The sequence below is a fragment of the Nonomuraea sp. B1E8 genome (assembly GCF_039871515.1).
Lineage (GTDB): Bacteria > Actinomycetota > Actinomycetes > Streptosporangiales > Streptosporangiaceae > Nonomuraea.
Genome location: NZ_JBDPLS010000025.1, coordinates 1 through 57,671, shown reverse-complemented (window position 1 = coordinate 57,671; position 57,671 = coordinate 1). Strand labels below are relative to the sequence as shown.

The following is a 57,671-nucleotide window of genomic DNA, read 5'->3' as shown; positions in this document are numbered from 1 at the left end:
GCGGTTGGGTCCCTCGATGACGCACTGGCCGATCAGACGGATCGTGCCACGCCGATCGGCTGTCGGTCGGGTGGTCACCATCACCTGCTGCGATGGTGCGCCTGCCGTCTCTGCGAACTGTGCGGGGCCTACGGGGGCCGCCTGGGGCTCGGGTGTCGTGTCTATGCTGCGAACGGGCGTCACCGGAACCGGAGCGGTGTCTAGCAAGCGGGGTTCGGCGGGCGGGGTCACCGACCGACTGCGCCAGTTCAACAGACCGAACGTCACCGCGAGTCCGACCAGACCATGTGCCACCAACGTCGGTCCGGTCAGCTTCCTCGCCACCCTTCCGACAAGATGCCGCCTCATGCTGCCTCCCTTGTCACTCTTGAGCGTTCGCACTGATCAGACCGTGCGCAGCGCCATAACAGGGAACGTGAAACTCCTCACGGCGGCTACTGACCGGGAGCGCGTTGTCCAGGACCGCCAGAGCGCCTACGGCTGCGGCTCTCTGGCCCCCGAAGCCGGTTGGTGAAAAAGCACCATCGCGCGGAACCACCCACCGTCCGACACGGCCAGGGAAGCAGCGTCACATACAGTGATCGCCCCGCTACCCTCGAATCGGAGGTGACGGTGGACGGACAGAACCAGACCAACGCGCAGCGCCTATTGCAGGGTGTCGTTCCGGATGAGATCTTCGCGTCATACTCCAAGCTGCTCGCGAAAGACGGCTGCCCCGAGGACGACGCCGCGTCCCTGCTCGGCGGCTGTGAGCAGGTAGTGGAGTTGACGTCCCGTGGGATGGCGCATCTCCGTCCGGACGGTCCGCTGAATCCACCACGCCTCGTGCCCGCTCCCCCGGAGCTCGCGTTGCAGGGCGTCCTGACGGATCTCTCGCGCCGGCTCGTCGGCGACCAGGAACGGTTGCTGTCGGGGCACAAGCGGCTGAGCGAGTTCCACCAGACGCCAACCGCTGGGTCTACGAGCTCCGCGATGGACCGGCTCGTGCAGATCGTCACCGACCGGGACGAGATCAGCTCCCTGTCCTACGCGCTCATCAACGCCGCGCGGCACGACTGGCTCACGCTGGACAACTACGTCCTGGAGGCGCCCGTCGAGGACTCCACCGGGTACGCGCCGCTACCAGTCTTCGAGGGCCAGGTGCAGTGCCGCGCGATTTACGAGACCCGCTGCGCCGAGCATCCGATCGGCGCAAAGACGATCGAGGCCGCGGTGGCGGCCGGTGAGCAGGCCCGGCTGCTCCCTCGCGTCGGGATGAAGATGAAGCTCGCGGACGAGGCGGTAGCGCTCCTTCCGCTGACGCCCACAGGGATGGGCGGGGCTCTGCTCGTACGCTCGCCCGTCATCGTCGGTGCCCTGCGCGAGTACTTCGAACTGCTCTGGGAGAAGGCCATCCCGTTCGGGAGCACGGAAGCCGTCGGGCCGCTCACCCCTGCGCAGTCGCAGGTGTTGCAGTTGCTCACTCAGGAACTGTCCGACGAGGCGATCGCCCGGCGGATGGACATCAGCGTCAACACCATGCGCAGGCACTGGACCGCCATTCGCGACGCGCTGGATGTGGAAACCCGCTTCGCCGCCGGAGCCGCAGCAGCGCGCCGCGGCTGGATCAACTGAACCCGAGAGGCCCTGTCACATGCCCGGATTTCTGGACTTCGTGCCCCAGCAGCGATTCCAGCCCACCCTTGCGCTGTCCCCGGACGGCCGGCTGGTCGCCTACTCCAGCCACGCCTCCGGGCACTACGACCTGTGGGTCGTTCCCGTCGCCGGTGGCGAGCCGCGCCGCGTGGCAGGCTTCGACGACCGGGCAGTCCGCCAGATCGCCTGGACACCCTCCGGCAGCCAACTGGTCTTCACCGCCGACGAGAACGGGGACGAACAGTTCCGCCTCTACCTCGTCGCCCTGGACGGCAGCGGCTTGACCGAGATCAGCTCCGGGCCGGACTGCCAGCGCGTCCTGGCCACGTCGCCGTTCGATCCCACCGGCCGCTTCCTTGCCTACACCGCCAACGACCGCGATCCCGCCGCCCAGGACCTCATCGTCCATGATCTGGAGACCGGCGAACTCCGACGCTTCACACCCCCGGAAGGGGTCGCGTTCGAGGCCGTCAGCATCTCCCCCGACGGCCGCTGGCTGCTGGCGACCGGATTCCGTTCCAACACCGACATAGCCGTCTATCTCACCGATCTCAGCGATCCGGACGCCACGCCGGTCTGCATGACATCGGCTCTGGGCGAGGGCGTCTTCGAGCCCGGAGCCTGGGCGGCGGACTCCAGCGGCTTCCACCTGCTCACCGACCACTGGAGCGAGTTCACCGCCGCCGCCTTCTACGACCTCGCGGCCAAATCCCTGCAGGCGATCGCGCGCCCGAATTGGGACGTCGAAGTCCTCGACGCCGCCGCAGGAGTGCGCATCTGGTCAGTCAACGAGGGCGGCAGCTCCCTCCTGCACGCCGACCGCGACGGCTCCCCCATCTCGCTGCCCAGCATCCCGCCCGGTGTCATCTCCGCACTGTCCCTGGCGCCTGACGCCTCCTTCGCGGTCGTACTGATCAACTCCGCGGCGAGGCCGGCGGAAATAGCGGTCCTGGACCTGGCCCGCCACGAGTTCCGCTACCTCACCGACACCCGCCCCCCGGCGCTGCACGTCATCGACCCCGTCGCCCCCGAGCTGATCACCTATCCGGCCCGTGACGGACGCGACGTCCACGCCCTGCTCTACCGCCCGGACGGCCCCGGCCCACACCCGGTCCTGCTGTCCATCCACGGCGGCCCGGAATCCCAGGAACGCCCCCTCTACGCCCGCTCAGGCCTCTACCAGCACCTGCTGCACCAGGGCATCGCCATCCTGGCCCCCAACTTCGCCGGATCCACCGGCTACGGCACCGCCCACCAGAAGCTCATCTACTGCGATTGGGGCGGCATCGACCTCGACGACCTGGACCACGCCGTCAAATACCTCCACACCCTCGACTGGACCGACCCGAACCGCCTCGCCGCCATGGGAGCCTCGTACGGAGGCTTCGCCGCTCTGTCCTGCCTGGCCCGCCTCCCCTACCCCTGGGCCGCGGGCGTCTCCATATGCGGGCCGAGCAACCTCCTCACACTGGCGAAGGCATCGCCACCCACCTGGAAAACCTTCGTCGCCACTGTCCTCGGCGACCCCGAAACCCGCGCCGAGCAGCTCCTGGAGCGCAGCCCCGTCACCTACGCCGACGGCATCACCGCTCCCCTGTTCGTCCTCCAGGGAGCCCATGACCCACGCGTTCCCCAGGCCGAATCCGACCAGATCGTCGCCCGGCTGCGCGAACGCGGCGTCGAAGTTCGCTACGACATCTATCCCGACGAAGGCCACGGCTTCACCAACCGCGCCAACGAGCTGACCGCGTACGAGGCCATCAGCGAGTTTCTCCACACCCATCTGATCGCCGCCCCGGTCGACCGCCCAGAGGCACTCCAGGTGAGCTGACGTCCACCAAGCACAGCGGTGCCCACCCGTAGGCCGGGTGGGCACCGTTCAAAGGTTCAGACGTCACCGTCCACGGCGGTCAGGAGGGACAACGGGCTGAGGCGGTGTTGAACTCGTATCCCGTGGACGTTTTCGGCGACTGCGTCGAGAGCGCAGTCGAGGCTGACGTCGAAACTGCACGACGCGTCGCTGCGCGCGTATACGAAAGCCACGTCGCACATCAGCGCGAACATCTTCGCCCGTACGTCATCGCCGTACCCCGGATAGAGCCTGTCGAGGACGGTCGCGAAGTCAACTGTGCTCAAGTTCGCCTTCCCTCCGGTGGAGACGTCTCCGTAGGCCGGAGGTCGGCCTGATAGCAGCAGGCCGACCTCCCCTCATCCCGCTACGGCGCTCGCGCACCCGACGCCTCCAGCTTTGGGCTCCAGGTAGACCCACACCGTGTGCCCGGTCTGCGGGTTGCCGATCAGCGAGAGCCTCAGGGCCAGCTCGTTGACGATCGCGAGCCCGAACCCGCCCACCCTCTCCTCCTGCACTGCCCGCTGGCGCTTGATCTGCGGGATCCCGGCTCCACCGAGGTCATAGACCCCCAGGTAGGCAGGGCCGTCGTCAGGGAGGCGGATCTCCACCCCGAACCAGCCTCCTGCCTGGCCGGACCGGGTGTGCAGCAGGGTGTTGGTCGCGAGCTCGGACACGATGAGCCCGGCGTCGTTCTCGCGCCCCGTTCCGGCGAACAGCGTCTCGACCATGCGCCGCGCCTGCCGGACCTGGTCGGTTTGCCCGGGGAACACGCACCGCCACATCATCCGCTCGGGCGAGCGCGTCCGTTCCTGTCGTTTCTGCGGGTTCGTCGCTGCGATCATTCGCGGCGTTCCTCCTGTGGTCGTTGGCCGTCGCATCCGGACGGATGCCACGGGCCCCTATCGGCGCTCGACTCCGTATCAGGGGTCAAGTCGTCCAGTACAAGCGGGGGCTGCTCGCAGAAACGGGGATGCCCCAATGCGTACTGAACTGATTACTGAAAGCGAACACCTGCGAAATGGGTGCCGTCAGGAAGAGACTGGAGGAGGTTGCAGGAGGACCCCCGCCTACCGGCACACAGGTGATCGAGAATGAGCGAAAATGGCGTCAGGCCGAACTGGGCGGAGGACATCCGTGCCAAGCGGCTCCACCGGTGCTGGAGCCAGAACGAACTGGCCCGCCAACTCGAGCTCGCGGCCGACCCCCGAACCCGTGCGACCCTGCCGAGCCGAAGCTCGATCATCCGGGAGATCCGCTTTCACGAGGCTGGCACGCACCAGCCAGGCCCGGTGTACGCCGAGCTCTACCGACGTGTATGGACCCGGAACCCGGAGCCGACGACAGAACCGACCGAAATACCCAGTGACCACATGGCCCTGGCCTGGACCGTAGGAAGGCTCAACCTGCGCGTGGACCGCCGAACCGTCCTGCATCTGGCCGCGACCGCCGCAGTGGGCACGGCACTCGACCCCGCCCAGCGGCTGCTGCGCGCCCTGGCCGGAAATCACCGGCCGGACAGCACGACGATCGCTCACCTCGAAGACCGGACCCGAGGCTTCCACCGCCTCGAAGAACACATACCCGCCAAGTCCCTCTATCCGGCGCTGATCAGCCACTTGAACGAGGTAAGCGCTCTGCTGGAAAGCGGTCTGCCGGACGACCACCGGCGTCGGCTGGCGGTGGTGGCCGGCGAGAGCGCCATCCTGGCCGCATGGTTCGCCTGGGAGCAGGGGAACGCGCACATGACGGCCGCACACACCCGCCTGGCCAACGTCGCCGCGAAGCACACCAACGACGTCTCGATCGCCGCCTGCATGACCGGGTACCGCTCGTACATGGCAGGCGGGAACAGCGCTCAAAGCACCCGGCTCATCCAGCAAGGGCTTGACCAGATCGGCAAGGGCGATCCCGCGACGCGGGCATGGTTGCTGGCCCGCCACGCCGAGGAGGGAGCGCTCCTCGGCGACCACCGTGGCGCCTTGAACTCGATCCGCGAAGCGGTGGACGTCTACGCGGGCGCGGACATCAACGCCCGTCCATGGACGTGCTTCCTCGACCCGGGGCGCTTCGCGTCTATGAGTTTGACCGTCTACTCGCGGCTCCGGCGCCACGACGACTCCGCCACCGCCATGGAGGAGATCGCGCTGCACCTCGGACCGACGACCGAAGTCAAGAAGCTGTGCGTCGTCAAGGCCGAGATGGCGCTCGCGCAACACCGCCTCGGAGACGTCACCGAAGCCGTCGACTCCGCGCGCTCCGCACTCGACGCCACAAGCGCGATGGACTTCCCTCTCGGCTGGGAGCGTCTCGACAACGTCGCCGCGGAGCTCAAGCCCTCACGAGCTCAAGTCGCCCGGGAGTTCCACACCGAGTACGCCGCTACTCGCCCTTCGCGGTAACAGCCGTCTCTTCAGTGATCCAGCTCAGATAGCCGGCGAGACCGCCCTCAATGGGGATGGCCACGATCTCGGGGGTTTCGTACGAGTGGGCCTCCTTGATGACCTCGACGAGGTCATCGAGCCGTTCCGCGGCGGTCTTCATGAGGATCAAGTACTCCTCACTGCGCTGGATCTCCCCCTTCCACCAGTAGGTGGACACGATCGGGCCGCTGATCTGGGCGCCGGCCGCCGCTCGGCTTACGACCGCCGCGTTGACGATACGCTCGGCCTCCTCGCGACTTCCTGCGGTCACGTGAACCTCGACATGGCGGGTCATAGCTCCTGAGCGTAGATCCTTCGAAGTCACGGACGGCCTGCCAGTACGCGTCCACGCAGTTCCTCCAGCTCGCGCCGCATGGCACGCGGCCCGACGAGCATCAGGGCATGCACTGCGCTCACTTCCCGGGCGGTTGCCCAGATGCCCGTGGCGAGGGTCTGGAACGGGAGGACCTCGATCGAGTGAACCTGAAATGCGGCAGGGTTCAGGTACCGCATGCCTCCTGTCCCGCACAGGTAGGTCCGCGCGCCGGTCAGCCACGCGAGGTCTGCCAGCCGCTGCGATCGCTCGCCACGCGCGAGCAGATCGCTGCTGTGCAGGATCCGCCCCCGCCAGCCGACCTCATCCAGCAGCAGGCGCGCGGACGCCTCCGTCACGTCCACCAGCCGATCCGTGCTCTCGAAGGTGGCCAGCACGGGTTCGAGCCGCTTCTTGAACGCCGGCCAGTGGGCGCTGTGCCGGTAATGGTCGGCGAGAAGCTGGGCAACGCGGCGGCGGCAGCGTGCAGAATCGGCCAGACGTGCTCCGCGGATAGAGGTGGCGCGGCCATGAGGCAGGTGGGTGGCGATGGAGAGCCAATGCGTCTTCCTCAAACCATCGAGCGAGGCAACACGCGTGCGGTGCTGATAGTCGCGTCGGGCGAACTGCACGTCGTCCAGGACGATCCAGTAGTCGGCCGTGAACAGCTTGGCCAGCGTCGAGAGCCGGGGGAAGAGGTTGGGCTGGTGGATGGCGCACACCTCGCCGTCCGGTGATTCAGGACGTGAGGAGCCTGCTGTCGAATCCGGCGCGGACAAGAGATTGGTAGGCGTCATGGACCTCTCCCGGGACGGGCTGCTCGATGGCGTAGCCAAGCTTGGGATACTGGATCACGCGCTGCAGGTCTCCAACGAGCATGTCGATGACCAGCTTCGGATCACCGATCGAGCTGACGTAGTCGTTCAGCTCAAGCGGCTCGGAGGCGCACAGCACGTCGACCTCGGGCCATACCTTCCGTGCTGTGGCGTATGCCCGGCGCTCCATGTACGGCTTAGAGATCAGGAGTACCGAACCAGGCTCGATGCCTGCGTCGGCCAGCACCTGATGTGACAGTGCGATGTTCTGGCCGGTGTTGGTGGCGTTCGGCTCCAGCAGGATCGTCTCGTCGGGCATGCCGAGTTCCAGCGCGTGCTCGCGGTAGTGAACAGCCTCGCCGCGTGGGAAACGGGCAGCCGTGGTACGGCTGGTGGCGCCGGAGAAGACAAGCAGCGGGAACCACCCGGCACGGTACAGGTCGACGGCCGCGCGTGCTACGCCCAGGTCGTGGCTGCCCAGCCCGATGGCCACATCGCACCGGCGCAGGTCATGGTGCATCTGGTGGTAATCCCAGATGATGCGGGCGTACCGCCACTGCTCGTCGGTGATGGCCTGCTGCTTGACGCTCACTCGGCTGCTCCCTGATCGCCGTGGCAGAGGGAGCCGCTCGTTCTCCCTCTGGATGGTCTGCTGGATACCCTCGATACTGCTCAGTTGGTGCGCGAGCCCGTGCTGCGCGGCCTCGCGTGCGGCACGGTCGAGGATCATCAGCCCATCATCCACGGTGGCCCGGTCCGAAAGCAGGATGTGCCCGTAAGCCGTCTCCAGCCGGACCCGTTGCATGGGCGCGTCGGTGACCGCAGTGGCACGGGCGAGATCGATGAGGCGTAGGGCCTCCGAAAGATTCCCGGCGCCACGGTGGGCCAGGGCGAGCTTCTGGTGCGCGACGGACCAGTCCTCGGGTTCCCCGAGGCTCTCGAACTCGCGGATGGCCGTCGTCATCAGCCGGGCGGCATAGTCGTTCCTGTCGTTCTTGCTCAATGCGGTCCCGACCCACAGGCGGGCTCGCGTCCGGTCGCGCGGCGAGAGCCGGTCGTCCACCGCAAGCGCCTCATACTCCTTGGCGGCCTCGTCCAACCCACCCGACATCTCTGTGACCACCGCCAGTGACAGGTCCAGCTGAGCGATACGGCGAGGGATGTCGAGCTGGCCGTAGATCGAGCGCGCGTTGAGATAGGAACGGCGAGCGGACAGAGGACCGGCGACTGCGCCCTGGTCACGCTGGAGGTCACCCAGCAGCGTCGTCGACCGTGCGAACAGGTACAGGCCCTTGTCGTCCAGAGCGTGTGGGTCGTAGCGGGCGAGCCATCGGTTCAGCAGGTCGGCAGCGTAGTTGAAGCTCTGTCGGCTGAGCGCGACGACGACCCGGTCGAGGTCGTCCGTCCACGTCTCGTAGTCCCATGCGCGTGGTCCCACGCGGGTGACTCGTAGCCCTTGATCGGCGTCTTGGCCCAGCTCCAGGAGCAGGGTCTCGAATCGCAGGTGGGTGGCCGAGTCTGCGCGTGCCAGCGCGGTGTCCAGGATGGCCTGGGTGTCGGGGCGTGGCCGGGTGGCAGAGCCCAGTTGATCCCACTTGGCCACGGTGCGGGGAGCGACGCCGAGGTGCTGGGCGAACACGCGCACGCTCATCCGTAGAGCAAGACGTAGTGCATGCGCTTCGAGGCCGCTCCACTCGTGCACGGTCGTCACGTCGTTGCTCCCTTCCACGGCCATGGAAGCACGCAGAGGTACCAAGGGACTACGGAAGTGCAACGGAAGTGCGACAGCGGGTCGTATCCAGCCGGGCTTGGGCTGTCCATGCTCGAAGAGCAGGCCATCACCCCCACCATCAAAAGGGACGGCTACCGTGTCGACACTCACCGAGCAGCATCCAGTGGACGGCCCCATCGTCTACGGGTACCTGCGGCCGCGCCGCTCGACACCTGAGCGTTACGCCGCTCTCACGGTGACGCTGGCCCAATACTGCGACCAGCATGAACTGCAGCTCTGCGACATCTTCAAGGATCGCGAAGGCAAGCCCGGTGACGACTCGGCGTTCACGGGACTGCTGGACGTCCTCACCTTGTCCAGCGCTTATGGAGTGGTCCTGCCGACCGCCGGCCATCTGGGCGAGAAGCATCTCGCTGCCCGACGTAGAGAACAGATAGGCGCCATTGGAGTGCGCCTGTTCCTCGTTCGCGGCGCCTTTCGCCGGGCGACTGCTGCAGCGCCACGTCCGCGCTCATGTGCTGTGCCGTTGCCGGACCGGCTGCCGCTGTCCGCACGATAACCACCTACCTGGCGGCCTGGCCGAGCCCGCCCTGCATCCTTTCCGATGTTCCATCCGGAGATCAACATGACCTTGGCCAACGAGAGCGACGCCCTCGCTGATCAGCTGGGGAGGGGGTACGTGGAGAGCCTCCAGCGTCGCCTTCCCGACTGGTGGCTGATGTACTCGCCCTACGGCCGCTCCCTCGTCGCCTTCTACAGAGGCCCATGTGCCCAGGGCGGTATCAGAGTCGAGGCTGAGCACCCAGAGGAGTTGCTGCGCCTCATGGGCGACGCGATCCAGGCGCAGTGGAAGACCCAGCCGGGTCTCACCCGCGACATATCCACTGACGCTTGCCGAGAATCGCCTTCCGGCCCACAAAAGGGAACGGCCAGATGATCAGACAGGGCGTGGGCTGTCAGAGGTCCCCGTCCGCAGCCCGACACCCGCTGACGGAGCCCGTTCGCGGGTTACCGCTCGATCGCCCGCACCACCCATGCGCCGAATCGAGCACGGAGACAGCAGATGACACAGCCTGCCCGCCACGAGAGGCGAGCTGACGTCCACACGGCCGACACGTTCGAGTGGACGCCGTACGTCGCCCACGGCGGCACTCTCCGGATCGCCTACACCTCATGCTGCGGCCGGTTCGAGTTGGCGTCCGAGGGCGGCCAGTACTTCGTCCTCCGCCAAGCCGAGGAGGGCAGCTATGAGGAGGCCAGACGCGGCCTCTACCGCCAGGCCCTCGATGTCTACCTCGCGCTCGCCGCAGCACACCATTTCGACCATCTGCGCCGCCGAGAAGGGCTAGAACCTGACGACTTCCTCGGCGCGGCTGCTCCAGGCCGAGCAGACCAGCAGCCAGCATCGACCGGTTGCCCATCACGACCAAGAGGAGGGGACCCCGCCTGTGACGACCGACAACGACGGCCAGAACGCCGCCCCGCTGCGTGACGCCATGACTACCGCCGTAGCGGCCCGATGCGAAGAGTGGGGATTCCCGCTCCCCGCGCCGGTCGAGGCCGCGATCCGTAAGGTCCCCAGGCACCTCTTCGCCCCCGAGGTGACGCCGGAGGCGGCGTACGCGCTGGACATCGTCGAAGTCAAACGCAGCCAACACGGCGCACTGATCTCCACCATGTCCGCTCCCGACATCCAGGCCATGCAGCTCGTGCAGGCCGACATCGGTCAGGGGATGCGCGTGCTGGAGGTCGGCTCAGGTGGTTACTTCGCATCCCTGCTTTCAGAATTGGTCGGCCCGGCCGGTCAGGTCACGACCATGGACATCGACGCCGACGTGACGAGCCGGGCCCGCGCCTGCCTGGACGCCGCCGGGTATCCGCAGGTGCAGGTCGTCACGGCCGACGCCGAACACGGTTGGAAGGACAACGCCCCCTACGACCGGATCATGGTCACTGTGGGCGCGTGGGACATCCCTCCGGCCTGGCGCGAGCAGCTTGCCAAGAGCGGCAGAATCGTCGTCCCGCTGAGGTTGAAGGGCATCACCCGCTCTCTGGCTCTCGAACGCATCAATGATCACCTGGTCAGCCTTTCGCAGGGGGTCTGCGGCTTCGTCAAGATGCAGGGCGCGGGCGCCCACGACGAGCACGTTCGGCTCCTGAACGGTGACAAGGTCGGGCTGCGGTTCGATGACGGCAACCTTGCCGAACCGCGCACACTGGACGGCGTTCTCGCCAGCCGGCCCGCAGCGGCCTGGTCCGGGGTGACCGTGACTCGTGCCGAGCCGTTCCCCGACCTGCCCCTGTGGATGGCGACGGCGCTGCCCGGCTTCTGCAATATGACCGTGAACACCCCTGGTGGCGAAGACCCCGGCATCGTCTCCGAAGCGGGAGGCCGCTGGTTCCCCTTCGCGACAGCGCAGGACGACTCGTTCGCCTACCTGTCCATCCGGCCGACAGCCGGGGAGGGAATCGTCGAGTTCGGCGCACACGGCTATGGCCCACACGGCCGCGAAGTCGCCCGAGCCATCGTGGAGCAAGTCCAGGTCTGGGACCGCGACTACCGCGGCGGGCCCGGCCCGAGCTTCGCGGTCTGGCCAGTCGATGCCCCGGCCGACGTGCCGCCCGCGGGCGGGGTCATCACGAAGCAGCACACTCGCATCACGATCTCCTGGCCGGATGCGGGCACGCCTCCGCACCGCCAGGTGGCATCACCCATCCCGTCACAGTGAGGAGAAAGGCCCATGCCCAGCTCCACGGCGACCGCTCATGACCCCGCCACCGACAACGCTGACGACCCGTTCCAGCTCGACATCACCTTCATCGAGAACACCCCGGCCACCGAAACAGTGCTGATGTGCAGCACAGGCGACAACTGCGGGAGCTCCTGCCCGAGCGCCTGCACCACCTCGTAGTCCAGGTCAGCCCGGCGGCGAGGGCCAGAGGAACCGAGCCTTCAGGCCCTCGCCCTCCTATCAGAACGGAGTGTGGGTGATGACGCGCTCACGGCACAGCCTGTATCGAGGTGCCGGCCAGGGGATGCTGCGCGCCGCGGCGAACCTCACCGGACCGAACCTGCCGCCCTGGCCTGGACCCGCAGCGCCGCTCGAACGCTGGCGTTCGTGGCTGGCCGCGGTGTGGGCTGATGACGCCTTTCAACAGGCGGTGTCCGGCGCCAGCCCGGACCTGGCCCGCCGGGTCCAGGCGATCCTCGACGGGCACTCTCCGAAGGTACGCCGGGTGCGCCGGGCGGCGTTGGCCACCGCCCGGTACGCGATCAGGTACGCGCGCCGCTCGACGCCTTACGGCCTGTTCGCGGGGGTCGCACTGACCGAGTTCGGCGGCGTAGGCGAGGTCCACTTCGGGGAGCGGCACCGGGCTGCCACCCGGCCGGACCCAGTAGCTCTGGACGCGACGATCAGCGACTGGGAGGCGAACGCCGAGCGGATGGCCGACGTCGACGTATGTCTCAACAACCTGGCACGTCGACGGGGCGGGCGCGTCTACGTTCCCTCCGAGGGCGCCTCGGAGTTCTCCCTCGCGGTCACGCCCGCAGTCGCGCTGGTGCTGGACGCGGCCCGATCACCGATCCAGTACTCAGCCCTTGCGGACAAGCTCACCGCCGAATTTCCTGACACGGACGAGCGCCGCCGGGCTGGGCTGCTGGTGGAGCTTCTGCGGGTGCGGCTGCTGCGGTCGTCGCTGCGCGCGCCGGCCACCGTCGTCGATCCAGCCGACCCTCTGCCGACCGCTCTGCGGGAGATCCAGAACAGAGCGGCGGCACCGGACCTGCGGCTGGACGCGACAGTGCGGCTCCCGCACACGGTAGTGACAGAGGCGGAAACCGCAGCGACGGTCCTGACCCGGCTCGCCATGTATCCAGCCGGGACCTCGGCATGGCGCCGCTACGCAGAACAATTCGCCGACCGCTACGGCGAGGGCGCCGAGGTGCCGCTGGAGCTGGTGACCGATCCCGACAAGGGCTTGGGCTTTCCCCAGGGATTCGGCCAGGTCTTCGAGCCACCCCGGCCCATGACCCGACGAGACAGGCTCCTTCTTGAGATGGCCGGCACCGCGGCTGTCGAGGGCAGCCGATCGGTGGTCCTGTCCGCCGCGATGATCGAGCGGCTGGAGGCTGCCGCGGGCAAGGGTACGGTCGTCCCGCCCCATCTCGAACTGTGCGTGCAGGTCCAGGCCGACTCAACGCAGGCACTGGAGCGCGGGGACTTCCGTCTTCGGCTGTCCACCGTCTCCCGGGCGGCCGGCTCGATGACGGGCCGCTTCTGGCATCTGTTCCCCCAGACCGGCGCGGCGTGCGCCGGCCTTCCCACGGTCGAGCCCGACGCAGAGCTGGTCCAGCTGTCCTTCCACGCCGGCCGCGTCCAGGCCGACCTGCTCACCCGTGCCCCGCAGGTGCTCCCCCGGCTGGTCAGCGTCGGGGAGTTCCGGCACCGCGGAGAGGGAGTGCTGTTCCCGTCCGATCTGGCTGTCGGCATCCTCGATGGCCGCCTCTATCTGGCCGAGGCCGCCACAGGGAAGCATCTGGAGTTGCTTGCACCGACCGCGATCAACTTCCTATGGAACAACTACACCCCTCCTTTGGCCCGGTTCCTCGCCGAGATCAGCCGGGCCGGAGCTCCGCAGGTGACGTGGTTCGACTGGGGCGCGGCATGGGCCCTTCCGTTCACTCCGGCGTTGCACTACCGGCGCTCGATCCTGGTGTCCGCACGATGGAAGCTGCAGGCTCGGGAACTGCCCTGCCGTACCGCGACGCTGGAGGAGTGGGCCGGACAACTGCACGCCTGGATGGACCGGTTCGGCGTGCCGGATCGTGTGCTCCTGGCCGAGGACGACCAGCAGCTTTCCCTCGATCTACGCCAGGACATGCACTTGGACCTCCTGCGCACCCACCTTGTCGCCAGTCCGACCGGTGTCGCTGTCCTGCAGGAGGCACCGCCGCCGCATGCCGATGGCTGGATCGGCGGCCGGGCCCACAGTCTCGTCATCCCCCTGCAGGCACGCTCATGAAGGCGACGGCGACCGTACCCAGGACGCAGGATCTGTCCGAGGGGGCGCTCGGGGTGGCGCTGCTACACATCGAGCGGGGTGACGTCGCATCCGCTCGAATGCAGCTTGAGCAGGCGGTCGCGGGCGGCGTCAGCGCTGGAGGCAACGCGTCGCTGTTCCACGGCGCCCCTGCGCTGGAGTTCGTGCTCGGCCGTGCCGGTCTCGCCGATCGGGCCGTGCAGGACGCGGTCGACCGTGTGGTGGTCGCCCGACTGGCCGCGGCGCATCGGCGGCAGGCTTCCGGGGCTCTTCCGCATCTTGCGGAGTTTGACCTCATCCGGGGGTTGACCGGGCTGGGCGCGCTGCTGTTGGCGCGTGATGGCGACTCACCTCTCCTGAAGGAGGTGCTGGCCTACCTGGTCTCCCTCTGCCAGCCGGTCCGCGTGGAAGGCCGGAAGCTACCGGGCTGGTGGTCGGACCGTGGGCCCGCTGACGAGGAGCTGATCGGCGGACACGGCAACAACGGCGTCGCGCACGGCATCGCCGGCCCTTTGGCAGTGCTGTCCCTCGCCGTCCGGTGCGGTGTTCCAGTGCCGGGCCAGCATGACGCCATCGAGGTGTGCGTGCGCTGGCTGGACCGGTACGGATGCTGCTACTGGACCACTCGCGACCAGCTGTCTACCCCTGAGCCGCCGAAGCCGCATGTCGCGCGACCGTCATGGTGCTACGGCGAGCTCGGCATCGCTCGCGCCCAGCAACTGGCAGGGATCGCCCTGGGCGATCCGGCCCGCCGACTCGCGGCAGAGAACGCCGTTGTGGGTGCCCTCACCGATCGGACCCGCCTTGGTCAGGTCACCGATGCCTCACTCTGCCATGGCTGGGCCGGCCTGCTGACCGTTGCCCACGCCGTCGCCTCCGACAGCGCCGCTCCGGGCCGATACTCGCCGCTCATCGAAGAGCTGAACAAGAGCCTGACTATTGACCTGGATCGGCTGTCCAAGCCGGGATTCATGGAAGGACGGGCGGGCGCGCAACTGGCGCTGGACGGCACGAACACCACGGGCTGGACCAGAGCGCTCCTGATCACCTGAACCTGCCCCTCTCGCGATCCGATCACCCACTGTCAAGGAGCGTCCCAACCATGGTCGTCGACGACGAGGACCTTCCGATCACCGCCGAGAAGGGTTGGTGGCATGCCAGCGTGTCGTTCCCAGGCGATGCCGGAGTGAGTCCGGAGGCTGCCCAGGCGCTGTCGTCCGCACTCCACGACCAGCGGTTCCACTTCCTGCGAAAGGCTGCGGGGCTGCGGTTGCGCACCGAACGCTCCGTGGCAGACCTGCTGGACGGACTCGTCGCCGACCAGTTGGCCAGCGGCTGGGTCGGCGGCATTTACGAGCCGGAGATCGAAGCGTTCGGCGGCCCAGAAGGCATGAATGTCGCCCACGACGTGTTCTGCGCGGACAGCCGTGCCGCACTGGCCGAAACGGGCGATCGCGGTGCCCGGGAACGCTGTGTGCTGCTGATCTCGACCATGAACCGGGCCGCCGGCCTCGATCCGTTCGAGATCGGCGACGTCTGGGCGAAGCTCGGCTCCCTACGGCCACCCGTCATCCCGCCCACCGGCGCCGCGCGTGATGGTGCCGTTACGGCGATGCGGCGCCTGATGAACGCCGACGCCGCCCAACGACAGGACGCCGAGCCCGGCTGGACCGAGCGCGTCGCCGCATTCCACGAGGCCGGACGCCAGCTGAGGCAACTGGCTACCGATGGGCGGCTGACACGCGGCCTGCGCGCTGTTCTAGCCCACCACGCGATCTTCGCCTTCAACCGCGCAGGAGTATCCGCCGACGAGCAGGCCGCAACCGCATGGCTGGGGTTCCAAGTCGCCTTCGCCAGCAGGGAGAACGCCCACGTGTCTACCCGCCCGTCCACGTCCCCGGTATTCAACGTCACTCGAATGGAGACCACCTTGACCCCTGCCACCGACTCCGCCGACCTGCGCGAAGCGCTCGTGACTCATCTCATCGACGGTGGCCACCTGCGCACGCCCGAAACCATCGCCGCCTTCCGGAACACCGAACGCGACCGGTTCCTCCCCGGTGTCGACCCTCAGACCGCGTACGTCGACGACGCCGTGCCCATCAAGCACGACGAGACAGGCGAAATGATCTCCTGCATCTCCGCGCCCTCGATTGTCGCCACCCAGTTGGAGCAGCTGGGTGCCAGGCCCAGCCACAAGGTCCTGGAAGCCGGGGCCGCCACCGGCTACAACGCACGCCTGCTCGGAGAACTCGTTGCCCCCGGCGGCCACGTGTGGACCGTGGACGTCGACCAAGATCTCGTCGACCACGCCGCGAAGAACCTGGCGCAGACCGGCGCCTCGAACGTGTCTGTGGTGCTGGGTGACGGCGCCGCAGGGCTCCCCGAACACGCCCCCTTCGACCGGATCCAGTTCACCGTCGGAACCGGCGACATCCCCGAGCGGGTCCTTGAGCAACTCGCCCTCGACGGACGTCTGGTCATCCCGATGCGAATCCGCGGCAGCATCTCGCGATCCTTCGCCTTCGAACGCGATGGCCAAACCTGGAAGACCGTCTCGTGCGAGATGGCGACGTTCGTACCCCTGCGCAAAGGGATCTGCGACGATATCTACACCCTCGTGCCCATGGCCGGTGAGGGCAACGTCCGCCTGGAGACCTTCAGTGAGCAGAACGTTGACCGCGACGCTCTCCGTACCGTTCTGGACCAGCCGCAGGTCAAGGTCTACTCGGGCGTTAAGTTCCGCCAGGGAGACCCCTGGCAGTGGTTGTACCTGTACCTGGCGTGCGTGCTTCCGAACGGTCTGTCTCGCATGCCCGGGTCCCGCCCCGGATTCACCCCGCACTTCGGCTGGGGTTCCATGGCCGCGCTCGACGGTGACACCCTGGCCTACCTGACCGTGCGCGAAGGCGAGGACGAGCAGGGCAGGTTCTGGGAGATCGGCGTCATCGGCCACGGCCCGCACGCCGCCGAGCTCGCCGACCAGGTCTCCACCGAGATCGGTGAGTGGGACCGCGACTGGGGCAACAACGCCCCGGAGCCCAGCTTCCGCATGGCTGTAGGCGAGGCCCGCGACCAACTGGCGGCCGCCGATTCGCGCTTCGTCATCGACAAGACCTACAGCCGACTCGTTGTCGACTGGCCGCGTAGGAGCTGAGCCGATGATCCCCGCGATAGCCGACCGTATCCCATTGGTCCGCCGACCCAAGGCACCTGGGCTCCCCCTGGCCGAACGCATCACCCAACTGACCGAGTTGACCGTCGCGCCCGCTGGTGCGAGCCACCGCGATCTGGTGACCCGCGCCAGCGGGGTCCTCAACTACGCCGCGTTGATCGCCTCCGACGTCGGGATGCCCGACTTGGCCGTGCAGTTGTGCTGGAGGCAGCACCAGATCTTCGCCGAAGCCGGCAACCTCACAGGGGACATCGCCGTGATGGCACTCATGCCGCTGGTGAACATTGCCCGGCAGCTGATCCGCGAAGGCGACGGCGCAGGCGCCTACGACCTGCTCAGGCGGCTGTACCACGCTGCCCAGCGGCGCGGTACAGCCGAAATCCGCAACCACAACGTCGATCTGTCGGTGTTGATCGGCACAGATGCGGACCACCGAAAGGTTTGCAAGGAGCTGTGGGTCGCCGTGCTTATCGACGGTGCCAGGGCCCTGGCGAGGGTCGGCCGCTGGACCGAAGCTGCCGAAACCATGGCCGCGCACCGCGGCGTCGGCAATCGTCTCCTCGACGGCCGCCAAATCCTGATCATGTCCCTGATGGAACGCGGCCTCGACCGGGAGGCTCGCGCAACGATCGAGTCCACCGCTCCTGCAGAACCGTGGGAGGACGCCATCGCGGCTCTCCTGCGCGTCTACTGCTGGCCAGTGACGTCACCGGTGCCACAGCCTGAGCTGGAGCTTGCGCTGCAGGAGGCACTCGTGCTGATGACCCCGCCTGACCCCGCTACCGCCGCGTTCCAGACCCGAGTCGGTCTGACCGCGCTCGACCTGGCCTATGACCGAACCAGCCCGTACATTCTCCTTCTGCAGGAGGCCATCGTCGACGTGGCCACCCTCGACGCCTACGCCGCTCGCGATGTCCTGAACCATCGCTTGGTGCGTTCACGTCTGACCGGTGGGCAACGACAGAGTCTCGACGAGCTTCTACTCGCGTCAGGGCTCGGTGCCGGGAGACTCTCATCTGTCCACATGCAGGCTCTCACCGCGGCCGTGGACAAGGGCGAAGTGGCACTCCGCGAGCTTCTATGAGCCGGTCGCCAAATTCTTCGCGGCTCAATCCCACCACCGATGTCCTCCTAACGAGGGGCATCGAGACATTCCCTGCCAGCCAGACCCCGGACTGGCCGTCACTCCGGCTCCGGCGTTCGCAGTCGGCAAGAAGTCTGGCGAGGCCGGCAGGCCAGGTTGGCAAACCCGGATGGCGTAGACGGTCACGGGTCCGACCTGATCACGTCGAAGTGAGGAGTTCCCGAACGCGCTCTGTCGCAGCATGATCAGCGCCATAGATGCGCTCAAGATCGGATAGCAGCGCCGCGAGGGTGCGTCGCGCCCGATCCAAGAAGCGCGCGCTTAGCTCCAGCTCGCCGATCTGGCGTCGGAGTTCCAGCGCTTGCGGGTCATCCTCCGCTGGGACGTCGGCCACCAGCGCCGTCATGAGATGCAGTGCCAGATCAGTGTCCCCGAGGTGAGCGTGGCAGGTGGCCTCCTGGAGCCGGTAGTGGAAGGCCTGGCCTGGCTCTCTGGATGCCGCCAGCTCGCGATATCCCTGGGCAGCTCGATAGTAATCACCTGCCGCCATATATGCCTCGGCCAAGTGTTCCCGCAGTCCAGGCGCGTCGGGCGTACGGGCAAGGGCATCCTCCAGCATCGACGTCGCTTCGCTGTACCGGGACTCCCGAATCAGCGTCTGCGCTTCGCGGCGAGCACGCCGTGCATCACCCTGACTGAAATCATCCCGGACTCCCCCCGATTTCGTCGCTGACATCGACGGGCCTGTGATGGTGGTTCGGCTCAGCGCGCGGGCGTACAGGAGCAAGGGACTCGCGAGGTGATCCGTCATGTCACCCAGCGGTTCGGTTCCGGAAAGGTACGGCGTGAGCCGCTCGTACACCTCGCGAACGCTGGCTGGCCTGTCGGCCGGGTCCTTCTCCACCATCGCCATCAGCAGCTCATCCAGCCCACGTGGGATGTCTGGCCGGTGCCGTCCGGCCGGCATCGGGGACGTGGTGATGTGCTGCGTCTTCACGCTGTGATCATTGGGACCGGTGAACAGCGGATGGCGGGTTGCCGCTTCGTAGAGTACGCACCCCAAGGCATAGATGTCGGCATGCACGGTGCCCCGCTTGCCTTCGACCTGCTCGGGAGACATGTATGCGGCAGTGCCAAGCTGCTGCCCGGTCTGGGTGAGCGTGGTCATGTCCGCGTCATGCATGAACGCCAAGCCGAAGTCCAGAACCCGGATCGAGCCGTCTCGGCAGAGCATGAGATTGGACGGTTTCAGATCCCGGTGCAGGATGTCTTGCTCATGAGCGGCCTCGAGGACGGTCGCGATCTGGGCGCCGATGGACGCCACCCAGCCGATGGAGAGCGGCGCGTGTTCGGCAATGACGTCATGCAGGCCGTTCCCTTCGATGAACTGCATGATCATGTAGTGGCTGCCGTTATCCGTCCCGAAGTCGTACAGCGCGGGAACGCCCGGGTGAGCCAAGCTGGAAAGCGCCTTGGCTTCCCGGGCGAACCTCTGATGCAGCTCCGCGTCCGGCAGAAGGACGAACTTGATCGCCACTCGCCGGGCGAGCACGATGTCGTCGGCTCCCCACACCTCGCCCATCCCGCCACGACCGAGTCGATACTGGTCAAGCCGATAACGACCGAGAAAGTGGGACACCATGCCTCCCGGGGTCACTCCGGGATCAGACTCCCGTCGAGAAGCCCGTCAATCCCGGCAAGGACAAGATTATCGCTGATCTCCCGCAACGCTCTGGCCGTGTCCTCAAGCGCGAGAAGCTGAGCGAACGACTTTCCGTACCGGCGTTGTTCCTCGATCGACAGCCTGAGAAGTGACGCCCGCCGTGGGTCTCTCCTGGCAGCCGAGCCATGACGGCTCCCCGTGGCACCTTCGACACGTAGACAACCAGCCAGGAAATAGGGGTCGAGACGCTCCGGATCCATTCGGAAAAGTAGCAGCTGCGATCCGAGTACGGCGCCTGCTTCGGTCATCACCCGTGGCAATGCGCCACTGGAAAGGAGCAGGGAGGCGATCACATCGCCCTCCTCAATACGGACAAGTCCTGGAGCATCGTGGGTGCGGCCAGTGGGTTCTCGGTTGAGCAGGAGGTCCTTCGCCGTGAGTACGGGAAGGTCACCGTCTTTCGGGAGTTTGAGCGGACCTTGCATGATGGTGACGACTCCTGCCCGGGCCAGCTCGCCGAGGTTGGTCATGGCAAGATCTCGGCGAGGTTCTGCCGCGATCCGAGGAAGCCTGAGTTGCTTCACCACTGATGACAGGCGATCACTCATCGCAAGGTACCCGGAGGTGGGTTCCTGCGTAACTACTCGATGGCTCGTCGTCAGATCGACCTCTTCATCGAGAAGGTCGATGATCCGCACCACCCGGCTGTTCTCCGGCAGCTCTGCGTTCTCGTAGTAGGCCCGCCATGCCGCCTCGGCCATGGTTAGGTCCTCGCCCGCGTCGACCATCAACACGTCCGACGGCGGTTCCTCTCCCTCGGCAGGTTTGCGGAACACCCACAGGTCGGGCGGCCCGCTGGAGGCGGGAGCAGCGCCGGGAAAAAGGCTGATGATGGCTCGCAATGTTCCGGCCCTCAGCAGATTTCCTCGTATTCGCCGGCCAGGACGGCGATTGGCAGCCACACTCGGCATCATGATCACAACGAGCCCGCCCGGCCTCACATGCGCCAGGCAGTGTTGCACCCAGGCGAGTTCGGACTCACCGCGTGGTGGCAATCCGAATTCCCAACGTGGATCGCTGGTCAGCTCCTCGTATCCCCAGCCGCGCTCGTTGAACGGCGGATTGCACACCACGGCGTCGAACTGAACGCCGGCAAAGGCATCGACGCGTAGTGAGTCACCGGCTTCGACCTGCGCCTCATAGCCATGAAGCCGAAGCCGGACGCTGGTCAATCTTGCGGCGTTCTCATTCAGCTCCTGGCCCGCTACCTGGCTGCCACGAGTTGCCAGCAATATCGTGCCGATTCCACAGGCCGGATCGAGAACCGTGCCGCCCTCCGTCCCACCGATCGCGGTCATCAGCCTTGCCACTGCCGGCGGAGTGGCCAGCAGGCGACGGGAATGGAGATCGACGTAACGTTCGCAGATCCCGTCGAACGCGGCGACCACGCCCTCCGCCTGCCCGATTTCGCGAGCCTCCCTGGCCAGAGGTTCGTCAAGCTCGGCGCTCTCCCCCAGCAGAACCGCACCGACCTCAGCCACTACCTCACCTAGACGCAGGTCGTCAGTGCTGCTGCGCAATCGCTGCCAGAACCGTTCCAGCGGTGACACTTCGACATAACGATCATGATCACGGAGCCACTGCTCCACCTCACTCAGCGAGAAGGCAGGACTTGAGGCAGTGCCACCCACAGGCTGGGGAAAGTCGTCGAACCGCTTGCGCCAGTTGCTCACCGCGGCGCGACCGACGTCGGCCATCCGTGCGATGTCAACGGCATTGACCAGGACGTCGTCTTGCATCAGAGCCCCTCCTCCGGCAACCAAAGCTCATTTCCGGCACGGCGGAGCCGCTCGCGATAATCCTCATGCCCTGGCAGCGCCCGCTCTACGGTGCTCCAGAACTCGGGTCCGTGATCAGGTCTCTGAATATGCGAAAGCTCGTGAACAAGCACGTAGTCAATCAGGCTCGGAGGCAACTGCATGGTGGCCCAGTGGATGTTGACGTGCCCGTCCCGCGAACATGATCCCCATCTGTAACCGAGCGGTCGGACGCGCAATCCGCTCACCTCGACACCGAGCCGGGTCGCCCAGGGACGCACTCGTTTCGACAGCCAGGGGTGACCGACGCGGCGATACCAACCGACAAGCTCCTTGGCGCTGCCTCCTCTGGGCAACTCCAGACGACCCCGGATGAGCCGTACCTCGCCGGCGTCCACAAGGCGCAAGCGATAGGAACGACCCAGATAGCGGAATCCCTCGCCGGTGACGAACTCTTTGGCGGGTGGGGCGTCGCCCAGCTCCCGCTTCTCCGCGAGCTTGCCGTACAGCCAGGGTCTCTTGGTCTCCACCACCTTGGTCAGCTCGGACTTCGACAGTTGGGGTGGGACGACCGCGGTAATCGAGGCGTCCCGCTCGACGGTCAGGCGCACGCTCTTGCGCCGATCGCTCACCGAGACGGCGACCTCCAGGTCGCCGACTCGCAGGACTCCCGGTATTTCACTCACGGTCACCAGCATGCCAGGGTCAGGCTTTGGGGATCGTCGCGTGGTTGTTCTTGACAGCGTCCCGGGCCTTGTCCGCCACCTTCTCCAGCTGATGGACATCGCCGAGGTCAGCGGTCACGAGGATCTCGAAGATCTCGTCGCGGAAGTCGGCGACGTCGGGACGCTTGTCCCAGAAGCCGTGCCGGTGGATGGTCCGGCCGGCCAGCCGGATGATCTCCCGGGTGGCCTTGACGAACCGCTGGTCTTCCAGGTCCGCGTCGGAGGTGGCCAGTTCCTGAAGCAGGACGCCGTAGAGGGCGAATTCGGCGGGGCTGAACTCGTGGGGGTTGTCCCGCCGGTCCTCCACCACGTCGGCCATCAGGTCCTTGAACGCCAGCAGCTGGGCGTCCCAGTCATCCTTGAGCTCGGTCAGGATCTGTTCCAGTCGCTCGCTCAGCAACTGGTAGCGGGCTGGGTCCTGGCCGGCGTTGACGGTGATGTGATGCCGGATGGCGTTCTCCATCTCCGACGCCTTGGCCCGTGAGCCGCCGGTCATCGCCTCGACCTGTTCGGCGAAGTTCGTCGCGGTCAGTGCGATGGGCGGCAGCTGCTGCTCGATGCCGAGCGAGGTGATGTGCTGGTCGATGAGCAGCTTGATCTTTTGTCCGTACGCCCCCGGGTCGAACTCACCGCCGTCGATCCGGTAGCGGCGGTTCGCAGTGAACCTGATGACGGCGAAGTGCTTGGCGTCGGCCAGGTACGGGGTAGCCGCCGGGTCGGGCAGGACGGTGTTGACTGTCCGGGAGAACCGGGCCAGCTCGACGCCGAACCGGTCACGCAGTTGCGGATCCGCCAGCTCCTGCACGCAGCCTTCGACGTCGGTGTAGTCGCGGAACATCATCCGAAGCCGCTGCCGGCGCGGCTCCAGCTTTCCGATCTCCGTCTTCAGGTCGCGCAGCGCGCCCGAGACGTCGAGGCTCTCGTCCGTCTCGAATTCCTCGTCGGCGTAGATACGCAGCGCCTCTACCAGGTTCTGGGCCACGCCGCGGTAGTCCACTACGTACCCGAAGGGCTTGTTGCCGGCCGTACGGTTCACTCGCGCCACAGCCTGGAGCAGGTCGTGCATCTCCAGCTTCCGGTCGAGGTACATCACCTGCTCGATCGGCGCGTCGAACCCCGTGAGCAGCATCGACTTGACGATGACGAAGGCGATGTCGTTCTCCCCGAACGGCCGGGTGAAGCCCTCGATCCGGGTCTTCTGCTTGGCCTCGTCGGTCCACTCGGCGTAGCGGTCCTCGTGTTCGGTGTCTCCCTTGGAGATCACCGGCACGAAGTCCATCCGCTTCAACAGTTCGAGCTGCTTGTGGGCCTTCACGAGCTGGGCCTGACGCGGCTTCAGCTCCTCGATGGCCCGGGTGAGCAGGTGCGGCGGGAGCTTCTCGATGTCCCGGACCAGCTCGTCGCGGGCCTCCATGAGCGCTTCCCGATACCGTACGGTCGTCTCCCGGTCGTAAGCGACCACCTGCGCCTTGAAGCCCTCGGGCAGCACCTTGTCCACGTAGTGCCGGAGCATGTGCTTGGCTTTGACGTCTACCAGCTTCCGCGCCGCCGACACGTTGCCCTTGGTGGCCCAGCGGGCCTGCAGCTGCAGGCGTTCCTCGTCGGTCAGCTCCTCGAACTCCTCCTCGAAGAGCTCGTCCATGTCCTGGCCGTTCTGCAGCGCACCCTTGACCTTGATGCCTTCGTAGAGGATCGGCACGATCACGCCGTCCTCCTCGGCTTCCCGGAGGCGGTAGGTGTCGATGAACGGTCCGAACAGCTCCACGCTGGTCTTCCGCTGTCCCCGCTTCTTCATGATGGGGGTGCCTGTGAAGCCGATCCGGGCGGCGTTCGGCATGGCCTGGCGGAGGTTGGCGCCAAGTGCGGCGGTGTGCGAGCGGTGCACCTCGTCGATCAGTACGACGATCGACTCGTCGGTGTTGATCTCACCCAGTTCCATGCGGTCCTTGAGCTGACCGCCCTGGTTCTTCTGGATCATCACGAAGACCAGCCCAGGGCCCTTGCGTCCGAGCAAGGTCTTGGCCCGTGCTGTGTTCTTGGCGACGTCCACCTTCTCGTTGCTCAGCGCCATCGTCTCGGTGAGCTGGTCCTGCAACTGGGTGCGGTCGGTGACCACCACGACCTTGTAGTGCGCCAGCCCGTCCAGCGACCGCAGCCGCCGTACCAGGAAGGTCATGGTGAGGCTCTTGCCCGATCCCTGGGTGTGCCAGATGATGCCACCGCGGTGCCCCGGCTCGCCCGACATCAGCCGCTCGACCGCACGCTCGACCGCCCGGAACTGCTGGTACCGAGGGGCGACCTTGATGGTGACACCCTCGTCGGTGGTCATGAAGGTGACGAAGTTGTGCAGGATGTTCAGCAGGTTGTCCGGCTCCAGCACGCCGGCGACCAGGACCTCCTGCTTTCTTAGCTGCTCTTCTTCCTTGCCCAGCCGATCGGCGAGCTGCTTCTTCGTCATCGGGTACGGGTCACGCCACGGCAAGTAGTGTTCAAGCTTCGCGGTTAACGTGCCGAGCCTGGCGTCCTCTCCGCTTGTCGCGACCGTCAGCTGCACCGGCCGGAACAGCCCAGTACGGCTGTCGCGGTAGCGACGAAGCTGGGTCACGGCCTTGTCCAGATTGCTCTCGGTGGTCTTCTTGCACTCGATAACGACCAGGGGGATGCCGTTCACGAAGAGCACGACGTCCGGGACGATCTGCTTGTGGCCGCCAGTGCCCGGGATATCCACCCGGAACTGGTTGATCGCCGTGAACTCGTTGTTGCCCGGACGGTTCTTCCAGTCGATGTAGTGCACGGTCCGGGATTTGCCGGTCGCCGGGTCTTCGACCGGGATTCCGTTGATCAGCAGGTCGGTGACCTGCTTGTTGGCTTCCAGCAGGTTGGTCGTGGGGATCCGAGTGATGGCGTTGACCGCCTGACTCATCTTGCGCTCGTCCAGCCAGGTGCCATTGATGCGCTCAATGGCGTCACGCAGCCTGTCTTCGAGAATCGTTTCGTCGAAACTGCCCCGGTCCGACAGCCTCGGATAGAGCGGAATCACCGCCCCATGCTCGGCTCCCGCCCGATGTTCCCAGCCCATGTCCTTGAGCTGTTCGATGAGCGGCTTCTCGACGAGCAAGTATTCGTAGTCGGTCACCGTCCGACTCCCCTCGCTAACTCCGCAAGTAACGTCATCACCAGCAATCACCCAAACACGAGAACAACTTACTGTCGCCCCTCCGAGTTACAGGTCTTCCAGTACGGATTCCGCCGTCTCGACCCGCACTCGACCGGTCAACAGGTCTTCCGCAAGCCCTTGTTCGAGAAGTGCGAGCTTGTCGCGCTCCCGTTTGCGAAGTTCGATGCCCTCCTGGCTCGTATTTACGATTTTCAGGATCCGGTCCTGTTCGGCGAGCGATGGAATCGCTACAGGCAGGCGCTGAACTTCCGATCCGCTGATCTTCCCCATGCTCTCAGAGGTTCCTTGAGCAATCGCTTGGATTCGACGGCGGATGTCGTCGCTACGGAGGTGCAGCTCCAGATATTCCGTACGGCATGTCGGAAGTGGAGTGAGCTTCATCATGAGGTCTGGATAAATGCACGGCATGCCAACATCTCGGTACACGCCAGCGAGTCCAACCAGCTCCCTGGTGTTGGCTCTGCTCATCAATAGGTCACCGTCGTTGACCATCGCTGAGGCGTTGCGCCCATCTCGCGCCGGCACGTTTTTAAGCTGCCGGGGCTGAAACCCTTCATGCGTGAGGCAACCTAGGCCCAATGCCACGAGGCCAGTCCACTCGTCGACTTCCTTCGGAGAGTAGCCATTCTTTGGTGGCCGAGTCAGATGTGAGCTCAACGGCATCGTCTCGGCTTCCGCTGACCTCATCAGGCTTTCACTCAGTCCATGGTGGCTAGAACGAAGGTTGCCGATCACCACTTCGATGGCAGAGATCTGCTGGTGGAGGGCGTCGAGAATGTCCGCGATTCGGCGCTGCTCAGCTAGTGGCGGGACATCAAATTTTATTGATGCGAAGGCTGGGTATCGCAAGTTCCAGGTGTCACTAACCAAGCCCTGCGACAGACGATAGAAATTAGAGATCGATTTCGGCGACTTGAACAGATATGCGAGGAACCGTGTTTCCACTTCCCCGATTGGCTCGCAGACCGTGTAAGCAGGACTGACGATCCCTTGAAAGTTGGATCTGCCAGAAACCCCCTGCCACATACGCATCGTATTGTAGACGATGTCATTTTGCTGAACACGCCAATAACTGCTTTTATCGTCGTTGGAGCTGTCCCTCCTACCAACTTCCTCTTGTCGAATAACTCCGCGAGTTTGAGTGACCGAGAGAAGCAATTCTTTTCCAGTGGCCCGCTCCTTGCGGCGCCTGAGCAGCGTTCGCAAGGGCAGTCGCGTCCAGCCTGGGGAAAGATCGTACGAGTCACACATAGCCAAGCTCCTTGAGATAGGAGTCGAGGCGGGCAGCAGCCGCCTCACGCTGAGCCTCAAGGTCACGGAGGGTAACCGCATATTTGTCGGCCCAAGCACGGAACGCGCTCTCGAAAAGCCGGCAGGCGGCGACCTTACGGGAATCCAAGCGGGACGAGATCTGTAGCCGGAGCACGTCGAGAACGAGGTTACGGCGGCCAGAGGCGTCCAGGGCGCCAGCGGCCATGCGGAGGCGGGGCAGGAAGTGGTCCTCCAGCGCGGTGACCTTCTTCCTGGCAGCGGCCGTGCGGGACTTGAGTGCCTTGAGTGCGGCCTCGGAGAGTTGGTCCTCGGCGGGCTCGTCGGTTTCCTCGTCGTCCTCCGAGGGCTTGGCGGTAGCGGCCTTGAGCTGGGCGTTCAATTCGGCATAGGCGGTCTCGGCCTCTTCGAGTTCGACCAGGTAGTCGGGGATCAGCGCAGGGACGACGCGATGGTCGCGGGCCTTGCGTTTCTCGGCGGCGATCTTCTGCTTGTCCCAGTACTCGACGTCCTCCTCGTCCAGCGCGAAGGCCGACTCGATGGTGGTGAGCCAGCCTTCCACCACGCCCTCGAATCCGTTCAGACCGAGTGTCTTGATGTCGTACTGGGCCTCGCCCCACCAGGCCGCCACGACGCCGGCCAGCTCGAACCGGTCGAGCATGTCCATAGGCATTAGCTCGGTTACGAAGGAGTCCAGCAGATCTGCGCGTACCTCCATCACCTTGCGCGTGCTGGGCAGTTCGACGAGGCGTTTGCTGTGGCGGCTCCACCACTCATCGAAAGCCTCGCGCAGCCGGGCGACGGCAGGCTCCGCGAGGGTGGGGAGGCGGGCGGCGGTGGCCTGCCAGCCCTCGGGGAGGAAGTCGAAGTAGTCGGCGTCGCGCTCGGCGAAGAGCGTCGTCGGGTCGATGCCGAAGGCCGTGAACAGCCCCGCCTTGGCCTCGACCTCGGACTTGGGTACACCGCCGTGCAGGTGAGCGCGTACGTCTTGGGGCTCGGGCGGAGGGGTGTTGTCGACGTAGCGGCGGATGTTGAGGTTGAAGTCGTTCTCGCCGAGCTCTTTGATGTCGACGACTCGCGCGAACCCGGGGATGTCCTCATATGCCTCGTACGCCGCGACGATCTTCTCGGCGTGTTGCGGATCGAGGTAGTTCTGGGCGCGGCCGGCGGTGAACTCGCGGTCGGCGTTGATGAAGAGCACCTTGCCGCGCCGCTCGGCCGGTCGCGGGTCGGTGCCGCGCAGGACGAGGACGCAGGCGGGGATGCCGGTGCCGTAGAAGAGGTTGGGGGCCAGGCCGATAACCGCCTCCAGGCGGTCGTCCTTGATGATGCCCTCCCGGATGTCCTTCTCCTTGCCGCCGCGGAACAGCACGCCGTGGGGCATGACGGTGGCTCCGATGCCGTCGGGGGTCAGCACCGCCAGGACGTGCTGGGCGAACATGAGGTCCGCCTTCTTCCCGGTCTCAGGCGCGTAGCCGTACTGGAAGCGTTCTTTGTGCTTCATGTCGGCCGAGGAGTAGTTGAGGGAGAAGGGCGGATTGGTGAGCACCCGGTCGAAGCGCATCAGCTCCCCGCCGACGAGGTGCCGGGGCTCGGCGAGGGTGTCGTCGTTTTCCAGCTGGGCGTTGAGCACGCCGTGGAGGATCATGTTCATCTTCGACACCGCCCAGGTGCCGCCGTTGTACTCCTGGCCGGCCAGGGTCAGGTCGCGCGAGTCGAGGCCGTGCTCATCGATGTACTCCTTGGTGTGGATGAGCATGCCGCCCGAGCCGGAGCAGGGGTCGTAGACGGCCATGCCCGGCCGGGGCTTGGCCAGGCGGACCATCATGCGGACGACGCCACGCGGTGTGTAGAACTCGCCGCCCTTCTTGCCGGCGGAGTCGGCGAACTGGGCGATCAGGTATTCGTAGGCCGCGCCGAGCAGGTCGGGGAACTCGAAGTCCTCGTTGCGGAGCCGTACGCGGTTGAAGTGGTCGATGAGCTGCTGCAGCCGCTTGTCGGGGATCGTGGACTGGCCGACCTTGCGGGTGAAGTCGATGTGCTCCAGGACGCCTTCGAGGGCGGCGACGTTCTCTTCCTCCAGGGCGCCGAGCGCCTTGTTGAGCATGTCGCCAACGTTCTTCTTGCGCGACTCGTTCCTGATGTGGCTCCAGCGGGCTTCCGGGGGCACGTAGAACTTGTCACCGCGGTAGAAGCCGCGCACCTCAGCCAGCTGCTCGGCTTCCTCGCGGCTCTTGCCCTCAGCCATCCGCTTCTCGATGACCTCGCTGCGGACCACATCGAACTGGTCGGAGGCCCGCTTCAGGAACAGCATCCCGAAGATGTACTCCTTGAACTCCGAGGCGTCCATCTTGCCGCGGAGGATGTCGGCCGCGCCGAACAGGTGCCGCTCAAGCTGCGGCAACGTCAACTTCGCCACGTGGTGGCCTCTCTGGGTCGGTCGGTTCACGTGAGGGGTGCCAGGGCCAGTCTCCCAGTGACCGGGTGTCCGCGCAGTTCGTCCGGCCTTCAGGTGCGGACGGTGTTTGTGGACCAGACGATAGAAGCCGTTCACCGTTTGCGTCAACACCTCAACATTTACCTGTGTACTGGCGTCACACTGAGCTATGCTCCTCGAAAGACGTCCAGACTGCTGCCAGTGCCACACCTAGTGACACAGGCCACAAAACCTGATAGATCGATTCGATATGCCGTCGTTGGACCGCTCCCAACGCCGGGCATCGACCGCTTCCCCCGGAGGTCACATGAGCACGGTCGATCGGAATGCGGTGATCGCTGAGGAACAGCAAGCCGTGGATCACATCTACGACTGCATCGTCCAGGACCGAAAGGACATCGAAAGCTTCCGTTCGAGCAGCCTCGGGGATTGTCCGGACGCAGGATTGTCCTCTCATCCGGATCTTCCGAAGGAGTACGGACGACGTGAGGATCTCGGCCGCCACCCCCTCGTGATCGCCCGGATCGACCTCCTTGATGACCCCGATGACAGGCTCACCTGGTACATCGGTCGCGCCACCGTACGAGACCGCCAGGGCGAGCTGGCGTTGGTGAAGTGGACGTCCAAGGCGGCGACCGCCTGGCGCCTGGCCACTCCTGAAGATCCTGCGGATGTACGGCGACAGCGTCAGCTCCGCTGCGACGGCCCAAAGGTTCTCGACTACAGCGACACCGAGATTCAGGTGATCAACGCCAAAGGGGAAACCGTTCCGGCTCCGGTCATCGACGACGAGCCCGACCTGTTCCTCCTCGCCGACCTAGATCTAGCTCGCGACGGCGTCATGCGTGACATCGTCGAGACGATCCAGCGCCACCAGCTCCAGCTGGTCGCCGACGAACGAAAAGGTGTGCTCGTCATCCAGGGTGGTCCGGGCACCGGCAAGACCGCGGTCGGGCTGCACCGCGTCACCTGGTTGCTGGACAACGAGCACTTCACCCCGGACCAGGTGCTCGTCGTCGGCCCCCACAAGGCGTTTCTGCAGTACGTTCGAGACGTCCTGCCCCGGATGGGCAGCCGCGGTGTGGCGACCGTGGACATCACCGAGCTCTGGCCAGGTGACGTCCGGGGAACCGATCCGGTCGCCACCCGCCTGGTCAAGTCGGACGACCGGATGGCCAGGGTGCTGCACAACGCGGTCGAGAACCTCATTCGAGAGGACCTCGCCGCCAAAGAGGGCTTCAACTTCCGTGGTGCGCGGCTGGAGATCGACAAAGTCGAGCTCGTCCGGCTGGCCTCGGCGGCTCGTGCGGCTAGGGGTTCTTACCAGGTGCGCCGCCGCCGCTTCATCGACACTGTCATCGACTGGCTGCTGACCCAGTACGCCGAGGCGACTCGGGTCAAGCAGACCGACGCCCGGCTCCGTACCCAACTGGAGGTCGCGGCCGTTTCCACGCTCATCAACCGCGTCTGGCCGTCGTCCAGCGCAGAGCAGATCTATCGGCAACTGCTCGCCGACAAGGACGGCCTCGCGGCCGCTGCCTTCGGCGTGCTCACCCTCGACGAGCAGGCCGCGCTTGTCCGTCCCCAGGCGAAACGAGTCGCGGACGAACCGTGGTCGGCCGAGGACCTCGTCTGTCTGGGGGAGCTCCGATGGCTCCTGACCGGGGATGACGAACGGCGCTACCACCACCTGGTCATCGACGAAGCCCAGGACCTGACCCCCATGCAGGCCAAGTCGCTGGCCCGCTGGTGCCCTTCCGGCTCGATGACGGTACTCGGCGACCTGGCGCAGAGCACGGGGATCCGCCAGTACGACGTCTGGGAGCGCCTGGCCGACATCCTGGCCGGCACCGAAGGCTGGCACATCGCCGAACTCGGCATCGGCTACCGGGTGCCGGCCGACGTCATGACCTTCGCCGCGATGCTGGGAACGAAGATTTCGCCCTCCACGGTGATCCCGACCTCGGTCCGACCGTCGTCGCCGGACACTCTGGAGATCGTTCCGGTATCCCGACAGCGCATCCTCACCGAGACGGTCACGAGGGCCCAGCGGCTGGCCATCAAGGACGGCGACCAGGCGCGTTCCGTCGCGGTCCTGACTCCGGCGCAGGACGAGGTCCATGACGAACTCGCACAGCGGATCGCCGCTTCCCAGGAGGCGGCGTTGCCGGGGATGGGACAGAGAATCGCCGTCATGCCCGCGCACATGGCGAAGGGGCTGGAGTTCGACCACGTCGTGGTGGTAGAACCGCATCTGTTCGCCGAACAGAGTTCGACGGGGCTTCGGCAGCTTTATGTCGCTCTGACCCGGTGCACGCAGTCCCTGACGGTGCTCCATTCGTCCCCTCTGCCTGCCGAACTAGGCGGGCCTGTCAAGGTGCCTGTGAACGAGATCAAGAAGACTGACGCTGTCCCCTCGTCCCGGGATGAGCGGTTCGCCGACGGGGATGAGTTTCGAGCCTTCCTCAAGGAGCAGGCGGCTGCCAGCCGTAAGCAACCAGCGCACGCCCGTCTCAAGCACATGCTCGCGGCTGAGTTGTACGGCAACGAACGCGAGCCCCTGCTGGATACCCAGTACGCCGACATCATCTGTGAGGACGAGCGCGGGCTCGGGTTCTACGTGATCTCAGCGCAGAGCGTCGACACCTACGCCGAGCTCCGCGCCATGGCGCCTCGGCTCCTGGAAGCCGAATGGGCCAGCGGCAAACACAAGGAGATCGACCGCCTGTTCCTCGTCCTGCCCAAGGAGCCGCAGGACCTGTGGGCGCTCGAGATCATCAAGACGCTCTTCGATGTCTCAGTCATCTGGAAGACCGAAACGGGCTGGGCCGGCCCGTCGGTCAACGCTGCTCTGGGGCAGTGACGGGGGAACCTCCCGGCCGCGATGACGACTCCTCGCGCTGCAAGCGCTAGCGCCGGAACACCTACATATCATGCGGGGCATGACTGTAGGGCCCGATAGGGCCGCCCTCCAGAGGAGCCTGCGTCAGAGCCTGGCCTGGGCGCTGATACCGGTCTGCTGCTGCGGCGGGTTACCGATCCCATTCATGATTGGATATGCCGCTTACCGCCTCCGCAACACAACATTGTGGATCTTCGCCGCGGCGTACCTCGCGGTCGAGGGAGCGGTGCTCGCAGCCTCGTGGGCCCTTGAGAACGTACCGAAGGAGGATGCTCGCTGGACCCTCACGTCGATGATCTGGATGGGCACCTATCTCGGCGGTGCAGTGCACCTCTTCGTCCTGGCCAAGCGGGTCCTGCCGCAGAAGATCCCGCCTGCGCCGGCCGTTCCGAGAACCCGGTCAGGACCGGTGCCGCCAAGACGGTCATCCGGGCCGGCACAGGCGTGGGTGGGGCCGTACGCGCTTCTCTCGAAGATCGGCCAAGGGGGCCAGGGCGAGGTCTACCTGGCTCGCTCTCCGGACGGCGAGCAGGTCGCCGTCAAGCTGTTGCATGCACGGGTGTCCTTCACTGAGCGAGACGGCTTCCTCGCCGAAGCCAGCGCGGCCCGCCGGGTGCCGGGGTTCACAACCGCGCGGGTGTTCGACGTGGGCGTCCACGACGGCAGGCCGTACATCGTGAGCGAGTACGTTCAGGGGCCCTCACTTGATCAGCTCATCCGTCGCGAGGGCCCGCGTTCTCCTGACAGCCTGGTGCGGCTCGCCATCGCTACGTCCGCTGCGCTCAACGGGATCCACCAGGCAGGCATCGTCCATCGTGACTTCAAGCCGGCCAACGTCCTGCTCGGTCCTGACGGCCCGCGGGTGATCGACTTTGGAATCGCACGTGCCGTCGAACGGCTGACCATATCGGGGGGCGCCAAGGGCACACCGGCCTTCATGTCGCCCGAGCAGGTCGAAGGCCGTCAGGCAAGTCCAGCCTCGGACATTTTCAGCTGGGGCTCAACCATGTACTTCGCGGCGACTGGCCGCCTGGCCTTCGACGGTCCGTCCGTCTGGGCCGTCGAGAACCAGATCATCAACTCCGACCCGGACCTTCGCATAGTTCCCCCGCCTCTTCGCGAGCTCGTCCACCAGGCCATGCGCAAGGCCCCGCATGAACGTCCATCGGCATCACAACTACTCCTACTACTGTCACTATAGAAATGCTTGCATACTAAGTTCACAGGCTCTACTCTTCTTGTACGAGGTGCAAGGGAGCTGTGATGCGTACTCTGCGAGCAGGACGAGCCATCCACTTACTGGACATCGAGAACCTGGCTGCATCGCCGTCGCCCACCGCGACGGAGATCGCCGACACCATGTCGGATTACCTGTGCCGGGTGCCGGTCGGCGCCCTGGACCAGTTCGTCGTCGGGGTTAACCCGCGATCGCTGGCCGAGGTGGGCCGAGTGATCCACGGCGCTCAGATCCTCACCCGGTCCGGACGGGACGGCGCCGACAGCGTGCTCGCCGAGATGGCCGTCAACGACCGGATCGACCTCCGGTTCGAGCGGGTGGTCATCGGTTCCGGCGACGGCTACTTCGCCGACCTGGCCGCCTGGCTGACCGCGCACGACGTGCGGGTCACGGTGGTGTCCCGCACCGGCCTGCTCAGCTGGCGCCTCTACGTCGCGGTCCGCGACATCACTTACCTTGACGCGGCGCTTGCCGCCTGACTCCAGGGAATCCCCATGACCTACCAGCCCCCCATGCCACCTCCCGCGCGACGTGGGTTTTCCGGCCCGGCGGTCGCTTTGATCGCCGTTCTCGCGCTGGGTGCCGGTTGTGTCGGTGGCGTGGCCGTAGGAAGTATCGGCAGCACGCCGGCCACCGTCACGTCCCCCACTCGAACCGCCGCCGCGGAGGCGTTGCAGGACACCGGCCTTCCCCCCGCAGAGAAGGAGAAGAGCCGCCTGGTGAAGCTGCCCGACTTCAAGGGGCAGAACGCCGCGATCGCCCGCCAGTGGCTGGTGGACCGAGGCTGGAACGAGTTCAGGGACATCAAACTCGGCTCACAGGACCGCTACGAGACCATGGTTCTCCTACCGGAGAACTGGACTGTGACCAAACAGTCCCACAAGGCAGGCAGCGAGGTTGCAGTGGGCACAACCATCGTGCTCACCTGCACGAAAGCGTCCTGACAGCCTCGCCCACCTTGCGCAGGCCCACACGAAGGCAATGCAGACATGCCATTCGATCCAGGCGCTCGCCGCACACACACGCGACACAATACCCACAAGAAGCTGCACACCTGGAGCAGTTACCCGATAAGTACGTATATCGCAGAACCGAATCAACGTGCCATCTGGAACATAAGTGACATGTAGGCACAACACTGATCACCGAGTCGAGCCAGCCACAGGAACAATGTTCTATTCCTCCGGAAATTTCACGACACCTTAAGGGGCAAGTCAGACAAAAAGCCCTATACCTGCGCTGCGATGGCTATTTGAACCTGGCCGCCAGATATCCCGAGGTGTAAGTTCTAACAGCTTCACATCGATGACCCAAGGCGCCTAACCCGTGATAAATGATCAAATCCCTGCCAGGTGGCCCATTGGCACCCTTATGGACAGGCTTAGCCCAGAAGAACGAACGGAGCTTCTGGCTCTAGCACCGCCCTCTCCTAAGCACGCCGGCGAACCACTCATATACCAAGGAGATCGAGACAGGTCCGAGGTCTATCTACTGAGGTCCGTCCCAGGTCGGTCGCTCACGGCATGCGTGAAGGTGACGGCCTACCTGGAATCCGGTGGAGCGGCCATGTTGGGCATCCGTGTCAGCGGCGACGTGGTCGGTGAACTCGCAGCTCTGCGCAGAGAGCCAAGATCGGCCATGGTAACCCCGTGCAGCCCGATGTTGGTCCACGCCATCCGCGCGCAGGCGTTCATCGACTTCCTTGATCGCCACCCGGCGGCATGGAATGCGCTGGCCAGGATGATCGCCGACCGGCTCGACTGGGCCAACCGGAGAAGAACCGACTTTGCTCAGTTCAGCGTGCCCGTAAGGGTCGCGAACGTGCTCGTGGAGCTCTCCAGCCGACACGGAGTCGACAGGCCCGACGGACTGCGGGAGCTGGGAGTCGACCTTACCCATGAGGAGATCGCCAATCTCGTCGGTGCGAGAAAAGACGCTGTCTTCAAAGCCGTCCGACGTCTGAAGGAACTCAAACTGATCGATCCCAGCCAGCGCCGCAAGCTGGTCGTTGATCCAGTCGGTTTGGCGACTTTCCGCTGAAACGTACTGGTACGTCTTGAGGCGATGTGATCTTCGCCAGACTCTACCCCCGGCGACCTCTCCCATCGCCTTGATAGATCTTCCCCGCAACCACAAGGTGACGTGATGCTTGACTCTGATTTCAGCCGCCGCCTGATCATGGCGGTCGATGCGGAGGGATACGGCCGCGGCGACGACCTGCGGCACGACTCGATCCAGCTCGGCCTGGCCCAGATCATGGACCGTGGCGCACGAGAGGTCGGCCTGCGCCGCGAGACCTGGACCCACCAGGAAGCCGGCGACGGCGAGGTCATCGTCTTCCCCGAAGGGGAACCGGAGCTCCGAGTCATCGATGACCTGGTCCGTCGCCTTCGCAAGGCTCTCCATGACCACAATCGCGAGCGCCGGGACGATGCCCGCCTGCGCATTCGTATCTCCATCGGCCACGGGGTCGTAAAGCGGGGCGCCATGGGCTTCGTCGGACAAGTCGTGGTGACCACCTGCCGACTGCTCGACGCGACGGCCGCCCGTACCGCCCTGAAGGTGAACCCCCGTGCCGATCTGGTGCTGATCCTCACCGATCGGCTCTACGAGGACGTTGTTCGCCAGCTCCACACCTCATACCGACCGGAGTCCTTCACCCGGCTGGAGGTGCCGACCAAGGAACGCACCGAGATCGCTTGGATGTGGATCCCCTCAGAAGACCTGCATGAGAAAGGAACCCTCGACATGGACAATCTGCCCGCTGTCGCCGACACCTTGTGGGCTTTGATCGCCGGTGGCGCCCTCGAGCGTCTCGGCGCCTACGGCACCGAGACCGGACTCGACGGCGCCCGCAGACTGATCGCGAAGATCAAAGATTACCGGTCTCGGCAGGGCCGACCGGCCGACCCGGAGTCGCGCGACGATCTGCTGGAGACCCTGGAGAAGCTGGTGCGCGCCGACCCCGCTGCGGAGCAGTTCGCGCAGCAGTTCAACGCCGAGCAGATGACCGTCAACCTGATCACCGCCCCCCTCTCCGGCGAGGAGATCAACTTTGGCATCCGAAACTGACGCGCCCGTCGACGGCGTCCTGATCGGCGAGGAAGCCACGCCGATCGATCTGACCGACCAAGCCGAGGTGGCGGACGCGAGCTTCGCACAGGTCTCCCAGGTCCAGACCGTCATCAACCACATCCACGGCGATATCGGAGGGGCCTCCTTCGGCATCTCCGGCTCCCGCACCAAGTCCCGTCGCACGTCAGGACCCGTATCCGGACACGAGATGGCGGAGGCCCGCGCCTGCTACGAGCGTCACGAGAGCTACGAGGCCGCCGCCCAGCAGTTGCACGTGTCCAACATGGTGGCCCTCATCGGCACCGCCGGCACCGGCCGGCGGACGGCGGCGCTCAACCTTCTCCATGACTTCGTCGGAGGACGTCGCGAGGTGGTGGTGGAACTGAGCCCGGCCTACACCTTGGAGAAGCTGGCCGCCCGCGAATACCGGAAGGCGCACGGCTACCTCCTGTGTGACTGGCCCAAGGACGACGCCGACGGGGGGATCGCCGACTTTCACGTACGAGAGGTCAGGCGCCGTGTGCGCGACGCCGGCGCATATCTGGTGATCACAGCGACGGCTACTTCGCTGCCCGTAGGAGACCAGATCCCCTGGCAGCCGCCGCCGGCCCAAGATGTTCTGCTGGCCTATGAGGTGGCACCCGAGATCGCTTCGGAGGCGGCCGCCCACATCACCTCCGAACATGCCATGGCCGACGTGGTGGCATTGGCACGTGACCTGGCCGCAGGGGCGCCACTCGACAAGGCGCTCGGCAGGCTGGAGTCCGCCGGACGGCGTGACGTGGTTGCCTGGTTCGATGCCCCGCGTACGCGCGGGGAACTCTTCGAGATGGCCGCCATGGCGTTCACCGCCGGTCTCCCGGAGGCCAGTTTCGAGTCGCTCCTCGCCCGGTTGGAGTCCATCGCCGGCATCGGCGTGGAGAAGGCGGATGCCGTCTCAGCGGATGATCCGATGCCGAGCCGACGCCTGCTCCGAGTGGCAGAGGGTTCGCTTTTCAGCCTGTCACCGGGGCGCAGGCTGGAGTTCAAAGTGGCAAATCACCGAACCCATGTCATGCGGGAGCTGTACCAACGACATGGCATGCGGTTGTGGGAGCCGGTCATCGAATGGCTACATGAGTGTGCCGCTCTCCGCGACAACCCGAGCGCACAGGCCGAGGTCGCCAGAGGCGTGGCGATTCTGGCCTCGGTCTCGGACTACTCGTACGTCGACAGCACCTTTCTCACCCCATGGGCCCGTGGGAACGGCGTCATGCGCAGCCAGGCCACCGCCGCGATGGCCGTCTCGTGGTTGTGCCTGGACGAGACGACCCGTTCGGAGGTACTGCGCACCGTCAGCTCTTGGACGAGGGCGTCAGCCATGCGGCCCAAATTCACTGCCACTCTTGCTTGGTCCGGCGAGCTGGGCATCCGGTTTCCGCTGGAAGCGGTCCGGATGCTCTGGCTGCAGATCAGAACCAGCGAGAAGCCTGTCCGGCATGCTGAGATTGCGCTGGCCCGCCTGTTCGCGGCGCTGACCGAGGCCACCGGCAACGCTCTTCCGATGCTCGACTGGCTGGCGCGGCAGATCAGCAATGACAAACGGATCGGCCGTGCGGTCGACCCGCTGATTCGGGCGATCCTGAGTATCCTCTCGGCCCGTGCCGACGGCGTCGGTATCCCCACAGTCACCGCTCATCTGCGCAGTCGCCCGGATTCCGCTGTCCCCCTCGCCAAGCTCTGGTCGGCGGTCCTGGTCAAGCGCCCTCACCGCAGGGATGCATTGGCCGCCCTGTACGACGCCGTCTGCGCCTTCGATGAGCGCGACGAGGACGACCGCAGTCACGTTCGTGCCCTGTTCGCAGCGCTAGTGGAGGAGCTCCCAGCGAAGGAAAGGCCTCTACTGGCTCAAGATCTGCGGCGTTACGCCATCTCCCGCAACACCGACGAGAACCGGCTGGAAATTCTCCTGTCACTCCTCCGGGTCTTCCTGAGCCCGGCTGTTCTGTCCCTCGACACCATCGGAAAGCGTTCATGAGCTACCCCGTGATCAGCCAGATTCCCCTGGACCCTGTCGCCAAGCAGGGGTTCTTGAGCAAGCCTCGACGCCCGATCTCCAGTCTTCCTCGCCAGCTTCCGCATCAGCGGCTGGTGTTCGAGTACGACGGCACGTTCGTGCTGGGCGACCGGCGGCTGCGCGGCGACGAGCCGCACGTTCTGCACGCCGTCAGCGTAAGCGTCGTTGACGTGGCCAGAGATCATCCCGCCACGATCCAGGTGCCCATCAATTCCTCCGGCGCCCATGACTTCACCGTGGCGATTCAGTTCCGCTGCACGGTCGATGAACCGATCGAGGTGGTACGCGCCGGCCTCACCGACGTCACCGAGCATCTGGTCACCTATATCCAGGGCTATCCGAAACTCTTCGAGCTCGGCCGTAGCAAGGGCCTGCACGAGGTCCACGAGTTGTGGACGATCGTGCACGCCCAGGTGAAGGCTTACACGACCGTGGTGCCGTGTGTGCTGCCCGGCATGACAGCCGAATTCGCCGGCCTCAACGTGTACGCTCCCGACGAGATCGCTCAGGGACGGCGACGCTACGAGACCAGCCTGCACAACATGCAAGGCGAGCACGACCTCCGCGACGTCAAACGCAAGCTCGACCGTGACTTCGAGCTCGATGAGCAGGAGTTCCTGCACGCCAAGGGCCACAGCGCGAACGACTTCACCAGGCAGGAGGCGACTCTGGACCGCGATCATCAGATCACTGGGGCCACGAAGTTCAGGGATTTCCTCAGCAGCGGTCCTGGTGCTGCCGACGGCCTGTACGTCACCACTCGCGGTCTGAGTGATCAGCAGATCGCGGAACGCTATGCCGCCCTGGGTGACCGGGAATACAGCGCCATCCAGCGCAAAGTCCAGTTCGATTACGAGTTGCAGGTCGCTCAGGCCCGGGCCCGGTCTGAGGTCGTACGGGCGGCGATCGCCCAAGGTCTGTTCAACGAGACAACCGGCAAGGAACTGCTCGCCACCTTCGACGAAGTCGAACAGGATGCGGAGCCGCAGAATCTCGAAGGACCCGCATACGAGGCGCGCGCCGAGGTAACAGCAGGCGACACCGACGACGGCTTCTTCCCGGAGGAGGACGTCCGTGGTTGACATTCTCCACGGATCGAAGGCGTCCGAGCTCCACGCACGGCACCCCCGGCGCCGCCGGGGGAAGCTCAGCCTCGGAATGTTCCTACGCCAGTTCACGGGAGTCGACGAAAGAATCCTGTCAAGTGTCCCGCAGGAACGCTCCCGCTACACCAGTCTCGGCGGACTCGTGGTCAGCACCGCACTCATAGCGGGCGCCTCCATGTTGGGCGCGCTGACACTGCTGTCGCAAGCGCCCCTGCTTTATCTGGTGCCGGCGGCGGTGCTGTGGGGTTTGATCATCGCCAATGTCGACAGGTTTCTGATCACCAGTCTTCACGGCGACAACGACGGCTGGTCCCGCTGGGGCAATGTCCTGGTCCGGCTCGCTCTCGCCGTCGTCATCGGTGTCTTCATCGCCGAACCGCTAACTCTGAAGATCTTTCAGGAGCGGCTCGATCGGCAGATCATGCTGGAACGTGGCCAGGCGATCAGCCTGACGGAGAGCCGGTACAAGCAGTGCAACCCTCTCCAAGGGCCGGCTCCCGCGGGCGTCGACTGCACCAACTTTCTTCTCAACGGCGGCGACCAGGCACTCGCGGTCGAAGGCAACATGGCACAGAGGCAGAGCATCCTCAAGGCCGCGGAGGATCGCCTGGCGGCGGACATGGAACGGCATGCTGAGCTGGTGAGCCGCCGCGACCGGGAGTGCTATGGCGTCAAGGTTCCCAACCGGACCACGGGCGTGCCCGGCGACGGGCCCGAGTGCAAAGCTCGAAAAAGTGATCTTGCGACCTTCCTCACCAATCATGACATCCCCCGGCAGCAAAAAGAGGTGGAAAAGCTGCGGGCGGAGCTCGGCTCGCTCGCGGCAGATCGCGCCGGCGCGGAGAAGGAACGCGCGGCGGCACTCAGCAAGAAGATCAGCGAGCGCGTTGAAGACAAGGAACAGGAATATACCAATATCGGACTGCTTGACCGATGGGAGGCCTTGGGAACGGTCGCAGGTCAGAGTGGCATGGTCAGCTTCGCCCACTGGCTGCTGCGCATCATCTTCGTCCTGCTCGATTGCATGCCGATCATCTCCAAGATGCTGAACGGCAAGACGGAGTACGACCGCCTCCTCACTAAGGAGTTGCGCGCGGGCTCAGCCCGTCACGAGGCCGAACTGAACTTCACCACTCGGCAGACGACCGGCGCGTACGAGAACAGGCTGCGTGAAGAGGAGCGCCATTTGAAGGCCGAACGCAGTCGGATTGACCGTGAACAGCGTGTCGATGAGGCATCGAGAGACGACGAGATCGACCGCCTCGCCCGGACCTTCATGGCCTCGATGCCTGCGCAACGATAGCGTCCAGCCAGCGCCGCGCACCTGCCTCGCTCGACATCCGCTTCTCGTCCTACTGCAGCTCGAAATCTCCGAGCAGTTGAACATCGTCGCGTGTAACGCCGAGGCGGCACCGCAGTCGCCAGACGGTCCTCACCGAGGTATCAGTTCTGGCTTCGGCGCATCTATGAACCACAACCTGTGCGCGGCTAGAACAGCAGTACTTGAAGGTTGATCGACTGGGGAGAACGCCCCTGACACTCCGTTACCTTGCCATTACCATGTTGCCAGCCTTCTCAACGAGGACGGGTGAGCATGAGCTTCCAAACTCCGCTTTACAAGCTGGCCGACTACCTGAAGTGGACCACCAACGGGCGCATCCAGCTCCCAGACTTCCAACGCGGCTACAAATGGGACGACGAGCGCATCCGTCAACTCCTTGTTACGATCCTCCGTGGTCATCCGCTCGGTGTTGTCATGATGCTGAAGACGGGCAACGATCAGATCCGGTTCAAGCCCCGCCCGGTCGAAGGGGTCGCTCTCCCACCGAATACCGAGCCCGGGTTGCTGCTCCTCGATGGCCAGCAGCGGCTCACCTCGCTAACGCAGGCCCTCACGGGCAACGGCGTCGTCCACACCAAGGACAGCCGAGGCAAGCTTATGGATCGCCGCTACTACGTGCACATGGCCACTGCGCTGCTAGGTGAAGAGCGCATCGACGAGGCCGTTGTGTCCATGCCTGGAGATGGAGTCCTGCGCAGCAACTTCGGCAAGGACATCGAGCTTGATCTGTCCGTTCCCGAACTTGAGCGTACGCACGGATACTTCCCCGTTCGCCTTCTCTTCGGTGAGGCCGACACCGTCACATGGCTCTTCGCCTGCGAGGACAAGGACCAGGCCAGCCAGTTCCATGCCAAAGTCATCCAACCCTGCTCTACCTACAACATCCCCGCCATCGAGTTGGATGAGACGACCAGCAAAGCGGCCGTCGCCACCGTCTTCGAGAAGGTCAACACCGGCGGTCTGCCGCTGAACGTCTTCGAACTCCTCACGGCCACGTTTGCCGGCGACAGGAAGTACTTCGACGCCCACGGCACGGACTTCCGTCTCAACGATGACTGGCACACCACGCAGAAGGGCCTTGCCGCATATCCTGTCCTGGCAGCGGTCGAGAACACGGACTTCCTCCAAACAGTAAGTCTGCTCGCGACGCTGAACCGAGCGAGGAAGGACACATCCGGCCGACCGCCGGCGGTGTCGGCGCGGAAAGAGGACCTGCTCAAGCTCGCCCTTGACGACTACCTGGAGTGGGTGCAGCCGGTCCGTGACGCCTTCGTATGGACATCGACGTTCCTTGCCGATCTTCACATCTTTGACGTGAAGTTTCTCCCTTATCCGAAGCAGCTCGTTCCGCTCGCCGCGATCAAGGTCATCCTTGGCAATGACGCCGATCTGCATGGCGTACGTGCCAAGCTCGCGCAGTGGTTCTGGTGCGGCATCATCGGTGAACTGTACGGCTCCGCCAGTGAGACCCGGTTCGCCCGCGATGTCGAACAAGTCCCTGGCTGGGCGCGCGGCACCACGGCGGCGGCACCCCGTACTGTTGCAGACTGCACCTTTGCTTCCTCCCGGCTTCTCTCATTGAGGACTCGGAACGCGGCCGCCTACAAGGGAATCTACGCACTTGTCTTGGCGCACGGCGCCAAGGACTGGATGTACCACAAGGCATTCGACAAGATCCAATACGTTGATCTGGCCGTGGACATCCATCACATCTTCCCGTCCAAGTGGTGCCTCGGCTACGGCATTGATCCGAGCCGGCGGGAGAGCATCGTCAACAAGACCCCCCTTTCCGCCGAGACCAACCGCGCGATCGGAGGTGCGGCGCCATCCCTATACCTCCCCAAGATCGAGAAAAAGGCAGCGATCGATGCTGCCCAGCTCGACGCACTTGTCGACACACACCTGGTGGATGCTGCACAGCTACGGGCGGACGACTTCGATGCGTTTTTCAACAAGCGCATGCAGGAGCTCATCGCCCTCATCGAGGAGGCGACTGGCAAGCCAGTGCAGCATGACCTCGATGAGGGCGACGGAACCGAAAGCCTGCAGCAGTTCGACCCCGAAGATGCCGCCGTAGTCCCCGACCTGGACGACCTCGAGGTCGAAGGGAAGCCCTAGCGAGCACGGCCTCACGGCCCTAAACGCTCGTAGGCGTAGATGAGGCGAACCTCAACCGCCCGGCCCTGTAAGCGGGCGGGGCTGAACGAGCATCAACCAACGCGGATATGGTGGACGTAACCATTGATCGGGATGGACCATGTGCGACCGGTGGTGCTCGCCCCTCGGACACACACCGCTCGCACATGTGGGGGTTCCGGTTCGATCCGGGCCTCCACATATTGCTTTTCTGGGTAGTACGTGAGCTTCAACCCGAGCTGGGTGTAGAGCTCGGCCTTGTCGTCCGGGTCCGCGTCCGAGACCAGCCGGACTAGATCCCCGACCTCCTCGATCATTGCCCTGATCTCGGCGGCGCTAATGCGTTGTGCGGCTGGGACGGCCTTCAGCTCACCTTCCAGGCGGGCGCGTTCGCTCTTGGTTTCGTTGATCCATGCGGAGATCTCGGTGGGATCGCCTCCGGCGTCGAGGGCAGATCGGTACTGGTTGAGCTTGCGGTCACACTTCGACAGCCGTTTGCGCAGGTCGATCAGAGCCGCCTCGTTCGGGTCGATCACTTGCTCGGCCATCGCCGCGATCGTGTGCTCCAATCTGTCCGGGCCGAACGCGGTCCCCAGCCAGCCATCGACCTCACCCAAGATCTCCGACTCCCGCAGGTAGACGACCTTGGGATGGTCGAGGTCATTGGTGATGGCGTACTGAGCAGGGAACCGGCACCGGTAGTACGCCTGCCGGTCATTCCAGTTGCCCTGCATGCGGCGCTCGCAGTAGCCGCAGAACAGCACGCCCCGGAAGGCGTACGGACGCCGGGTGGGGTGAGGACGCTGACTGAATGTGCCCCTGGCACGCGTGGCGAGAATCTCCTGGACCCGCTGATACTCCTCGACACTCACAATCGCGTCATGGACAGGCTGCTCCGACCAGATCCACTGGTCCCTGGTGTTCCACCGCTGCTTGGTCGTCGTGCCCAGCGCGACGTTCTCCACGTCCAGGAGGATCTCGTCCTTACGTTGCTTGTTCCACACCTGGTGGCCGGTGTAGCGCGGATTGGTGAGGATGACCCGGACGGCGTACTTCGACCATGCCCGCTGATCACGGTGCTTGTTCCGACCGGGATCACTGGCTGACGGCGACAAGATGCCCTGCAGCGTCAGGTCCTCGGCGATGTCCAGGTAGCCCCTGCCTTTGAGGAACTCGCCGTAGATCCACCGCACCACACGCGAGCTGACCGGATCGGCCACCAGCCGCCGCAGCCTCCGGCCGTCGGCCGCCTTGCCGGGATTCGGATGCGGACCGGCGTCTTCGAGGCTGTAGCCGTACGGAGGACGCCCGCCCAGAAACCGGCCTTCGGTCGCGGTAATCGCCGCCATCGCGGCACGCACCCTGATCTTGATGCGGTTGCGCTCGCCTTTCGACAGCCCGCCGAAGACACCCATGATCATGTCGTGGGCTTCGTTCGCCGGATCGATCGGCCCGCCCACCTCGGGCACCCACAACGGCACACCGAAGTGCTCGAACAACGGGAACGTCAAGCTGTACTGGTTGCCGTAGAACGCCCGCTGCGGCTCCCCGATCACCACCGCGTCGAAGCCCCGCCGCGTGTCCTTCAGCTCCTCGATCAGCGCCGCCGCATGCGGCCGCAGCTGCCAGGGAATCGAACGGGACTTGTCGACGTCGAAGAACTCCGCGACGATCTCCCCGCCCCGTGACTCGAAACCAGCGCCCTGCTGGAGGCCGCTCGCGCGACTCCGTTCAACGAAATTTTCGCGCACGAGGGGATGCGTTACCTGCGGGTGGAGCCCAAAGCCAACCGAGTTCCCAGCCGCCCCGACCACGTCTCGCCCCACGTATTCATCCGGCAGGTCGACACCACCGGCGGCCGGCCGACCAACCAGAGCCTGATCGAGGACAACGCCTTCTGGGCTTGGGCGGTCATTGAGACCCTGCGGCACACCGGTGTTCGGGCTGAGGAACTCACCGAGCTGACCCATCTGGCGCTGGTCTCCTACCGCTTGGCCGACACCGGCGAGGTGGTTCCTCTGTTGCAGATCGTGCCGTCCAAGAGCAACGAGGAACGACTTCTGCTCGTCAGCCCCGAGTTGGCCAGCGTCCTGGCCACGATCATCAAGCGGCTACGCGACGGCAACGGCGGCAAGATCCCGCTGGTCGCCCGCTATGACGAGCACGAGCGCGTGACCGGCCCGCTGCTGCCGCACCTGTTCCAGCGGCGCCCCTACTGGCAGCCGCAGGTGATGAGCGCGGCCGCGGTCTCGCGCCTGTTGCACCAGACGCTGGAGAAGGCCGGGCTGCGCGACCCGGCGGGCGAACCGCTGCGCTTCACTCCGCACGACTTTCGCCGCATGTTCGCCACCGAGGCCGTCACCGGCGGGCTGCCCGTCCACATCGCCGCCCGCATCTTGGGCCACAAGACTCTGACGACCACTCAGGCCTATCTCGCCGTCTTCCAAGACGATCTCGTCCGGACCTACCGGGGCTTCCTCGACCGCCGCCGAGCAGACCGCCCCGTTGAGGAATACCGCGAACCAACCGAGCAGGAATGGCGCGACTTCCAGCAGCATTTCGAGCTGCGCAAAGTCTCTCTGGGCACCTGCGGACGGCCCTACGGAACTCCGTGCAAGCACGAGAAGCCTGCATCCGCTGCCCCGTCCTGCAAGTCGATCCCCGTCAGCGCCCCCGACTCCTGGAAATCATCCACAACCTCCGCGACCGCATCGCCGAGGCCCGCGCCAACGGCTGGCTCGGCGAAGTCGAAGGCCTCCAGGTCAGCCTCGACGCCGCCAAGGCCAAGCTCACCCGCCTCAGCCAGAACCCCACCGACGGCCGCCGCCAACTGGTCGAACTCGGCATGCCGACCTTCACCGACACACCACCCCCATCACGAACAGGAGAACCCGACTGATGACCGTTTTGCGTTTAATCTCGTTCAGCTACCTGCACCTGCCCAACGACGGCCGCATTGTGATCACTCCCCTGGCCCGGGAAATACCAGAACTGCGATCGCGTTCAGCCCCTCGACGTCGGCCAGAACTGAGCGAGCGCAAAGCTCTCAGGCTCGTCGCTCCCCGGCGGGTGAAGCGGGCCTTCCCGCCAACCCAGACGCACGCGATAGCGGCCCGGCGCCGGCAGCGCGAACACATCATTGAGCGCACCCCCTGCGATCTCCATGATGCTGATTGAGCCACTGGTCATGGCTAGCGTCACTTCGGCCGTCTGCGACCACTGCTCGCTGTCAATGGCGGCCTCGCCATCCCAGGACTCAAAGCGCATCAGTGCCGAGACCACGTCCTCGTCGCTTTCGAAGCACACTCCAGCCTCACTGGCGCCGAACCAGTTCCCATGCTCCCGCGGGTCCAAAGGCGGGTCTTCGTCCGCCTCACTGTCAGCGAAGAAGAACAGGTGGTACTGCACGTGGACCTTCACCTCGACCGAGTCCAACAACAGTGGCACGATCACCCCCCGTCGGAGACACCATGATCCGCAACAGTGTGGCACTGGTCGGTGAAGCGCTCAAATGTGCGTGCCCGCGCTCAGGTGGATGGAGAAACACAGTCCTTCCCGCCGAAATGGACCGATGCCAGGACCGATCATCACACGGCTTAGTCCGGAAAAGTGCTGCTGGCCTGGTGGAACTCACCGCCAGACGCGTTCGCGCCCACGGGCGCGAGGTCGAAGTCGAGCACCTCCACGTCCACCTCCCCCGCGTGCTCGGGCTGGCCAGTTCATGATCGCTTCCTTGGCCCGAAAGGCGCCGCTGTCGTCAAGCTGGTACGGGGTCGTCAGCAGAGCCGTCACCATACGTGCTGCCCGCAGTGAGGCCCTCGACGAACGAGCGGAAGTCACCAGCCAGGACGAGCTCCGCGTCGAGGTCGGTCTCGAACCATGTAACCGAAGGCTCTCCATCCCGCCCACAGGCGCGGTAGTCGAGCCCAATCCAGCAGTGCCCATCGCCGGAGAGCAGCACAAGTGGTGCTGGCATACCCCACTCCTCGACCAAGTACGGGGTGTCGAGCAACGAGGTCATCCCGTCGCGTCGCCCGATGCCCATCAGGTTGTCGAAGGGAACGTGGTCTTCGCTCCACGAGGTCGGCTGACTGGTCGGGAACGCATCGTGATCAGCAGCCACGATGCCGCCGTTCTGAACCCGCAGAAGGTCCAGAAGGGCCGATGGCAACGTCACACCGAGCACACGCTCGGCTTCTCGCACCATCTCGTCCGTCAGGGGCTGCTGGACACCGTAATCACCGTCACCCCAGAACGTCGCCATGACCTCATCGAATCGCCCCATGGCACGCAGCCTACGGCTCAGCAGCACTGGCTTCAGCTTCAAGATCGTTTCTTAGTCCGGAAAAGACACCGTGCTGATGAAGGAGAGCGCAGATGGCGGTCGCCGTGCTGACGGTCATCGCCGCCGCCCAGCCCCCCGGCACCACCGACGACCGCATCCGCGCACAGGTAGGAAGCCGATGAGCGACGACCGGCGGACGTGCTGGTGCTCCTGATCCAGGCGTACCTGGCATACGTTCCCTGGCTCCTGGAACACGTCGGCGGGGCCTGGTGAGTCACCACCGGATCCCGACGACCGGTACCCGGCCCGGCGGCCGGGCACCGGTCGTCGGGTCACTTGACGATGATCTGATGGGTGGCCTGAGCCGGTCCGGTCCCGCCGTCCCCCGCATAGCTCGCGAGGTAGCTGTACCTGCCGGCGTTGGCGGGCGTGTCGGTGAACATGTACGTGCCGTCGGCGTTCACCCTCACCGACGGGAGCTTGACGGCCTTACCACTGGTGCCCTTGACGTACAGGGTGCGCTGCACGGTGAGCGTGGACCCCGGAGAGGGCGGCCTGCCGCTCTGCGTCAGGACACCGCTCAGCTCCACGGCCGTGCCGGCGACGCCGGATTGTGGTCCTGTCAGGGTGAGCGTGGCTTCGCGCTTGACCGTCACGGTGACGGAGGCGCTGCTGCGGCGGTGGCCGTCGTCGCCGTCCCAGAACACCCAGTAGATCACCTCGCCGACGTATGGCGGCAACTCGAAGACGGGCGTGTCCTGGAAGGTGAACGTGCCGTCCTGCCGCGTCGTCACGCCGGTGATCGGCAGTTTCGTCCAGCCGGGCAGGTACTGGATCACCGTGAGCGGCTTGAGCCCGAGCGCCTCGCCGTCGGCGCGGGTGAGCCGCCCCTCGACGGTGATCGGCGAGCCAGCGTACGCGTCCGCGGGGGCCGTCACCGTGAGCTTGGTGGCCGGTAGCGCGACGCCCGTCACCCGCCACAGCAGCAGCCGGTCCGTAGAGCTTCGCAGCAGCGCGAAGACGTCCGTGCCGGAGAACGCGACGCCGTCCGGGAGCAGTTCGGCGTCCGGTTGGTCGGCCGCGAACAGTTCCGCGCCCGTCGCGGCGTCGTAGAGGGTGAGGTCGGTGCTGCCCCACTGGCGTCCGGCCGCGAGGTACGCGCCGTCCGAGCCGAGCGCCACGGCGGACGGGTACCCGTCCCAGCCGTCGCCGTAGGTGCCGGTCGCCGCCAGGGTCCTGGTGTCGTATTTGGTGAAGTGACCGGGAGTGTCGGCCGCGCTGAACAGGGTGCCGCCGTCGGAGCTCAGGGTGAGGTCGCGCAGGGAGTCGATGCGCCATTCCTCGCCGTCGATCGTGCCGCGCAGCGCGGGGGCGCCGTCGCCGAGGTCGTAGACCATCATGTCGGCGTGGTGCAGGGCGGTCTGGCCGACTACGAGCGTGTCGCCGGCGGCCGCGAGCACGGGAGGCCGCAGGTGCTCGCCCCCGACCGCCACGGGCGCCGGGGCGCTCGCGCTGAGATCCAGGCCGACGACGCCGCCGGGGCCGTTGTCGCACCCGTGCCCCACCCACAACCGCTCCCCCAGCAACGCCAGGGTGGACGGGCAGGGGTGGGCCGACAGGTCGATCCGGCGGGTGACGGCGAGGCTCGCGGTGTCGATCTCGGCGACCTCGTTCGAGCCGGTGAGAGCCGCGTACAGGCGGGTGCCGTCCGCGTTCACGGCCAGCTCTTGGACGCCGGGCAGGTCGGTGACGACGCCGCCGGTGAGGTTTCCGTCAGTGTCGGCCACGATGATGCGGTCGCCGGCGGGAACGAAGACCCGGCCGCCGCCGACGGCTAGGTCAGCGGTGTAGGTGTCAGCGACCCCGAGGTCGGTGATGGTGCCGGCCGCCGAGGCGGCGGGGGCCGTGACGGTGATCAGGCCGGTGATCAGGCCGGCGGCGCCGCAGTAAGCGGCTAATCGGCGAACCAGGGATGGGGACACGAGGGCCTCCTGCCGGAATGGGATCATATGTTCTAGAAACGTCTCACAGGCGCTCCCACGTCAAGATCATCCGGTCGCGCGACACCAAACCGTGATCAAGCAAGTGTCCCGCAGGAACGCTCCCGTTGAACGAGCCTCGGCGGCATCGTGGCCAGCACCGCGCTCATTGCGGACGCCTCCGTACTGGGCGCGCTGACACTGATCTCCGATGATCCCCGCTCTATCTGGTGCCGATTGCGGTGCTGTGGGCCTGATCATCGCCAATGTCGAGTGATCCGTGTTCGGCGAGAACCGCACTGATGGGTTCTCCATCGCACCGGTTGAGACGGCGCCGATGCTTGAAGCTGCCCCTGCGAGGACTTGTTGAGCCCTCCGCAAGGCAAGTCCGACAACTGAGTTCGCCCCACCCAGGGCACAGCCTGGGTGGGTGGGGCCACGGATTGCGTGAAAGACGAGGAAACCACCGCGCAACGGGGCGCAGGCACCCCGATGGCGGCAGACGCGCAATACCCCGTTGATCGCTCGACGGTATCGGGGTGGTAGCAGGTCTGGCCACGTGGCGTCTCCAGGGCCCTGCCGCGTGGGTGGGCAACGGCGTCCCGTCTCCGTACACATTGCCGCGCCGTGACGTGGGCCTGCCAGGCTTTGTACGCCTACCACCGCATCACACCCAATACCACGGGCCCGAGCTGACCATGGACGGCTGCAACAGCCTGCATGCAGTGTCAGACGTAAGCATTCACGTCGAGCCACTCTGAGAGCGGCAAGACAGAAAAGCATTGGCCTCTCATCGTGGACCAGGCCACTATGACTCCGTGAAACGATTGCAGATCGTCGCGGGCGACGCGACCAACCCTCAGGCGAAGGGGCCGAAGATTATCGCCCATATCTGCAATGACCTCGGCGGATGGGGCAAGGGATTCGTTCTGGCGATCTCGCGTCACTGGCCCGAACCGGAGCGCGAGTACCGCCGCTGGCACCGCGAGCGTGCAAGGAACGACTTCGCCCTCGGAGCAGTGCAGATGGTCCGTGTCCGATCAGATATCTGGGTCGCAAACATGGTCGCGCAGCGCGGGATGAAGGTGGGAAGCAGCGGTCCGCCCATCCGATACGACGCCGTCGAACACTGCCTAGACGCCGTCGCTCAGCACGCCCTTGCCAACGAGGCCTCTGTTCACATGCCCCGCATCGGCTGCGGCCTCGCCGGCGGCAAGTGGGAACGCATCGAGCCGATCATCAGCAAAACCTTGAGTGCCCGCGACATCGCCGCCACCGTCTACGACCATCCATGAGACCGCCTCTCTGCCTGGCCTCAAGGCCGCAGGCTCACTCCCGACTCATGTCGACGGCCAACCGCGTGATCACCAACCGTGACAACCGATCGTGCTCACCCCCCAGCCGTGACTCCAACGCGGCGATCTGCTCGCGAGTTCTTCAATCCGCTGCCGGCCACAGCCTCACGCCGGGCCAGTTCCTCCAGCAACGAGCCCACCGTCACCACCGCCTCACAGAGAAGGCGGTTCCTCGACTAAACAGTCATGACCGCAACAGCCCAGCTCAGGCACTCACTGCGGAAGAGCTACACCCCAAGAGGTTGCGATCCCTCCAGGGTGATGAGTGACACCACCAGGTCCAGCAACCCCATCACCGCGTCCTCATAGAGCTTGTAACCTCAGTGATACCCCCGCCGAGCGGCTGGATACGGGCGGGGTGGCCTCGGCGACGGATGACGTCGTGGAGGGCTGGCAAGGCGGGCGTTCTGTCCGGTGCAGAATCTGGGCGGGTTCCCAGTGCTTGCGTCTGCCCCGGTACGCGGCTTCACCTGGCGGGCGAGACGGCCAGGGCTGCAGTATCTGACGGCGACGGGCCGCGTGCATGGCTTCGAGAGCCTGGCCGAGCAGCGCGTGCTGCTGGCCTTGGACTTCGCGGGTGGTGTCGAGGAGGTGCTGTCCCAGCCATTCCGGCGTGAACGGCCGGCGTCTCGACCGTCCGGAGGTCGAGGAGACGGTGGAGGACCCAGACATCGACTTGTCTGCGAGAGAGCGGGCCTGGCGGCCGGGACGTATCTTGGGTCTGACGGGCTGGCGAGATGACGGATCCGAGGTGCATGCATGCAGTTACTCGAGTTTGCAGTCGACGACGGGGGCGGGCTGATCACCTTCGAGGTCGACCCCGCGGACGTGCCCGAGGACTTGGTACTCGCCGGCGCCGACGGCTCGCCGGTCGTCGCCCGGGCCCGGACCACGCTGGAGAAGGCGCTCGGCGAGCTGCGCCCGTCGCTGCAGCGAGTGGCCGCGCTGCTGCGGGAGTTGTCGCCGGACGAGGCGACGCTGGAGTTCGGGCTGAAGATGGGCGGCGAGACCAGCGTCATCGTGGCCAAGGGCACCGCAGAGGCCAACTTCCAGCTGTCCATAACCTGGCGTACGACGGGCTGATCGCGTGCGGCGGCGCTACGCGAACCGGTCCGGGTTCATCGTGCGGATCCTCACCTTCGGCACGCACCGCGCCGTCGGCACCGGGTTCCTGGTCACCGACGACCAGCTGCTGACCTGCGCCCACGTCGTCAACCAGGCTCTCGGCCGGGACCAGCGGGAGCAGGCGCAGCCGGACGCCGAGCTGCGTCTGCCCGTCGACTTCCCGCTCCTCGGCGACGCGGAAGGCACCCCGCTGCGCACCTGCCGTCTTGAGCTGTGGGTGCCGCCGCCGCTCTCGGGCACCGCGGGCGGCGACATCGCCGGGCTCCGGATCGTCGGCGAGCCGGCGCCAGCGCGCGCGGGGCCCGCCCGGCTGCCGCTGGCGGACACCCCCGAACACGGCGGCGAAGTGCACGTCTTCGGCCACCCCGCGCAGCCGGTCAGGCGGAACGGATCCTGGGTGGCGGCGCGCGTCCGCGGCCGGGTCGGCGGCGGGCTGCTCCAAGTCGACGCGAACCTCGACTCGGCCGTGTGGCTGCAGCCAGGCTACAGCGGATCCCCGATGGTCGGCTCCTGCCCCGAGGGCGACCTGGTGGTCGGCATGCTGTCGGTGGCCAGCAGCCGGGGCGGCCACCGCGACGGCTACGCGGTGCCAGCCGACGAACTCGTTCGGGCCTGGCCTGAGGTGCTGTCCGGCATCCCGCCCTCCCCGTACCGCGGGCTGCGCTCCTTCACCAGCGCCGACGAGGCGGTGTTCGTCGGCCGCGAGGAGGAGACCGCCCAGCTGGAGCAGATGGTGGCCGACGACGCCGCGGTTCTGGTCGTCGGGCCCTCCGGGATCGGGAAGTCGTCCCTCGTCGAGGCTGGGCTCGTGCCGCGCTGGCGGGACGGCGGCGGGATCTGCATCACGGCCAGGCCCGGCGGCAGTGCACCGCTTGACCGGCTGCTCACGGACGTCCGCGTCGCCCTCGGCGACCACCCCGGTCTCGAGCCGGACGCGCTGCGCGCCCAGGTGGAGGCCGACGGCCTGGCCGAAGCGGTGTCCTGCTGGGCGCGGCGGCTGGGGCAGCGGATCCTGCTGCACGTCGACCAGTTCGAGGAGCTGCTCGGCGGCACCCTCGCCGGGGAGCGGGCCGCCCTGGTGGACGGCCTGTTCCCGGCCTTCCGGGACGCGGACGCCGCGCTGCGCGTGGTCGCCACCCTGCGCGCCGACTTCCTGCCGATGCTGCTTGAGCTGCCCGGCGCGGGGGGCCGGCTACACGACCGCATCCTCGCACTGTCCCCGATGGGTAGCGCGGCGCTGGAGCGGGCCGTCGTCGAACCGGCCCGCGCCCGGGGAGTCGTGTACGAGCCGGGCCTCGCCGCGCAGATCGCGGCCGATACCGGCGGCGGCCCCGGCAGTCTGCCCCTCATGGAGTTCTCGCTGGACCGGCTCTGGCCCGCGCAGCGCGCGCACCGGCTCACGTTCGCCGACTACCGCGCCACCGGCGGCGTCACCGGAGCCGTCAACCGCTACGCCGAAGGCGTCTACGAGCGGCTGTGGGCAGCGGGGCACGCCGAGCACGTCAAGACCGTGCTCCTGGCACTCGTCCGCAGCCGCGGCGGCGCGGCCGAAGCCGCCGCCAAGGCCGTGCCGCGGGCCCGCTTCACCGACAGCAAGCCGGCCGTCGACGAACTCGTCCGGCAGCGCCTGCTGGTCGCCGAGGCCGACGGCCACGAGCCGCTCGTCCGCCTCGCCCACGAGGCGCTGATCCGGGCCTGGCCGCGCTACGCCCGCTGGGTGGATGAGGACGCGGACTTCCAGCGCTGGCTCGTCGGCCTGGAGGAGCGCGCTGGAACCGACGACCTGCTCGCCGACACCCGCCTCGGTGTCGCCGAGCACTGGCTCGCCGAGCGCGGCGGCGACATCCCGTACGACGTCGTTCGGCTGGTGGAGCGCAGCCGCTCCGCCTGGCAGCGGCGCGTCACGGAGCTGGAGGCGGCCCGCGCCGCCGCCGAGGCCGCTGCCGACACCGCCCGCGCTGCCGCCGCCGAGGCCCGGGCGCGCCAGCTGGCCGCCGCCTCCGAGCTGGCCACCGCCACCAGGATACGAGGCGGACCGCTGCCGCTGGCGTTGGCCCTGGAGTCGCTGGAGACCTGCTGGACGCTCGCCGGCGACACCGCGCTGCGGCGCGCCCTGCGGACCGCGCCGCTGCCGCTAGGGCGGGTCCCGGTCGGCGACCGCCCCGGTGAGGAGAGCGGTGAGCACGACCGCATCCTCGTGGCCACCGGCCGCTTCTCGCCGCTCGACCCGGGCCTGGTGCAGTCGGCGGCGTACGGGTATGACCAGGTGGCGCAGACGCGCCTCGCCACCTACCAGCTGTTCCGGCGCGATCTCGGCGGAGCGGGCGTCATCGAGGTTCACCGCGCCGTGGGCCCGGCCCTGCCCGCCATGGGCCTGCAGCGGCCCGAGCTCCTGCCGTACACCCTGGACGGCCGGGCCGTGCTGCAGGCTGACGACCGCGGGGCGGTCGTCAGGGACCTGCGCACCGACGCCGTCCTAGCGTCAGACACGGCAGGTCCGCCGCTGGTCACCGCACGTCTCGGCGACGACGGCAGGAGCCTGGTGGTCATCCGCGGGACCAGCGAGCGCGGCACCCACTCCGACGTGACCGTCCGGGGCGCCACGGTGCGCGTGCTCGATCTGGGCACCGGCTCCGTACGCCACGAGACCCTGATCGACGCCCTCGGCGGCTCCATCGCCTTCAGCGCCGACTGCACGCTGCTGGCCGCCACCAGCGAGTGGTACGACGACGACAGCCACTACAAGTGGATGTCGATGACGACCGTTCACGACCTGCGGGGCGAGCGCGATCCGGTGGTGATCGAGCACGACGGATCCGCCTCGATGCACCGGGCGTTCAGCCCGGACGGCGCGCTGCTTGCCGCCGGTGCCAACAGCGTCGACAGCTGCGGCGACGCGCACACCGGCCATGTCGAGGTCTTCGACCTCCGGGACGGTGGCACGCTGCTCTACCGCCACTACCACTACCTGCCCATCGAGGACCTGGCGTTCGACCCGGAAGGCGGGCTGCTGGCCGTGGCGGTCGGCGACTCCCGGCACCGGCAGACGCCGGGCGCGGGCCAGTTGATCGAGGCCCGCAGCGGCCGGGAGAGGCGCCGGCTGCACCACGACTTCGCCGTCAAGTCCGTCACCTTCAACGCGGACGGCAGCCGCGTCGCGTTCGCCGGCGCGTACACGGCGCGGGTGTTCGCGGTGGACCAGGGCGACGAGCTCTACGTGGTCGACCACGAGAAGGAGCTGTGCGACATCGCCTTCCACCGGGACGGCCGCCGCCTGCTCACCCTGACCGAGGCATCGTCCGCCTCCGACCCGCCGCAGCTCTTCGAGTCCCGGGGCGCCGAAGTCGCACGCGTCGACTATCCCCGATTCAACAACGGCGCGCTGCTCAGCGGCGACGGCAGCACACTGTATCTCTCGACTGAGCACGGCCGGTGGACGAGCGACCACCGGGCGCGGGAGTCCCTCGACCGGGTCGTGGACGTCCTCACGCAGGACGAGCTGCACGTCTTCCACCGCCGGGGCCGACGCGAGCGGCTGAAGTTCGACGTGGCCGGCGACCGCATGCTGGTCACTGACGGCGACCGGTGCGAGGTGCACGACCTACGCGGGGAGACCCCGTCGCAGGGCTTCGACCACCCGAAGGATTCCACCACGCTGCTAGCCGGCTTCGCGGCTGACGGCCAGCGGCTGGTCGTCACCACCGTCCACGGCTCTGGCGCTCTCCTCCGCGTCGTCGACCTGGCCCGCAACGAAACGGTCGGCACGCTGCGGCTGCCGGGCGCGGTGCTGGCCGTGAGCGCCGACGGCGGGCTCGCGGCCGTCGTCGAGCACGACGAGGACGGGCACCTGTCGTACACGGACACGGCCACCGAGCGCACCGGCCACTGCCGGGTGGCCGTGCTGCGTACCTCAGACGGCTCCCGGCTGACTGCGTTCCGCGCCCGCCACGGCGATCGGTCCGTGGCCTTCGGCCCAGCCGGCGAGTGGGTCGCCGCCCTGTGCGAGGAGGCCCTGACCGTACACGACACGGCCGACGGCACGCTGCGGTGGACCGCGGAGACCGGGGGGCCGGACTTCGACACCGTCGCAGTCTCGCCGGCCGGCACCCACCTCGCCGCCACCGGCCGCCCGGCGCGCTACCCGTACTCCTCGCACCCGCTTCTTCTCCTCGACGCCGGTGGTGGAGGTGTCCTCGCACGGTACGAAGCGGGCGCCACGGCCTGCGCCTTCAGCGCGGACGGCCGCCGTTTCGCCTTCTGCCGGGACGGCGCCGCCCAGGTCGTCGATCTGGGCACCCTGAGCCCGCTGTGCAGCGTCGAGCACGAGCGTGACCCGGTGCACGACGTGCGGTTCCTCGGCAGCACCGGCGCGCGTCTGGTCACCCAGGACAAGCGCAGCATCCGCGTCTCCGAGGTCGACGCCGTGGACGTGCTAGCCGCCGCCAGGGCCCGGACGACGCGCGAGCTGACCGAGTCGGAGCGCCGTCGGCATCTCGACGATCACGCCGGGCAGGCTGGGCCGGGCTACTTCCACCAGTAGCTGTAGGCCCGGCCGAAGGGCGTCGATCGCTTCGTCGTCGAGCCCGGGGTGCCGCCCCGACCTTGGCAACATGCGCGGCGGCGGACTCGTTGCAGCCTCCAGCTTCGGGACAACGGCCCTGGCCAGCGGCGGCCTCCTCATGCGTCGCCGCCGTCCACCGTAATCGGCGCCGGAACACCCGCACTGCGCCGCCCACCAACAGCCTCACCAGCACCCCAACACCCACCCGCCTGACGAACCCCCGACGGCCGACAGCTGCCCTGCCCGCCAACTATCGCGCTCAGCTCCGCCAACTACATCGCTCATCCGCCACCTATAGCGCTCAGTCACACGCGCGCAGAAGGCCGACACAGGCCTGGAAAGTTAGCTCCAGTCCATCACCAGTTGAGTGCGGCGCTTGAGAAAAATTCGGCCTATGACGGGAGCTGACACCACCACGTCCGCCGGGTAGAGGGTGAACTGCGGGCCTGGGTGTTGCCGCCACTCGCGGTCCCATGCCGCCAGGTGAGCGGCAAGTCGCTCGGCGAGCTCGACGCCGTGGCGGCCATGGCCGTGGATACCGAACTCGAGGTGGCGCCCTTCGGTCTCATGGTCCCGGTGTGCTTCTCGATACGTAAGGTAGGCGAAGCTGTCGGAAGTCACGAGGGCGGGGCAGAACCAACGCAGAACAGGTTCGATGAGGTCCCCGTCGTGGTCGGGGTTCGGCCAGATCACGCCGAAGGTGTCGTCGTGAGCCGCGAGCCACAGGTGCAACGTGTCGAAGGGGTCGTTGGAACGGACGACAATGCCGGTCCACAGTTCGCACGCGTCGCCGGTCAGCGCTTGGTCGAGTGCGGCTGTGTCCAGCACCGGCCCGCCATCGAGCGTCAGCGTCACCGCTCCGCCAGCCAGGGTGGCGACCTGCTCGTGGTGCGCTCCGGCGGGCCACCTTCCGCGTGATCCGAAGGCGGCGGCGGTCCTGACGCACGGCACGGGCAGCGAGCGTCACCTGTCGCGATCCCTGCTTCTGCGGGCAGCGCGGTCGCTGGGAACCAAGCTGGGCGAACAGGTGCCGGCATCGTGAGCTTCGACGTGCAGCGAGCGGTACGGGAGCTCGTGCCGCAGGTGACCGAGGCGCTCGACAACGCGGCGGTCACCGGGGACGAAGCTGTCCGGGAGTACGCGCGGGCGGTCGTCATCGACCTGGTCCGCGAGTACACCGACGGCCGGACCCTCGCAGGCAGGAGCGCGCCCACCCTGCCGGAGGAACGGCTGCTGGCCGAGGCCGTACACAACGAGATCTTCGCGTTGGGACGGCTGCAACCGTTCGTCGACGACCCCGACGTGGAGAACATCGACGTCAACGGCTGCGACCAGGTGTGGATCACCTACTCCG

Annotated in this window: 42 protein-coding genes and 2 pseudogenes (1 of these 44 running past the window's edge); 27 read left to right on the top strand and 17 right to left on the bottom strand. The window is 66.3% G+C overall.

Features of this window, described 5'->3' with window-relative positions; all coding sequences use genetic code 11:
• Positions 1 to 81: the 5' end (the start) of a bacterial transcriptional activator domain-containing protein gene (locus ABGA98_RS44200; RefSeq protein ID WP_347624481.1), read on the bottom strand. Its footprint begins 681 nt before the window's first position; the window shows 81 of its 762 coding nt (coding positions 1-81); the start codon lies at positions 79 to 81; the stop codon falls past the left edge of the window.
• Between the two features lie 531 nt (positions 82 to 612).
• Between ABGA98_RS44200 and ABGA98_RS44195 the strand changes: the two genes are divergently transcribed.
• Both ABGA98_RS44195 and ABGA98_RS44190 read left to right on the top strand, forming a co-directional pair.
• Positions 613 to 1,614 (top strand): helix-turn-helix transcriptional regulator, encoded by a 1,002-nt coding sequence (locus ABGA98_RS44195; protein ID WP_347624475.1) that lies wholly within the window; start codon positions 613 to 615, stop codon positions 1,612 to 1,614.
• Between the two features lie 19 nt (positions 1,615 to 1,633).
• Positions 1,634 to 3,466: a S9 family peptidase gene (locus ABGA98_RS44190; RefSeq protein WP_347624474.1), complete on the top strand. Its 1,833-nt coding sequence runs from the start codon at positions 1,634 to 1,636 to the stop codon at positions 3,464 to 3,466.
• Positions 3,467 to 3,522: 56 nt separating this feature from the next.
• Here the strand turns inward: ABGA98_RS44190 and ABGA98_RS44185 are convergent, their stop codons facing one another.
• Positions 3,523 to 3,771 carry a hypothetical protein gene (locus tag ABGA98_RS44185; protein WP_347624473.1) on the bottom strand — a complete coding sequence of 83 codons (249 nt, stop codon included), beginning with the start codon at positions 3,769 to 3,771 and terminating at the stop codon, positions 3,523 to 3,525.
• Between the two features lie 72 nt (positions 3,772 to 3,843).
• The gene (locus ABGA98_RS44180; RefSeq protein ID WP_347624472.1) at positions 3,844 to 4,329 is read right to left on the bottom strand and encodes an ATP-binding protein; all 486 of its coding nucleotides are present in this window, start codon (positions 4,327 to 4,329) and stop codon (positions 3,844 to 3,846) included.
• A gap of 528 nt (positions 4,330 to 4,857) precedes the next feature.
• Between ABGA98_RS44180 and ABGA98_RS44175 the strand changes: the two genes are divergently transcribed.
• Positions 4,858 to 5,886, top strand: a complete 1,029-nt coding sequence (locus ABGA98_RS44175) for an XRE family transcriptional regulator (RefSeq protein ID WP_347624471.1) — start codon at positions 4,858 to 4,860, stop codon at positions 5,884 to 5,886.
• Here ABGA98_RS44175 and cutA read toward each other — a convergent pair.
• From cutA to ABGA98_RS44160, 3 genes are read right to left on the bottom strand one after another with little or no spacing between them, the layout of a single operon-like run.
• A complete protein-coding gene (gene cutA / locus ABGA98_RS44170; RefSeq protein WP_347624470.1) occupies positions 5,867 to 6,202 on the bottom strand; it encodes a divalent-cation tolerance protein CutA in 336 nt (111 codons plus the stop codon). The two genes, ABGA98_RS44175 and cutA, sit on opposite strands and share 20 nt — an antisense overlap.
• A 26-nt stretch (positions 6,203 to 6,228) precedes the next feature.
• Positions 6,229 to 7,017 carry a WbqC family protein gene (locus ABGA98_RS44165; protein WP_347624469.1) on the bottom strand — a complete coding sequence of 263 codons (789 nt, stop codon included), beginning with the start codon at positions 7,015 to 7,017 and terminating at the stop codon, positions 6,229 to 6,231.
• Positions 6,959 to 8,746 (bottom strand): ElyC/SanA/YdcF family protein, encoded by a 1,788-nt coding sequence (locus tag ABGA98_RS44160; protein WP_347624468.1) that lies wholly within the window; start codon positions 8,744 to 8,746, stop codon positions 6,959 to 6,961. Before ABGA98_RS44160 ends, ABGA98_RS44165 begins: the two co-directional genes overlap by 59 nt.
• Before the next feature lie 157 nt (positions 8,747 to 8,903).
• Here ABGA98_RS44160 and ABGA98_RS44155 point away from each other — a divergent pair, with 157 nt between their 5' ends.
• The 8 genes from ABGA98_RS44155 (at position 8,904) to ABGA98_RS44120 (ending at position 18,069) form a co-directional block, all read left to right on the top strand.
• Positions 8,904 to 9,326, top strand: a complete 423-nt coding sequence (locus ABGA98_RS44155; RefSeq protein WP_347624467.1) for a hypothetical protein — start codon at positions 8,904 to 8,906, stop codon at positions 9,324 to 9,326.
• Positions 9,327 to 9,392: 66 nt separating this feature from the next.
• Positions 9,393 to 9,704: a hypothetical protein gene (locus ABGA98_RS44150; protein WP_347624466.1), complete on the top strand. Its 312-nt coding sequence runs from the start codon at positions 9,393 to 9,395 to the stop codon at positions 9,702 to 9,704.
• Positions 9,705 to 10,263: 559 nt separating this feature from the next.
• Positions 10,264 to 11,496: a methyltransferase, FxLD system gene (gene fxlM / locus ABGA98_RS44145; RefSeq protein WP_347624480.1), complete on the top strand. Its 1,233-nt coding sequence runs from the start codon at positions 10,264 to 10,266 to the stop codon at positions 11,494 to 11,496.
• 12 nt (positions 11,497 to 11,508) lie between these two features.
• A complete protein-coding gene (locus ABGA98_RS44140) occupies positions 11,509 to 11,679 on the top strand; it encodes an FxLD family lanthipeptide (protein WP_132340572.1) in 171 nt (56 codons plus the stop codon).
• 79 nt (positions 11,680 to 11,758) lie between these two features.
• Positions 11,759 to 13,792, top strand: coding sequence for a lantibiotic dehydratase family protein (locus ABGA98_RS44135; RefSeq protein ID WP_347624465.1), 2,034 nt, complete (start codon positions 11,759 to 11,761; stop codon positions 13,790 to 13,792).
• Positions 13,789 to 14,862, top strand: a complete 1,074-nt coding sequence (locus ABGA98_RS44130) for a lanthionine synthetase C family protein (protein WP_347624464.1) — start codon at positions 13,789 to 13,791, stop codon at positions 14,860 to 14,862. Before ABGA98_RS44135 ends, ABGA98_RS44130 begins: the two co-directional genes overlap by 4 nt.
• 50 nt (positions 14,863 to 14,912) lie before the next feature.
• Complete coding sequence (gene fxlM, locus ABGA98_RS44125) at positions 14,913 to 16,967, top strand: methyltransferase, FxLD system (RefSeq protein ID WP_347624463.1); 2,055 nt, start codon at positions 14,913 to 14,915, stop codon at positions 16,965 to 16,967.
• A 4-nt stretch (positions 16,968 to 16,971) separates the two neighbouring features.
• A complete protein-coding gene (locus tag ABGA98_RS44120) occupies positions 16,972 to 18,069 on the top strand; it encodes a hypothetical protein (protein ID WP_347624462.1) in 1,098 nt (365 codons plus the stop codon).
• Between the two features lie 199 nt (positions 18,070 to 18,268).
• On the opposite strand, the gene ABGA98_RS44115 is transcribed toward ABGA98_RS44120, so the two are convergent.
• From ABGA98_RS44115 to ABGA98_RS44090, 6 genes are all read right to left on the bottom strand, one after another.
• A complete protein-coding gene (locus tag ABGA98_RS44115; RefSeq protein ID WP_347624461.1) occupies positions 18,269 to 19,708 on the bottom strand; it encodes a protein kinase in 1,440 nt (479 codons plus the stop codon).
• Between the two features lie 14 nt (positions 19,709 to 19,722).
• Positions 19,723 to 21,531 carry an N-6 DNA methylase gene (locus ABGA98_RS44110; RefSeq protein WP_347624460.1) on the bottom strand — a complete coding sequence of 603 codons (1,809 nt, stop codon included), beginning with the start codon at positions 21,529 to 21,531 and terminating at the stop codon, positions 19,723 to 19,725.
• Entirely contained in the window at positions 21,531 to 22,235 is a 705-nt protein-coding gene (locus tag ABGA98_RS44105; RefSeq protein WP_347624459.1) for a SprT family zinc-dependent metalloprotease, read from the bottom strand. Before ABGA98_RS44105 ends, ABGA98_RS44110 begins: the two co-directional genes overlap by 1 nt.
• A gap of 19 nt (positions 22,236 to 22,254) precedes the next feature.
• Positions 22,255 to 25,410 carry an HsdR family type I site-specific deoxyribonuclease gene (locus tag ABGA98_RS44100; RefSeq protein ID WP_347624458.1) on the bottom strand — a complete coding sequence of 1,052 codons (3,156 nt, stop codon included), beginning with the start codon at positions 25,408 to 25,410 and terminating at the stop codon, positions 22,255 to 22,257.
• 87 nt (positions 25,411 to 25,497) lie between these two features.
• Positions 25,498 to 26,703, bottom strand: coding sequence for a restriction endonuclease subunit S (locus ABGA98_RS44095; protein ID WP_347624457.1), 1,206 nt, complete (start codon positions 26,701 to 26,703; stop codon positions 25,498 to 25,500).
• Positions 26,696 to 29,140 carry a class I SAM-dependent DNA methyltransferase gene (locus ABGA98_RS44090; protein ID WP_347624456.1) on the bottom strand — a complete coding sequence of 815 codons (2,445 nt, stop codon included), beginning with the start codon at positions 29,138 to 29,140 and terminating at the stop codon, positions 26,696 to 26,698. The genes ABGA98_RS44095 and ABGA98_RS44090 overlap by 8 nt, the downstream gene beginning before the upstream one ends.
• A 325-nt stretch (positions 29,141 to 29,465) precedes the next feature.
• On the opposite strand from ABGA98_RS44090, the gene ABGA98_RS44085 reads away from it, so the two are divergent.
• From ABGA98_RS44085 to ABGA98_RS44040, 10 genes are all read left to right on the top strand, one after another.
• Positions 29,466 to 32,021 (top strand): UvrD-helicase domain-containing protein, encoded by a 2,556-nt coding sequence (locus tag ABGA98_RS44085; protein WP_347624455.1) that lies wholly within the window; start codon positions 29,466 to 29,468, stop codon positions 32,019 to 32,021.
• Positions 32,022 to 32,100: 79 nt separating this feature from the next.
• Complete coding sequence (locus ABGA98_RS44080) at positions 32,101 to 33,261, top strand: serine/threonine-protein kinase (protein WP_347624454.1); 1,161 nt, start codon at positions 32,101 to 32,103, stop codon at positions 33,259 to 33,261.
• A gap of 62 nt (positions 33,262 to 33,323) precedes the next feature.
• A complete protein-coding gene (locus ABGA98_RS44075) occupies positions 33,324 to 33,776 on the top strand; it encodes a hypothetical protein (RefSeq protein ID WP_347624453.1) in 453 nt (150 codons plus the stop codon).
• Between the two features lie 15 nt (positions 33,777 to 33,791).
• Positions 33,792 to 34,241, top strand: coding sequence for a PASTA domain-containing protein (locus ABGA98_RS44070; protein ID WP_347624452.1), 450 nt, complete (start codon positions 33,792 to 33,794; stop codon positions 34,239 to 34,241).
• 427 nt (positions 34,242 to 34,668) lie between these two features.
• Positions 34,669 to 35,337 carry a Crp/Fnr family transcriptional regulator gene (locus ABGA98_RS44065; RefSeq protein ID WP_347624451.1) on the top strand — a complete coding sequence of 223 codons (669 nt, stop codon included), beginning with the start codon at positions 34,669 to 34,671 and terminating at the stop codon, positions 35,335 to 35,337.
• Positions 35,338 to 35,442: 105 nt separating this feature from the next.
• Positions 35,443 to 36,369, top strand: a complete 927-nt coding sequence (locus ABGA98_RS44060; protein WP_347624450.1) for a hypothetical protein — start codon at positions 35,443 to 35,445, stop codon at positions 36,367 to 36,369.
• Entirely contained in the window at positions 36,353 to 38,389 is a 2,037-nt protein-coding gene (locus ABGA98_RS44055) for a hypothetical protein (protein ID WP_347624449.1), read from the top strand. Before ABGA98_RS44060 ends, ABGA98_RS44055 begins: the two co-directional genes overlap by 17 nt.
• Entirely contained in the window at positions 38,386 to 39,510 is a 1,125-nt protein-coding gene (locus ABGA98_RS44050; RefSeq protein ID WP_347624448.1) for a hypothetical protein, read from the top strand. Before ABGA98_RS44055 ends, ABGA98_RS44050 begins: the two co-directional genes overlap by 4 nt.
• Positions 39,503 to 40,837, top strand: coding sequence for a DUF4407 domain-containing protein (locus tag ABGA98_RS44045; protein WP_347624447.1), 1,335 nt, complete (start codon positions 39,503 to 39,505; stop codon positions 40,835 to 40,837). The genes ABGA98_RS44050 and ABGA98_RS44045 overlap by 8 nt, the downstream gene beginning before the upstream one ends.
• Positions 40,838 to 41,128: 291 nt before the next feature.
• Complete coding sequence (locus tag ABGA98_RS44040) at positions 41,129 to 42,994, top strand: DUF262 domain-containing protein (protein ID WP_347624479.1); 1,866 nt, start codon at positions 41,129 to 41,131, stop codon at positions 42,992 to 42,994.
• A 92-nt stretch (positions 42,995 to 43,086) separates the two neighbouring features.
• Here ABGA98_RS44040 and ABGA98_RS44035 read toward each other — a convergent pair whose 3' ends face one another.
• Positions 43,087 to 44,982, bottom strand: a complete 1,896-nt coding sequence (locus tag ABGA98_RS44035; RefSeq protein ID WP_347624446.1) for a recombinase family protein — start codon at positions 44,980 to 44,982, stop codon at positions 43,087 to 43,089.
• Here ABGA98_RS44035 and ABGA98_RS44030 point away from each other — a divergent pair.
• Positions 44,890 to 45,396: pseudogene (locus ABGA98_RS44030) on the top strand (tyrosine-type recombinase/integrase); the annotation flags it as partial. The gene ABGA98_RS44035 and the pseudogene ABGA98_RS44030 sit on opposite strands and share 93 nt — an antisense overlap.
• Positions 45,397 to 45,623: 227 nt before the next feature.
• Positions 45,624 to 45,911: a hypothetical protein gene (locus tag ABGA98_RS44025; RefSeq protein WP_347624483.1), complete on the top strand. Its 288-nt coding sequence runs from the start codon at positions 45,624 to 45,626 to the stop codon at positions 45,909 to 45,911.
• A 104-nt stretch (positions 45,912 to 46,015) separates the two neighbouring features.
• Here ABGA98_RS44025 and ABGA98_RS44020 read toward each other — a convergent pair whose 3' ends face one another.
• The 3 genes from ABGA98_RS44020 to ABGA98_RS44010 form a co-directional block, all read right to left on the bottom strand.
• Positions 46,016 to 46,465 carry a hypothetical protein gene (locus tag ABGA98_RS44020; RefSeq protein WP_347624482.1) on the bottom strand — a complete coding sequence of 150 codons (450 nt, stop codon included), beginning with the start codon at positions 46,463 to 46,465 and terminating at the stop codon, positions 46,016 to 46,018.
• Between the two features lie 304 nt (positions 46,466 to 46,769).
• On the bottom strand, positions 46,770 to 47,297 hold the full coding sequence (locus tag ABGA98_RS44015) for an SMI1/KNR4 family protein (RefSeq protein ID WP_347624445.1): 528 nt from the start codon (positions 47,295 to 47,297) through the stop codon (positions 46,770 to 46,772).
• 332 nt (positions 47,298 to 47,629) lie between these two features.
• Positions 47,630 to 49,279: a hypothetical protein gene (locus tag ABGA98_RS44010; RefSeq protein ID WP_347624444.1), complete on the bottom strand. Its 1,650-nt coding sequence runs from the start codon at positions 49,277 to 49,279 to the stop codon at positions 47,630 to 47,632.
• A gap of 815 nt (positions 49,280 to 50,094) precedes the next feature.
• On the opposite strand from ABGA98_RS44010, the gene ABGA98_RS44005 reads away from it, so the two are divergent.
• The 3 genes from ABGA98_RS44005 (at position 50,095) to ABGA98_RS43995 (ending at position 56,296) form a co-directional block, all read left to right on the top strand.
• Positions 50,095 to 50,571: a macro domain-containing protein gene (locus ABGA98_RS44005; RefSeq protein WP_347624443.1), complete on the top strand. Its 477-nt coding sequence runs from the start codon at positions 50,095 to 50,097 to the stop codon at positions 50,569 to 50,571.
• Between the two features lie 819 nt (positions 50,572 to 51,390).
• The gene (locus tag ABGA98_RS44000) at positions 51,391 to 51,714 is read left to right on the top strand and encodes a CU044_2847 family protein (protein WP_347624442.1); all 324 of its coding nucleotides are present in this window, start codon (positions 51,391 to 51,393) and stop codon (positions 51,712 to 51,714) included.
• A gap of 4 nt (positions 51,715 to 51,718) precedes the next feature.
• Positions 51,719 to 56,296 carry a trypsin-like peptidase domain-containing protein gene (locus ABGA98_RS43995; RefSeq protein WP_347624441.1) on the top strand — a complete coding sequence of 1,526 codons (4,578 nt, stop codon included), beginning with the start codon at positions 51,719 to 51,721 and terminating at the stop codon, positions 56,294 to 56,296.
• A gap of 363 nt (positions 56,297 to 56,659) precedes the next feature.
• Here the strand turns inward: ABGA98_RS43995 and ABGA98_RS43990 are convergent, their stop codons facing one another.
• Positions 56,660 to 57,172, bottom strand: a complete 513-nt coding sequence (locus ABGA98_RS43990; RefSeq protein ID WP_347624440.1) for a hypothetical protein — start codon at positions 57,170 to 57,172, stop codon at positions 56,660 to 56,662.
• Positions 57,173 to 57,355: 183 nt separating this feature from the next.
• Between ABGA98_RS43990 and ABGA98_RS43985 the strand changes: the two are divergent.
• Positions 57,356 to 57,671, top strand: a pseudogene (locus ABGA98_RS43985) (hypothetical protein); the annotation flags it as partial.

Bases quoted from the DNA above. Each gene is read 5' to 3' on its own strand.
- ABGA98_RS44110 (WP_347624460.1), bottom strand. From the start codon at position 21,531: ATGCAAGACGACGTCCTGGTCAATGCCGTTGACATCGCACGGATGGCC.
- ABGA98_RS44070 (WP_347624452.1), top strand. From the start codon at position 33,792: ATGACCTACCAGCCCCCCATGCCACCTCCCGCGCGACGTGGGTTTTCC.
- ABGA98_RS44175 (WP_347624471.1), top strand. From the start codon at position 4,858: ATGGCCCTGGCCTGGACCGTAGGAAGGCTCAACCTGCGCGTGGACCGC.
- fxlM (WP_347624480.1), top strand. From the start codon at position 10,264: ATGACTACCGCCGTAGCGGCCCGATGCGAAGAGTGGGGATTCCCGCTC.
- ABGA98_RS44165 (WP_347624469.1), bottom strand. From the start codon at position 7,017: ATGACGCCTACCAATCTCTTGTCCGCGCCGGATTCGACAGCAGGCTCC.
- ABGA98_RS44075 (WP_347624453.1), top strand. From the start codon at position 33,324: ATGCGTACTCTGCGAGCAGGACGAGCCATCCACTTACTGGACATCGAG.
- ABGA98_RS44080 (WP_347624454.1), top strand. From the start codon at position 32,101: ATGACTGTAGGGCCCGATAGGGCCGCCCTCCAGAGGAGCCTGCGTCAG.
- ABGA98_RS44035 (WP_347624446.1), bottom strand. From the start codon at position 44,982: ATGGGTCAGCTCGGTGAGTTCCTCAGCCCGAACACCGGTGTGCCGCAG.
- ABGA98_RS44050 (WP_347624448.1), top strand. From the start codon at position 38,386: ATGAGCTACCCCGTGATCAGCCAGATTCCCCTGGACCCTGTCGCCAAG.
- ABGA98_RS44095 (WP_347624457.1), bottom strand. From the start codon at position 26,703: ATGTGTGACTCGTACGATCTTTCCCCAGGCTGGACGCGACTGCCCTTG.
- ABGA98_RS44135 (WP_347624465.1), top strand. From the start codon at position 11,759: ATGACGCGCTCACGGCACAGCCTGTATCGAGGTGCCGGCCAGGGGATG.
- ABGA98_RS44190 (WP_347624474.1), top strand. From the start codon at position 1,634: ATGCCCGGATTTCTGGACTTCGTGCCCCAGCAGCGATTCCAGCCCACC.
- ABGA98_RS44120 (WP_347624462.1), top strand. From the start codon at position 16,972: ATGATCCCCGCGATAGCCGACCGTATCCCATTGGTCCGCCGACCCAAG.
- ABGA98_RS44130 (WP_347624464.1), top strand. From the start codon at position 13,789: ATGAAGGCGACGGCGACCGTACCCAGGACGCAGGATCTGTCCGAGGGG.
- ABGA98_RS44085 (WP_347624455.1), top strand. From the start codon at position 29,466: ATGAGCACGGTCGATCGGAATGCGGTGATCGCTGAGGAACAGCAAGCC.
- ABGA98_RS44150 (WP_347624466.1), top strand. From the start codon at position 9,393: ATGACCTTGGCCAACGAGAGCGACGCCCTCGCTGATCAGCTGGGGAGG.
- ABGA98_RS44040 (WP_347624479.1), top strand. From the start codon at position 41,129: ATGAGCTTCCAAACTCCGCTTTACAAGCTGGCCGACTACCTGAAGTGG.
- ABGA98_RS44180 (WP_347624472.1), bottom strand. From the start codon at position 4,329: ATGATCGCAGCGACGAACCCGCAGAAACGACAGGAACGGACGCGCTCG.
- ABGA98_RS44015 (WP_347624445.1), bottom strand. From the start codon at position 47,297: ATGGGGCGATTCGATGAGGTCATGGCGACGTTCTGGGGTGACGGTGAT.
- ABGA98_RS44140 (WP_132340572.1), top strand. From the start codon at position 11,509: ATGCCCAGCTCCACGGCGACCGCTCATGACCCCGCCACCGACAACGCT.
- cutA (WP_347624470.1), bottom strand. From the start codon at position 6,202: ATGACCCGCCATGTCGAGGTTCACGTGACCGCAGGAAGTCGCGAGGAG.
- fxlM (WP_347624463.1), top strand. From the start codon at position 14,913: ATGGTCGTCGACGACGAGGACCTTCCGATCACCGCCGAGAAGGGTTGG.
- ABGA98_RS44065 (WP_347624451.1), top strand. From the start codon at position 34,669: ATGGACAGGCTTAGCCCAGAAGAACGAACGGAGCTTCTGGCTCTAGCA.
- ABGA98_RS44060 (WP_347624450.1), top strand. From the start codon at position 35,443: ATGCTTGACTCTGATTTCAGCCGCCGCCTGATCATGGCGGTCGATGCG.
- ABGA98_RS44000 (WP_347624442.1), top strand. From the start codon at position 51,391: ATGCAGTTACTCGAGTTTGCAGTCGACGACGGGGGCGGGCTGATCACC.